Origin of the sequence: Vibrio sp. 661 (assembly GCF_033339315.1) — a bacterium.
In the GTDB taxonomy this organism is placed as follows: Bacteria; Pseudomonadota; Gammaproteobacteria; order Enterobacterales; family Vibrionaceae; genus Vibrio; species Vibrio alginolyticus.
Genome location: NZ_JAWOUJ010000002.1, coordinates 836,223 through 876,820, shown reverse-complemented (window position 1 = coordinate 876,820; position 40,598 = coordinate 836,223). Strand labels below are relative to the sequence as shown.

Annotated in this window: 33 protein-coding genes and 3 pseudogenes (1 of these 36 only partly in view); 20 read left to right on the top strand and 16 right to left on the bottom strand. The window is 37.8% G+C overall.

The window, feature by feature from the left end; all coding sequences use genetic code 11:
* Positions 1-67: 67 nt before the first annotated feature.
* Positions 68-742 (top strand): substrate binding domain-containing protein, encoded by a 675-nt coding sequence (locus R7P69_RS08010; RefSeq protein ID WP_318121551.1) that lies wholly within the window; start codon positions 68-70, stop codon positions 740-742.
* 26 nt (positions 743-768) lie between these two features.
* Here the strand turns inward: R7P69_RS08010 and R7P69_RS08005 are convergent, their stop codons facing one another.
* A complete protein-coding gene (locus R7P69_RS08005; RefSeq protein WP_046875422.1) occupies positions 769-2,358 on the bottom strand; it encodes an L-lactate permease in 1,590 nt (529 codons plus the stop codon).
* A gap of 517 nt (positions 2,359-2,875) precedes the next feature.
* On the opposite strand from R7P69_RS08005, the gene dld reads away from it, so the two are divergent.
* Together dld and R7P69_RS07995 are read left to right on the top strand one after the other, a co-directional pair.
* Entirely contained in the window at positions 2,876-4,582 is a 1,707-nt protein-coding gene (gene dld / locus R7P69_RS08000; RefSeq protein ID WP_046875480.1) for a D-lactate dehydrogenase, read from the top strand.
* Positions 4,583-4,761: 179 nt separating this feature from the next.
* Positions 4,762-6,642 (top strand): hypothetical protein, encoded by a 1,881-nt coding sequence (locus R7P69_RS07995; RefSeq protein WP_205408371.1) that lies wholly within the window; start codon positions 4,762-4,764, stop codon positions 6,640-6,642.
* Positions 6,643-6,683: 41 nt separating this feature from the next.
* Here the strand turns inward: R7P69_RS07995 and R7P69_RS07990 are convergent, their stop codons facing one another.
* On the bottom strand, positions 6,684-7,247 hold the full coding sequence (locus R7P69_RS07990; protein ID WP_046875423.1) for a TetR/AcrR family transcriptional regulator: 564 nt from the start codon (positions 7,245-7,247) through the stop codon (positions 6,684-6,686).
* A 183-nt stretch (positions 7,248-7,430) separates the two neighbouring features.
* Here R7P69_RS07990 and R7P69_RS07985 point away from each other — a divergent pair, with 183 nt between their 5' ends.
* From R7P69_RS07985 to R7P69_RS07975, 3 genes and pseudogenes are all read left to right on the top strand, one after another.
* On the top strand, positions 7,431-8,102 hold the full coding sequence (locus tag R7P69_RS07985; RefSeq protein ID WP_025509978.1) for a DJ-1/PfpI family protein: 672 nt from the start codon (positions 7,431-7,433) through the stop codon (positions 8,100-8,102).
* 269 nt (positions 8,103-8,371) lie between these two features.
* Positions 8,372-9,250: a sensor domain-containing diguanylate cyclase gene (locus tag R7P69_RS07980; RefSeq protein WP_046875424.1), complete on the top strand. Its 879-nt coding sequence runs from the start codon at positions 8,372-8,374 to the stop codon at positions 9,248-9,250.
* Positions 9,251-10,341: 1,091 nt separating this feature from the next.
* A pseudogene (locus R7P69_RS07975) lies at positions 10,342-10,558 on the top strand (DUF6434 domain-containing protein).
* Between the two features lie 86 nt (positions 10,559-10,644).
* On the opposite strand, the gene R7P69_RS07970 reads toward R7P69_RS07975, so the two are convergent.
* Complete coding sequence (locus R7P69_RS07970) at positions 10,645-11,616, bottom strand: IS30 family transposase (RefSeq protein WP_213961293.1); 972 nt, start codon at positions 11,614-11,616, stop codon at positions 10,645-10,647.
* A gap of 248 nt (positions 11,617-11,864) precedes the next feature.
* On the opposite strand from R7P69_RS07970, the gene R7P69_RS07965 reads away from it, so the two are divergent.
* Positions 11,865-12,386: a GNAT family N-acetyltransferase gene (locus tag R7P69_RS07965; protein ID WP_046875426.1), complete on the top strand. Its 522-nt coding sequence runs from the start codon at positions 11,865-11,867 to the stop codon at positions 12,384-12,386.
* Between the two features lie 130 nt (positions 12,387-12,516).
* Here the strand turns inward: R7P69_RS07965 and R7P69_RS07960 are convergent.
* A pseudogene (locus R7P69_RS07960) lies at positions 12,517-12,865 on the bottom strand (IS110 family transposase); the annotation flags it as partial.
* Positions 12,866-13,301: 436 nt separating this feature from the next.
* Between R7P69_RS07960 and R7P69_RS07955 the strand changes: the two are divergent.
* A complete protein-coding gene (locus R7P69_RS07955) occupies positions 13,302-14,198 on the top strand; it encodes a GGDEF domain-containing protein (RefSeq protein ID WP_046875427.1) in 897 nt (298 codons plus the stop codon).
* Between the two features lie 826 nt (positions 14,199-15,024).
* Positions 15,025-15,390 carry a winged helix-turn-helix transcriptional regulator gene (locus R7P69_RS07950; protein ID WP_031501609.1) on the top strand — a complete coding sequence of 122 codons (366 nt, stop codon included), beginning with the start codon at positions 15,025-15,027 and terminating at the stop codon, positions 15,388-15,390.
* 79 nt (positions 15,391-15,469) lie between these two features.
* Here the strand turns inward: R7P69_RS07950 and R7P69_RS07945 are convergent, their stop codons facing one another.
* The 4 genes from R7P69_RS07945 to R7P69_RS07930 form a co-directional block, all read right to left on the bottom strand.
* Positions 15,470-16,009, bottom strand: a complete 540-nt coding sequence (locus R7P69_RS07945; RefSeq protein WP_046875428.1) for a peroxiredoxin family protein — start codon at positions 16,007-16,009, stop codon at positions 15,470-15,472.
* A gap of 222 nt (positions 16,010-16,231) precedes the next feature.
* On the bottom strand, positions 16,232-16,888 hold the full coding sequence (locus R7P69_RS07940; protein ID WP_046875429.1) for a DsbA family oxidoreductase: 657 nt from the start codon (positions 16,886-16,888) through the stop codon (positions 16,232-16,234).
* Positions 16,889-16,964: 76 nt separating this feature from the next.
* Positions 16,965-17,531, bottom strand: coding sequence for a carboxymuconolactone decarboxylase family protein (locus tag R7P69_RS07935; protein ID WP_046875430.1), 567 nt, complete (start codon positions 17,529-17,531; stop codon positions 16,965-16,967).
* 10 nt (positions 17,532-17,541) lie between these two features.
* Positions 17,542-18,126, bottom strand: a complete 585-nt coding sequence (locus R7P69_RS07930; RefSeq protein ID WP_046875431.1) for an NAD(P)H-dependent oxidoreductase — start codon at positions 18,124-18,126, stop codon at positions 17,542-17,544.
* A gap of 624 nt (positions 18,127-18,750) precedes the next feature.
* Here R7P69_RS07930 and R7P69_RS07925 point away from each other — a divergent pair.
* Complete coding sequence (locus R7P69_RS07925) at positions 18,751-21,192, top strand: hypothetical protein (RefSeq protein WP_052708187.1); 2,442 nt, start codon at positions 18,751-18,753, stop codon at positions 21,190-21,192.
* A gap of 199 nt (positions 21,193-21,391) precedes the next feature.
* Here R7P69_RS07925 and R7P69_RS07920 read toward each other — a convergent pair whose 3' ends face one another.
* From R7P69_RS07920 to R7P69_RS07900, 5 genes are all read right to left on the bottom strand, one after another.
* Positions 21,392-21,649, bottom strand: a complete 258-nt coding sequence (locus R7P69_RS07920; protein ID WP_318121544.1) for a helix-turn-helix domain-containing protein — start codon at positions 21,647-21,649, stop codon at positions 21,392-21,394.
* A gap of 117 nt (positions 21,650-21,766) precedes the next feature.
* Positions 21,767-22,546, bottom strand: coding sequence for a hypothetical protein (locus R7P69_RS07915; protein ID WP_046875432.1), 780 nt, complete (start codon positions 22,544-22,546; stop codon positions 21,767-21,769).
* A gap of 173 nt (positions 22,547-22,719) precedes the next feature.
* Complete coding sequence (locus R7P69_RS07910; RefSeq protein WP_318121543.1) at positions 22,720-24,123, bottom strand: relaxase/mobilization nuclease domain-containing protein; 1,404 nt, start codon at positions 24,121-24,123, stop codon at positions 22,720-22,722.
* Positions 24,124-24,313: 190 nt separating this feature from the next.
* Positions 24,314-25,066, bottom strand: coding sequence for a hypothetical protein (locus R7P69_RS07905; RefSeq protein WP_046875434.1), 753 nt, complete (start codon positions 25,064-25,066; stop codon positions 24,314-24,316).
* 530 nt (positions 25,067-25,596) lie between these two features.
* The gene (locus R7P69_RS07900) at positions 25,597-26,277 is read right to left on the bottom strand and encodes a GGDEF domain-containing protein (protein ID WP_080936790.1); all 681 of its coding nucleotides are present in this window, start codon (positions 26,275-26,277) and stop codon (positions 25,597-25,599) included.
* A gap of 909 nt (positions 26,278-27,186) precedes the next feature.
* Here R7P69_RS07900 and R7P69_RS07895 point away from each other — a divergent pair.
* Genes R7P69_RS07895 through R7P69_RS07865 form a run of 7 tightly spaced genes read left to right on the top strand, consistent with a single transcriptional unit; the run spans position 27,187 to position 36,524 of the window.
* Positions 27,187-28,149, top strand: a complete 963-nt coding sequence (locus R7P69_RS07895; RefSeq protein WP_025591596.1) for a helix-turn-helix transcriptional regulator — start codon at positions 27,187-27,189, stop codon at positions 28,147-28,149.
* A gap of 37 nt (positions 28,150-28,186) precedes the next feature.
* Positions 28,187-30,952 carry a molecular chaperone DnaK gene (locus R7P69_RS07890; protein WP_046875435.1) on the top strand — a complete coding sequence of 922 codons (2,766 nt, stop codon included), beginning with the start codon at positions 28,187-28,189 and terminating at the stop codon, positions 30,950-30,952.
* 9 nt (positions 30,953-30,961) lie between these two features.
* A complete protein-coding gene (locus R7P69_RS07885) occupies positions 30,962-31,597 on the top strand; it encodes a hypothetical protein (protein WP_080936791.1) in 636 nt (211 codons plus the stop codon).
* 9 nt (positions 31,598-31,606) lie between these two features.
* On the top strand, positions 31,607-34,591 hold the full coding sequence (locus tag R7P69_RS07880; RefSeq protein ID WP_046875436.1) for an ATP-binding protein: 2,985 nt from the start codon (positions 31,607-31,609) through the stop codon (positions 34,589-34,591).
* A gap of 23 nt (positions 34,592-34,614) precedes the next feature.
* The gene (locus R7P69_RS07875; RefSeq protein ID WP_226420686.1) at positions 34,615-35,247 is read left to right on the top strand and encodes a hypothetical protein; all 633 of its coding nucleotides are present in this window, start codon (positions 34,615-34,617) and stop codon (positions 35,245-35,247) included.
* Positions 35,248-35,688 (top strand): hypothetical protein, encoded by a 441-nt coding sequence (locus R7P69_RS07870; protein WP_046875438.1) that lies wholly within the window; start codon positions 35,248-35,250, stop codon positions 35,686-35,688.
* Between the two features lie 5 nt (positions 35,689-35,693).
* On the top strand, positions 35,694-36,524 hold the full coding sequence (locus R7P69_RS07865) for a hypothetical protein (RefSeq protein ID WP_046875439.1): 831 nt from the start codon (positions 35,694-35,696) through the stop codon (positions 36,522-36,524).
* A gap of 60 nt (positions 36,525-36,584) precedes the next feature.
* Here R7P69_RS07865 and R7P69_RS07860 read toward each other — a convergent pair whose 3' ends face one another.
* The 3 genes and pseudogenes from R7P69_RS07860 to R7P69_RS07850 all read right to left on the bottom strand — a co-directional run.
* Positions 36,585-37,241: a HEPN domain-containing protein gene (locus tag R7P69_RS07860; protein ID WP_025499129.1), complete on the bottom strand. Its 657-nt coding sequence runs from the start codon at positions 37,239-37,241 to the stop codon at positions 36,585-36,587.
* A gap of 439 nt (positions 37,242-37,680) precedes the next feature.
* Positions 37,681-39,384: an FAD-dependent oxidoreductase gene (locus R7P69_RS07855; protein ID WP_046875440.1), complete on the bottom strand. Its 1,704-nt coding sequence runs from the start codon at positions 39,382-39,384 to the stop codon at positions 37,681-37,683.
* Positions 39,385-39,510: 126 nt separating this feature from the next.
* A pseudogene (locus tag R7P69_RS07850) lies at positions 39,511-39,636 on the bottom strand (pyridine nucleotide-disulfide oxidoreductase); the annotation flags it as partial.
* 151 nt (positions 39,637-39,787) lie between these two features.
* Between R7P69_RS07850 and R7P69_RS07845 the strand changes: the two are divergent.
* The 3 genes in view from R7P69_RS07845 to R7P69_RS07835 are tightly spaced (at most 14 nt apart) and all read left to right on the top strand, a layout consistent with a single transcriptional unit that may run on beyond the window.
* Positions 39,788-40,078: an ArsR/SmtB family transcription factor gene (locus R7P69_RS07845; protein ID WP_005376206.1), complete on the top strand. Its 291-nt coding sequence runs from the start codon at positions 39,788-39,790 to the stop codon at positions 40,076-40,078.
* 5 nt (positions 40,079-40,083) lie between these two features.
* Entirely contained in the window at positions 40,084-40,497 is a 414-nt protein-coding gene (locus R7P69_RS07840; protein ID WP_372058356.1) for a YeeE/YedE family protein, read from the top strand.
* 14 nt (positions 40,498-40,511) lie between these two features.
* Positions 40,512-40,598: the 5' portion of a YeeE/YedE family protein gene (locus R7P69_RS07835; protein WP_031781165.1), read on the top strand. The gene runs 354 nt beyond the window's last position; the window shows 87 of its 441 coding nt (coding positions 1-87); it begins with the start codon at positions 40,512-40,514; the stop codon falls past the right edge of the window.

Here is a 40,598-nt window from a genome sequence, read left to right as displayed (position 1 = left end):
CCATTTGATCACATGACAAGATGTGCATCTACCTTAAATTTATGATTTTTATCAAAATCATTAGGGGATTCCTCAGGACGAAGCACTGAATGGACTGGAAAAAAACTTATCAGGTACTATTAAATTAACTGTTCCGACTATATCAGGTGAATTAATTTTTCCTGAGATTATATACGAGTTTAATAATAAGTTTCCTACAATAAAAATAGATATGGATTTGGATAATAAATATTTAGACATCGAAGATAACGGATTTGATTTAGCAGTCAGAACAGGTTCATATCCAGATTCTTCGTTTAATGTGAGAAAGTTGGTTGATGCAAAATGGACTACTTGCTTATCTCCTATGTATATAGCTAAACATGGACTACCAGATTCTCCAAGTGAACTCAATAGGCATAAATGTTTGACGTATTCTTTTCAGGAAGGTGGAGCAAACATTTGGAGTTTTAAAAACGCTAAGAAAAGATATAAAGTTGAGGTCAATAGTACTTTTTCTTCTAACAACTCTTCTGTTTTACGAAATCTTGCTATTTTGGGTAATGGGATAGTATATGTTCCAAGAATTCTTATTTATGACGATATAAAAAATGGGAGTTTAGTTGAAATCTTTAAGTATGATACAGCCAAAGAGATAGGTATATATGCAATTTACCCAAAATCAAGAACTCAATCAGAGAAAGTTGAGTTATTAATTGAACATATATATGAGAAGTTTAATCAAAGAAACTCCCATTTTTAAAACGAGACTCGAAAGTCTCGTTAATATTATATAAAGTAGCTCATTAATGCTGCAACTAAGCCATAAATAGTCATAGGGACGATAGTTCTTTTCAATATATAGCCTTCTTGTCTAGATATTCCTAATATTGTAGACACAGCAATTATGTTATTTATACATATCATATTACCCATAGCTCCTCCGACAGATTGAAGAGCAAGAACTTTTGACTCTTCAAGACCTACATTTATAGCAATACTTTGTTGTATTCCTCCAAATGTTAAGTTTGACACCGTAGCAGAACCAGAGAAAAAAGCTCCTAATGCTCCCAAATATGATGCTAAATATTGCCAGTTTTCTCCAGTAAACTCTGAAAATGCCGTCCCAATAGTCATTATTGGAGATTTACTTCCTCCAAGCATCATCAACTTCACCATTATTAGCGCCCCAACAAGAGCAATAAATGGATACTTGATTCTGTCAGTAGTATCACTGCATATTCTTTTCAAATTGGTTGAAGATATATTAAATATAAATATGGAAATAACAACTACCAAAACGAACGGTATTAAAGCTGGAACGTAAAGCAATTTATATGACCAAGAAGCGCTTGTTCCAAGAATATTGCTAACTTTAATTATAAACGCCTGACTGATGCTTAAATCACCTATCAATCCTAATGATAAATTAAGCATTGATGTATCATCGAGTAATAATTGTTTGATACCAAACTGTTTAACACGAGTAATAATTAGAATAAAGATTAACAATAAAGTAGGAGATATTGCTTTCAAAATCTCAAAATTACTAACAAGATTACTATTTGAAATCCTACTACTTGTATCCGATTGTTTTTCTAATCCTAACTCTTTTTTTGCTATAAAAATTGTTATTAAAAGTCCAATTGCACCTCCAATTAACGCTGGGAACTCATAGTTCCACTGTGCAATATGAAAGTATGGGATAGTACAGGAAAGAGTACTTGCCAATATAAACTTATAGTTTGATTTAATCTTCTCCCAAGGTACAACAAACTTAAGAGCAATTAGAGGGATTATAAATGCAGAAACTAGGTGAATTAATGCAGAAAACTGTGCTGTTTGAATAATATCTTCTTCGGACAATCCTAAGTTTGAAAAACCAAACCAAGTTGGTGTACCTACAGCTCCGAAAGATACTGGAACGGAATTCATCGTCAGTGTAAAAAGAACTACTTTTATTGGAGAAAAACCTAAGCCAACAAGAATAGGTGCTGCTATAGCTGCTGGCGTACCAAACCCAGAAGCCCCCTCTATCATAAAAGCAAAAGCCCAGCCAATTATCATTAGTTGGGCAACCTCATTTCGACTAATGGACTCTAACCAAACCTTAATTGTTCTTTCAGAGCCAGTATAGTAGAGCAACCTATTTAATAATATTGCACCTGCTACTATCGAAATCGGAGTTGTAGCTGATAGCATGCCAGAGACGCTATATGCACTGATTGTGACCATGTCAGTATCAAAGTGAAAAAACTGGATTAGGGCAACCATAAAAGCTGTAAGCGGTAGTGCTATATGTGAAGGTACCGCATTTTTCTTTGTCATCATCCATATCAGAAAAGCAATAGGAATGATGGATATAAGTAGGGATATCATTATTATACTCCGATGCTTAATTTCAATCTTGAAATTAAGCATTCACATTTTGGATTTTTTGTAAGGGGTGTTATCAAAATTTGCTTAAATAAAAGCGTCAAAATAATACCTTAAATGATTCATTACTACATATATGAAATATGGTGTATAGATCTCGGGGAAATTATTTGTGTAATATATTTTCAATTAATTAATAATTGTTAACAATATAAAACCCATATAAATCATATAAGTGCTTAATTATGAAGTCTGAACTTTGAATTTATTGTGTCTAATTAGAAACAGTGTTTTTCTTAAATTTACTATTGATGTTAAAGTTCATATTATTCAATGGATTATCTATGTTTCTAATTGGAAACAGTGTTTTTCTTTTTTATCTCATTCATTTAAGTGGTTGAAAGTTAAGTTATTTGTTTTTTTGTTTGGGCTTGTTGTCTTTAATTTCATTCACTTACAATAGATTTGATTTTCCGAAGAGTTTATATTTCCAAAGCCCTACATAAAGTGAGAAATGATGATGAATAATAAAAAAATAATCGATGAATTTGTATCTATTGTCGGAAATGATAATGTTCTTACTGATTCTAATAAAACCAAATATTTCCGTTCAGGATTTCGTTCTGGACGCGGAAAAGCAATAGCAATTGTTTTTCCAAATTCACTCGTTGAGCAATGGCGAGTAATCCAGGCATGTGTGAATAATAACTGTATTATAATCATGCAAGCTGCTAAAACAGGACTTACAGAAGGCTCTGCTCCTAGTGGAAATGATTATGATAGGGATGTTGTTGTAATAAATATTACAAGAATAAATCAGGTTCAGTTGTTAGATGGCGGCAGGCAAGCATTATGCTTTCCAGGAACAAGTTTGTATTCATTAGAAAAGAAACTTAAATCTGTAAATAGAGCACCACACTCTGTCATCGGTTCATCTACAATCGGAGCAACAGTTATTGGTGGTGTTGCAAACAACTCGGGTGGCGCTTTGGTCAAGCGAGGTCCTGCTTATACAGAGCTTGCAATTTATGGTCAAGTAGATAAACACGGTAAATTGCATCTTGTAAATCATCTCGGCATCGATGGTTTAGGTGATACGCCAGAAGAAATTCTTCGAAATCTTGAGTTAGGTAATTTTGATTCTACTCAGATTCAATATGATGAGAGGATGGCTTCCGACAAGGAATATGATCAACGTGTGCGAGATGTCACTTCAGAGATCCCGTCTAGATTTAATGCTGACGAACGTCGTTTATTCGAGGCAAGTGGTTGTGCTGGTAAAATAGGTGTATTTGCAGTTCGTGTTGATAGTTATCCTGTTCCAGAAAAGGAGCAAGTATTTTACATTGGTACAAATGATCCTTCACAACTGACTAAACTTAGAAGAGACATCTTGACGAATTTTGAAAACTTGCCAGAAATGGCTGAATATATGCATCGAGATATTTTTAATATTGCAGAAAAGTATGGCAAAGACGTATTTTTATCAATCGATTTGCTAGGTACTGATAGATTGCCAAAAATGTTTGCATTGAAAGCTAAAGTTGAGAATATCTTGGAGCGCATTCCATGCGTTAGCAAATATCTTCCCGATGCAGCCATGTATTATGTAAGTAAATTATTTCCTCAGCATCTGCCAGAAAGGATGTTGGATTTCCGTGATAAGTACGAACATCACTTAGTTCTCAAAATGAGTGATGCTGGAATCAGTGAAGCACAAATCTATCTTAGTGAAGTCTGGGGACAAGAGCGAGATTGTGATTTCTTTGTGTGTACACCAGAAGAAGGTAAAAAAGCTTATTTACATCGATTTGCAGCAGCAGGCGCGGCTATACGTTATGAAACGATCCACCGTAAAGATGTAGAGGATATAGTTGCTTTAGATATTGCGTTGAGAAGAAATGACGAAGAATGGTTGGAAAATTTACCCGAAGAGATTAGTAAGAATCTTGTCCACTCGCTGTATTACGGTCATTTTATGTGCCACGTTTTTCATCAAGATTACATTTTCAAAAAGGGTACTGATACAAAATTGATGAAAAAGCTGATGTTAAAACACCTTAATGCGCGGGGAGCAAAATATCCAGCAGAGCATAATGTAGGACATCTGTACGAAGCTGATAACTCACTTCAGAAATTCTATCATGAGCTTGACCCGACCAATACCTTCAATCCTGGTATTGGTAAGATGGAAAAGTACAAGCGCAACTGTAGCTGTTGTGTTTGATAACTCTCCTATTGAAATAGCCACCTTATTAATCTCAGGTGGCTATTTTTTGTCCTTATTTATGACTTTTGTAAAATTTTTTTAGAGTTGTAAGCACTCGTAATCTTTTTCTAGTAATCAAATTATCATTAATGTCTATCTAGTAAAGTAGATGCTTTGTTCATATAAGGAATGATACATTGAAAAATACTATATTAGCGTTGTCTTACCTAGCGATCGTTACTTCGTTAACGGGCTGTAATTCGAGTAGTGAGAAAAACACTGATAAAGATGTTACGCATAAACCCACCGTTAAAAATGTTTTTACTTCTGAGTGCTCAACTACTGTTACGGGAATGACTCCATTGCAGTTCGAAGTTCAAGGTAAAACAGCAATCATCGATGGTGTTTCATGCGATGGTTCAACTTCGGCATTCAATAAGATGTTATCTAAAAATCCATCGGTAAATCGTCTGTATTTGAGGGATATTTCTGGCTCTATTGATGATGATGCTAACTTAAAGCTTGGACGGTTAATTAGAAGCAATAAGATGAAGACGGTTGTGGATGGTAACAGCCATGTAACTTCTGGGGGCGTTGATTTATATCTTGCTGGTGCTTCAAGAAGTTGGTCTGCTGGAGCCAAGCTTGGTGTACATTCATGGAGTGACGGGGTGAAAGATGGTCGTGAGTATCCATCATCACACAGCTCACACGATATTTTCACGTCTTATTATCAAGATATGGGCATTAACTCTGATTTTTACTGGTTCACATTGAACTCAGCTAAGTCAAGCTCCATGCATTACTTGACGCTTGACGAAATTGTTAAGTATGAAATAGTCACAGAGGAATCTAGTTTTTTAGGTATAACAACGGTACCTAAAGAGCTAGCTAAAACTTACTCTTTACAGTTAGGGTTTGACCGCTATACAGAGGTTAAAACTCCAAACGGAAAAAGAATACCGATATTAATCCAAGACGAGCTGACGGATGAACAAATAATTAGAGCAAGGAATGTATTATCGCATTACTTAACCAACTTTGATGGTTCTGAGTATGGGGATAATAAATCAGAAATCGCGAATAAGATGGCAGAAAATAACGCCAAACTATTACTGCTTAATGGCAAAGATGACGGATCTAACCCAGCGGTAAAACTTGATGGCCAACCTCTATACAAGGAGGAAATCCAAGTCGAGGGCGGTAGTTGGTACATCGAACAAAATTATGACCATAGAGATGCTACCTTTGAAGAAATATTGCATCTTGTCCATGACTACGGTATTGGCGTGGATCAAAATGAAAAGTTTATGGGCGCATTACCAGGTTATCAAGCGGAGTTAAGAAGTGCTCAAGTCAACGCTCTTACAGGAAAAATCTGGGGCCTCGGAGAAGATAATCAGGCATGGATACAAGAGCTGACTAAAGAGAACAGCCTGTCTCAAGAATACTATGCTGCTGTTGTTGATTCCTATTATGGCTTGTGGGGAGCTTGGGGACAAAAAGAGATTGCTAGTGTAAGTATCGAAGGAAGTACTGATGTGGCTGATACTGAAACATCCACATTAACTGACCTGTTAGATGCGACAGAACTAGCTCTCCTAGAAGAAAGAAGAAAACATTTAGAAGAGAAATTCAAAGGTGGTATGTGGGGCATTTATACAGCTAAGACAAGAGCAGAAATGTCTACTCTTGATCCGTTGGGCCTAAAAGCTGTACAGAAATTACTTCATCCATACCTTACCTATAATGCAAGAATTTCTAAGAGCTTTGAAGGAACGTTTAGTTTAAAGTTTGACACTAAGTTGCCTTATACACACCACTCACAATATCTGAAGAATATTACACTAGCTGGCAGCAATAATGTAAATGTTATTGTAAATAAACTCGGAAATAAAATTGTTGGTAATAAAGGTAAAAATACAGTTATCTTCTCAGGTGATGAGTCAAATTATACAATTACTAAATTAGGGGATGGAAAATACTCTATTTCTGATAATCGAGATAATGGTGATGGTGTTGTCTTATTAGAAAATATAGAAAAAATAAAATTCACTTCTTCTGAACTAGACCTATAAATAAAAAGCCACCAAATTATGGTGGCTTTTTATTTACTTAACTAACTCAAGGATGAGTTTATAATAGATCGCGTGAAAAATTGTAGATATGATAGCTCTTGTTCTGCCGAAGATGGGCCTGATTTTAATCCTAATTGTGTTATGCAATCAATGTGTAATGCCGCAATAGAACCTGCTACTTGCTCGATAGGTATTATCCAAGAATCTTTTCCAAATACTTTTAATAGTTGATTTTCTACTTCACTTGATAAACAATCTCTGATTAACCTTGAAGCAATTGACCAATCATCACCCATTTTGTAAACCATAGAACGACCTATTCCATTTCGCTTTGACGCCAAGCTAGCCATATTAATGAAAGATTGTTGTGGTAGGCTACTCAGCCAAGCGTCTTTAGTATTCATTTGTGTAAATAATTTTTGAAACAACAGTTTATGCATTTCAATAAAAACACAGAGCTTTCCATTATAGTATCTATAAAATGTACTTTTACTAACATCTGCTTTAGATATTATTTCCAATACAGAGATTTCACAATAATCTTTTACTAATAATAAATCTCGAAAAGCAACTAGAATTCGTTTGCAACTTTTGTTTCTATACATTAGGTTTACTCCTATCTTATTGAATAGGATAGTGTGTTGAAATTTATAGTCAATATTAACATTAACGGTTTGGGACTATTGTTAAAAATAGTCCCAGATCGAACAGTTTGACTCTTTAGTTTCTAGTGTTTTATTTATAAAAGACTAAAATGGCTTCTCAATTACTTTATTGAGGCATTGATAATGGAAAACTTAAGTAAGAATCTGAATGTTGGAATATATATTTACCCTGGTGTTACCATGCTTGATGCATATGCTCCGTTACAAGTTTTAGCTGTAAGTGGATTAGTTAATGTTTTTACTTTTTCAAAAAGTATTCAACCTGTTTCTTCAGATGCGAATGTTATGCTTTTACCTAACTATAGTGTTCATGATCTTCCCCATGTTGATGTATTAATTGTTCCTGGCTCTGCAAACCCGATAGAGCAAATCAGAGACAATGAAGTCATAGATTTTCTGACAAAAATAGGCAGTCATGCAAAGTACATAACATCTGTTTGTACTGGCTCTTTAATCCTAGCAGAAACGGGGTTACTAGATGGTTATAAAGTAACTACTCATTGGGCATACAAAGAAGCTTTAAATAAATATCCTAAATTAACGTATTTAAATCAGAGGGTTGTAAAGGATGGCAATAGGATAAGTGGTGGAGGCATCACATCTGGATTGGATTTTTCTCTGGAACTTTTAGCTGAGTTATCTGGGGATATTAAGTCAGTTGAAAGTCTAGAGTTACTCTTAGAATATGACCCGCAACCCCCTTTTGGCTGTGGTAACCACAATGACGCCAAAGATGAGATGAAGAACTCCGTGCAGAGTTTGGTTAAGTCAATCGCGTACGAAATGTTTAATTAAATTCAATTGATGACATGGTGTCTATGTTGTGCATGAAATTGTTATCATAGGCATCAATAACACTACGATTTAACTCTTGTTTCACATATTTATAAATTTTTAAAATTTGTTTAAATATATTAAAATTTTAATTTTTCTTTAAGCGTGCTTAGATCACAAATATACATAAAGAGATGGATATATGTTGTATTAAATATATAATTTATCTTTATCGCTTTCATTGGGTCACTTTGGTTAGATATCCTTTGGTTTGATAAGGTATATGTAGAGTGAATGCAACCGAACACATTTCAGATTTCTTAAACTGTCTTTCTGACGCAAATATAATTGTTGATAAATATTCTAATATTGTATTTGCAAATACCTATTTTTTTAAATTGTTTGGATTTAATAAAAACGAAATTTTTAATGAAAAATTGGACATTATAATTCCCAGTTACTTTGCTAAACAGCACCATAAAAAAGTTGATGATTTTATATCCAACAAATGTCAAAGTAGAAATATGACTTCTAGAGGAACAATCCTGTGTGTACGTTCAAATGGAGAGTTTTTTAGAGCAAGAATTTCAATAGCAAATATCTACTTTGATGGAATGGACTGTGCGATTGCAACCATTTTTGATGTTACTAGCACTGAGAAACTAATTGAGGATCTTCACGTTAAGGCCTTCAAAGACCCTCTGACTGGGTTATTTAATAGGCACGAATTGGATCGTATTATTAACAAAAGTTCTGATTTGTTGTTCAGTTCTTCTTCATACATAGTGACTTATTTAGATCTTGATGATTTTAAGGTTGTTAACGATACCTATGGACATAATGTGGGAGATTTATTGCTTAAAGGTGTCTCCTCAAGACTTATAGAAAGTGTTCGAGAATGCGATATGTGTTTCCGTGTTGGTGGGGACGAATTTATAATTCTATTTAAGCTAGCGGATTCATATAGAGAAGAATATCAAATAGACGCTATAAGGTGTAAAATTACCAATATATTATCTAAACCTTTCTCTATTGATGGACTTTCATCTGAATTAAATATTGATTTCAGTATGGGAGTTTCTGTATATCCTAAACACAGTTGTCATCTTAATGAAGTTATAAAAAAGGCGGACAAAGATATGTATAAAATAAAGTTTAAAGACAAATAGTTTAAACGTATTTTTATGATTGGTACTGTCCTTATTAAACTTTAACTGGTCGATTTATAACTAAGAGTTTATTATCTATTGACTAGCATAGAAAGCAAGCGCCAAATACCTATCAGTACGACATATGATTAATTTCAAGAAAAGTTCAATTCTGCCCGTCACTCTCATTACAGTTTTTGACCGCTTGTGTAGGGCAGATACTTGGAAAGTGAAGCACTGATCGTTTCGTCAATGTTGATAATCAAGTTCGAATGGTTAGCAGCAAGTCTTTAATACGCCTACAGTTCATGAATTACATCAGGCTAGGATTATCCATTTGTTCTCTTACACTTTCTTAACTTAGCTACGGCGCCGCATTGCTCACTGAACATTATTCATAACGAACGACCACTGTCGTAAGGTTTACGTTGGGTGGTCACATCATCATTTACCGATAGCAATTCGGCCAGGTGCTGCACATTAAATATCAGTCTTTAGTTTGGAGCATTTACTGAATCTTTCTTTTCATTGAACTTGATATTTTTCTACAACTTCTCCTGCTTTATAACTATTAGCCACAAAATGTATCGCTTTGTGTATGTAGCTCTGTGCTAAGGTGTTGTGCTTTCTGTAGAAGCGATGTTAATGCTAACTTTTCCTGCATATCTTTAACGATAACTATAACAGTATACTGTAAGCGTTAGACTAGTATGATCATCTTTAGCACCTCCTAAAAGTCGTTTGATATATTCAAATGGCTACAAACACATACAACCGCGTAGTGATCGTAGGTCGATGAGCTAATTGTTGACTTATTTTTCCACCAAACACGTGTTTGAGGGTCTATGTCGTATAACCAAACTTTTCACAAAGCTAATGACTGTTAACTTAAAAACTCATGTAACTCATAATGTTCCCTACCCAAAGTTATCAGAAGGAGCTTGAAGTGCGTGATTTTTGAAAAAATGACATCATGCAAATCTAATCTCTATCTACTTTCATTAACCTATTGATTACACGTTGATGTTGTATTAAAAATGTTACGCTATAGGAGTATGAAAAGTGGCTAAAAGCTATGTAGAAGGCGTTATACAAAAGAAGGTTTAAAAACCATGGACAAGGTTAATTGGTATAAAAAATCATGTTGATGACAGCTTAATAATTACAGATAGCTATAAAACGACTCAGAATGTTCGTAGATATTTCAAATCTAAATTCGGTGAGAAATTTAAGTTAGCTCGTGAACTCATGAATTGGATTAGCAATGCCAGAGGTTTGACAATGGGGTATGCCTCAGATGAGTGGACTAAACGAAAGAAGTCAAAGTGATTGATATTAAGTTATATTTACTAGGACTTAGTGAGTAATCTATGTGCTGTAGGTTTTTGCTTAGTATCAAGTTTGAAGTGCGACACTTAGAGTAGCTGCTCATAAATATACTCCGTTGGTGTCTTGTAACCAAGCCTTTGGCGTGGTCTGTTATTCAGTTTATACGCTATCTGGCTGCACAGTCTTTGTGTCACAAGAGCCATTGAGGTTTTCTTAGGTAAATATTGGCGTATGAGTCCATTTGTATTCTCATTAGTCCCTCGCTCCCAAGAGTGGTAGGGCGTTGCGAAGTAAAACAAGCATTTATGGTTGTTTTCTATCTCCTGACATTGGTTGAATTCTGTACCATTATCAGCAGTGATAGTTCTAAATGGTAAGTTTGAACGTGTAACGATCTCTGTCATTCTCGCGTTGAGTGATGCAGTTGTTCGGTCATCTAGCTGTCCGATATAGGTGTAGCCAGTCATTCTGTCAACGAGAGTGACAATGCAGTGCTTAGTTCCACGACCGATAACGGTATCTATTTCCCAATGTCCAGGTTCTAGGCGTAACACAGCTTGTTTTGGTCGTTCTGTTATGTGCCTTTTAGCGGCAATTCTCCCCCTGCTATCTTTGGCGTTGTAGCGCTTACGTCTCTGTTTTGGTGATTGACGTAAATGTTTCCAGAGCATGCCTCCGTTGGCTTTATCGGTCCAAATGTGCTGGTAAATAAGCTCATGGCTCATCACTGGATAGCCATGCAAACGGCAATACCCAACGATTTGGTCAGGACTCCAATCGAGCATTATAAGCGCGTCAATAATTTTGAAATCGAGCTTGGTATAGCGCTTGTTACGCCGTGATCGGCTCAACCTGGTTCTAGCTCTTTGTTGCGCTCTAGCAGGCTGATAGGAAGGGTTAGGGCGATAGGCGTTGCATCGAGAGTTGCGTTTAAATTCTCGGTAGATAGTGCTCTTGTGACGCCCTAGCTCTTTAGCGATGTTGACGACACTAATGCCTTGCTTTCTAAGTGCGGACATCATATACCTTTCATTCTCAGTGAGGTGTGTGTAATTCATGGTTTTTCACTTCTTGGCGGGAGTAAAACTTATGAATAGCACATCTCACTGTTTTAAATTTCAGGGGTGTCGCACTTCGTACTTGAATCCAAGTTGTATAACAAGTTGTTACAGAAGGATTCGTAACGCGTGGTATTTTGGGTTTAGTTCAGTGTTTATAGTAGTCAAATTAAGTGTTGTGGTAGCGTGCTTCGCACCTTAATTGGGCGTTAGTTTGTTTCAAAGAATCGTGAAGTATTGAGGAAGATATGAAAGTAGATATTAGGCCTGCCAAGGAAGACGAACTGAAACCTCTCCATTCTTTGGTTATTTCAAATGATGAATGGATGAAGTTCAATGGTCCTTACTTTCCATATTCTCACCCAACATTAGAACAGTTTGAAAGTTCATCATTTCAGCGTTTACTTGCAGGGTTAGACTTACAATTGATCACTGTTAACGATATTCCTGTTGGAACGGTTAGTTACTACTGGGAATGTGAAGAAACGCGTTGGCTTGAAGCTGGTGTAGTTATTTACGATGCACAGTATTGGGGTAAGGGAATTGCTGCGCTTGCTCTACCTTTGTGGGTATCGTACTTGTTCGAAACTAAAGAAATCGAGAGGGTTGGTTTAACTACTTGGTCGGGTAATCCTCGAATGATGTCTTTGGCTTTGAAACTGGGTTTTCAGCAAGAAGCAAGACTTAGAAAAGTTCGTTACTACAAGGGGGAGTACTATGACTCCGTCAAATATGGAGTTTTACGGTCGGAGTGGTCAGAACGCAACTAACACTAAATTAAAGGGTGATTCACAACGCTTGGCGCCGTCACTTTAAGTAGGTTTAGTGTTTATGGCACAATGCTTTAGGTAAAGTGGGCGCGTTTGGAGTTAGAGGTGCATGATAACAATGTCGCAGCGTTTTGGTATGTCCTGCCGCAAGTAATCGATCATAAGTAGTCTTAAAAACAGGGTTACACTGGATGGCTGACATCATTGCAATACACATAACAGTTCTAACTTGAGTCCGACTGTCTTGTATCATGCGCTTTCCTTTGTAACGTCTAACGATAGGTGCAACTCCAATCAAGCTAGAGGCTTGCTTATTCGTGATGTGACTAAGTACTAATTATTGATGCGGCCAGTATTTTACCGACCCCAGGCGCTTTGGAGTAGCTCATTTTTAGTCTGATATTCAAGTGTGGTATCGATGAGCTTTGTGATTTTAGCCTCTATTTTTCAATTTGATTTTTAAGAGCGGTTAAGATGGGTGTGTACAAGTCAGCGACCTTTACGTGCGAATCATATCCGCGTAAACCAAAGCTGATTTTAAGTACATGTTGATTAATTTGACTGCGGACCCATGAGTAAAGGTTAATTCTATTTTACTCGCTTCAGCAATAAGTTGTTCATACCATAGGCGGTGCTGTTTATTAATGTCATCTCTTACTAGTAGCTTTTCTGGATTGTCAACTATTGTATCTAGACCTATAGACTCGATACGCAGATTGTCTGATAGATCAAATAACTACCCCAAAAAGTCCGTCACTTTACGGTCTTTAGTACTACTATTAAGTTGTATGTTTCATACCTCTTTAGTATTGCTAAAATTAACACTCTCAATGTGATTCAATAAGCTAATGAACATAACAAACAATTGTCATATGCGTAAAATATTTTGCAGTATTCTGCTTGCTGGAGGCCATAATGTATCTTCAATTAGGAAGGTTGGGGGTAAACCTTAATGATCTTATTGAGTCTCTTGATCAGCTTGAGACATATGTGTTCATCAAAGATACTAAATCTAGATATATCTATGCGAATAACTTAAGCCTAGAGTTAATGAGAGTCGATAAGAAAAAACTGGGGCAAATAAGAGATTCGGATTTTTTACCAGAGGATACCGTTGAGTTCATAAAACACATCGATGCTAAGGTAATCAAAGGGGAAACGAGTAGGGAAGAGGTATTCATTAATGGTACAGATGGTAAGCAACGGATTTATCTTGAGATGAAATCACCAATTTATAGCTCGGAATCCTCTAATGAAGTTGTTGGTATCTTAGGTATTTCTACTGATATTACAAAGCAAAAGGAACTTGAAAAGAAGGCTCATCAGCAAGCTCGAATGGATGAACTAACCCAGCTGCTCAATAGGCGTGGACTGATAGAAAGTGTACAACGAGACCTAAAGAAGAGGATAAGTGAAAACTCTTTCTCAGCTTTGCTATTTATTGACTTGAACGATTTCAAGCAAATAAATGATGAGCATGGTCATGCAGTAGGCGATCACATATTACGTAAAGTAGGTGAACGTATTAAAAGCAGCGTGAGAGCCTCCGATCTAGTCTCAAGATATGGCGGAGATGAGTTTGTCATATTTCTGGGAAGCGTTGGGAATAGCAATACTGAAGCGGAATACTACACAGAAGATGTGATATTGAGGATTAAGAGTACACTCACTGACCCAATAAATACAGATACATGTAAGGTGCAGGTAGGGACCTCCATAGGTAAGTATATTATTGAAGGAACAGACTTTTCTTTAGAATCAGTGATAACTAAAGCCGACGAGAATATGTACTATGAGAAAAAGCGCGAGTAAAGAAGATTTAGACTGAACTAAAGTGTCGCAATTCATACTCGACTTTACACACCCGCTGGTTAGTCACTGTTAGGTCTGAGTGCCGTTCTGCTAGTAATATAGCTAGAAGCGAGATTGGAGTTTATATCTAACAGATCAACGTCTTAGAGAGATTATAAAACCTAGCTCATAGTCACTTCAGAATCAACTACTTCGAAATAACTCGAGCAGTTTAGTTAGTAGATGGCGTTATTATTTGACCTTGTATCCATCAGACTTTGCCAAACTTGAGTTAGATCACAACTTGCTTAATTAGCACATTCACTAACATATTATTGCAATAAAATCAGTTGCATTTTGGTGTTTTGATGAGAAAGCTAAGTCGATTTGGCTACAGAAAAACTAACAATAAAGCTTATTTATTGAGGCATAATTATTTAGTTACGCCCGCCCATACCTGAACTAGGTTACTAAAAGTATACTAATTGCATTCAACCTTTAGGTAACTAACATATACCACTAAGAACCAATGGCGTAGCGTTCACTTATATATTCACTCTATTTGCGGAGTCACTAATAATGAGTAACGATCCTATCATCAACGCTTATGGGTTACCGTTACTCTCAGAAGGAAAGCTAAGTACGTCTTTGGTAGATAAAGCGGCGATACTGATATAATCCAAAGGTTACTTAGTTCTCGTAGTGAGCATGCAAGATGGATGACTAAGGTGAATTTAATTCGATTGTTCTCTAGTATTACTATGACGTGGTACATAGGTCAAAGCACTGTGGTTTCATGTCATCGAGTGAAACTACAGCTATCTAGTTTCTGGATTGGCGAGGCTGTATGAAAGCAAAAGTTGAAGTTGACGCCAAAGGGCGTAAAAGTGTTGTTGATGCCTGTAAGGAGCCTTGTGCGATAGAAAAAGGTATGCGGATCTTGGGGTCAAAATGGAAAGGCTCAATAATCTACCATCTGAAAGATGGCCCTGTGAGATTTAATGATCTTTCAAGAATGTTGGGCGGTGCAAGTAAGAAGATGGTAGACCAGCGCTTAAAAGAGCTAGAGAGTGAAAATATGGTGATACGCTGCGTACTCAATGAGAAGCCATTAGCCGTAAGTTACGAACTGACTGAGTTTGGCAAAAGTGCTCTAACGATTCTTGAAGAATTGAGAAAATGGTCTGAAAGCAACAATGTACAGCTTAAATAGTTGGAGTAACAATCTCTACTCGAACTGTGTGACAGGGCAACCATATGTGGTTGCCCTGTTCATATTTTGGTCTGGAGACTCAGTAGTCTAGTATCCCACGAATAGGGTAGTGGTTCTCTGGATTTCGAATCCAAGCTAAACCACGTGTCAGCGCCCCTAACTCTGGTCTTACAAATGGGTTGTTTGATAGATCAACCACATGCAAATTACCGTGTTCATTGACGACAAATAGTCCTGGCTCCGCAAAGTTATGGTCGGTTTCGGCTTCAGAGCGTGGTAGCGATATATAAAGTCCCAGAGTCTTCATTTGTTGCTCAGTAAGACCATAGGCGATTGGAAAACTGATATCGAGCTTTTCCAGGTGTTGCTCTAACTGTTGTTTCGAATCCCCAGAGACAGCTAGAATATCCACGCCTGCATCACTAAAGGTCTGTTTATAAGTCTCTATTTCATTGAGATATTTGGTACAAAGTGGGCAATGTTTACCACGATAGACAAACACCGCTTGCCATGTTGCATCGCCTTGAGGCTGGCCTAGCCTGACTTTCTTCCCATCCAGTGTTGTTGCCTCTAATGTAGGGAAAGTGTCACCCGCTTTGAGTTTTTGTGAGTATGCCATCTCAGCTCCTTGGATTTATCTGACGACTGAGTCGTAAAAAGTAAGACAGGATGAGGCGAGTTGCAATTAGTCTACTTTTAGTAACCTAGTTAAGAAACTCAGTACCTGATAAGTAACAACTGGGAACGATCGTTCCACTGCTTTGAATTTGCTTTCGGTTTTGTTCTCACACCACTCATCCAATTTCTCGTGAACAGTGGTGTGAGAACAAAGGGAAATGACCTATTCTGCATCTGCTTTAGCTATCAGCTCGGCCAAGAACTGTTTATAACCTTCAACGGGATGCGCACCAGAAACGCCAGATTCACGGTTAAAAATCACCGTTGGTACGCTTGAAATCCCCATTGTCTGCCATTGCTTCTCTGTAGTACGTATCGCACCGCGTCGCTGAACATCATCTAACCACCACATGCCTTCTTCAGCATCAAGACCCACAGAGGTAAGTTCTTGCTTTAGAACTTCACGGTCAGAGATGTCTTTCTGTTCACTGAAAAAAGCCGTAAACAAACGTATCTTTAGTTCAGTTTGCTTGCCAAAGCCTTTGGCGTAATCAAGTAGAATGTGTGCGTCAAACGTGTTCACCATCTTCATGTCATCAAAGTAGTTAAACTCGAAGCCATGTTCAGCACCGATGCCAGCGATGCGAATACGCGCATTTTTACTTTCTTCTACTGTGCTGCCATATTTGCGTGAAACGTGTTCACGAAGATTTTCACCTTCAGCAGGCATGTCAGGATTCAATTCAAACGGTTGCCACTCGATATCGATGCGATCTTCAATTCCAAGCTCGTTAATCGCAGCTTTTAAATGGTTGTAGCCAATGATGCACCAAGGGCAGACGACATCACTAATGATGTCGATTTTAACTGTGTTGTTCAAAATGGCTCCTTACGCAAAGCACTGTAACCATATGGTAACAGTGCTTTGACTGGCTTTTGATTACTACTTGTTTAGATTAACGCTCGCTAGGGTGCGTCCACGCAAACTTTTGGAATGGCGCATCTGGTTCAGTATGTGCCAATGCGTTGGTGAAGTTTGAGATAAGCTTTGCAGACAACCCCGTCAGAACTTCCAGTGCTTGACGTTTGGTAAAGCCAGCGCCCAGAAATGCTTGCAGTCTTTGATCACCAATATGACCACGGTCATCAAGCAGAGCCTTGGTAAAATCATGCAGTGCTTGCAGTTTTGTATCAGGGATAGCTGTACCTTCACGCAACGCTTCAATCACTTCATCTGGCATTTTGCCCGCTTTCATCATCCAGGTATGACCAGGAACACAGTAATGACAGTTATTTTCAAAGTTTGCGGTCATAAAGACCACTTGCTGCTCTAGTGGGCTTAATGTCGTGTTCTTCATAAACAGATCAAAGGCAGTATTATATGCTTCGTAAGTTGCTGGTGCTTCAGCAAGAACGGCGTGCAGGTTTGGCAGCATACCGAAGCCCTTTTGCGACTGTTCTACCAGCGATTTAGACTCTTCAGGGGCCGTTTCTGCATTGTAGTAAGTAAATTCAGTGCTCATGACAATTTCCTTAGAAGTTGGCGTCTAGGTGGGCTTCAAAGCGAGCGAAGTCGTTTTCAATATCGGCGTTTTTCATGACATCATAGCAAGCGAAAGTAGGCAGTGCAGACATGCCAAAGAAGCGGAAGTTGGCATGCATGTGGAACATCAAGTCATCAACACTACGACCTTGGAATAGGTACTCGCTATCGTCATTAAATGACTCTTCTGGTGCATTGAATGTGAAAGACAGCATGTATTTCGTATTTGTACAAGTGCCGCCAGTGCCGTAATTTTTCTTTGGTTCCTCTGGTGTCCGACCATCAAATGCACATAACGCACCACCCATACCAGCGGTAAATACATCATCCATGTATTTCTTAAAAGACCAAGGGATCGTCATCCAGTTGACTGGTGACTGAAGAATGACTCGGTCTGCCCACTCAAAATGCGCCAGTTGTTCATCAACCACGATGTCGTCTTGCATCGTAACGACGCGAACTTCGTGACCCTTTGATTCTAACTTGGTGCGAGCTTTCTCAACCAAAGCGGCATTTAGCTTACCTTCAGAAAATGGAGATGGCTCGTGCGCGTTAATGACTAGAACGTTACTCATGATAATTAACCCTTTAATGATTGACTGTTTTAGAGAGTGACCAACGATGTTGCTCTCTTGCGGTTTATTATGGTTACCTACATTTCTAGTTCAATTAGTTAACTTTTGGTAACCACCATGAATGTCAATCGAATACAGATTAACTAACTGTTTAATATTATTTTTATTTTTTGCATTGAGGTGGATGAATAGGGCAGTCAAAGTATATCCCAAGCATACCTACTGCCATTATTTGTCTGGTTACCATACAAAACCGAACGAATGGACCTTCGTAGAAATAGTGTATAGGAAGTAAATAATGGAGTTAGCCAAAAGCGATTACGCTTTGCATACCAGTAGTAATATCTGAATTGCTAATGTTAAATTTTTCGAAACTCAACTCTGTCCGATGTTGAACTAATTTCTATGCTAGTTCGGATCTGCCCCATTCGAAGTTACACCTAATTGATTCACTGTATCACCGAGCCGTGATTTGACATACTTTTTCTCATTCTAAAAGTGGTTACTATATTGGTAGAAATTCAATATGTTTGGCTGCCCACATCTCGGGGGCTAATCATATGCAATTAAGTTATTTATCCGCTATCATTAGTCATCCCTAACAGATCTTCCAAGGAAATTGCATTGTACCCATTGCATGAAGGAAAACAGAAACTAGCCTCTCTAATCGAAGGTTATACTTATGGTGATATGAATGAAGCTCAGACGAGGTTTCATCTAATCGATTTCATTATAAAAGAATGTCTAGGTTGGGAAGGGGATGTTGAAGTAGAACAATATGAACAAGCAAATGGCTTTACTGATTATGAGCTTGGTAAACCTAGAAAATTAGTCGTTGAAGCAAAAAGAGAAGGTGTCCCTTTTCAAATTCCTGCTGGTATTTCTTCTAGATTAACGATGCCACTTAAGTCTCTCGTTCAAGGAAATGTAGAGCTTAAGGCGGCTATTGAGCAGTCAATTTCTTATTGCTCAAATAGAGGTGTTCCAATAGCTGTGGTAACTAATGGTCATCAATACATTGCTTTTCTAGCTTCAAGAGTGGATGGTATCAACATTCTTGATGGTAATGGACTTGTTTTTTTATCTTTAGAGCATTTATTAAAAAACTTTACCGATGCTTGGAATTGTTTGTCAAAAGAAGGAATTAATGACAATAGATTAATTAGAAAATTAACCATCGGTGATTCTAAACTACCAACAAAGCTTTCCTCCTCAGTAGTTAATTATCCCTTTTATAGGTATCCCAGTGATATACAAGCTACATTAAGGCAGCTTTCTGAGCTATTTATTCAGGATGTTGTTGATAATACAGAACTTGAGAAAGACTTCTACAAACAATGTTACTGTGAAAGTGGTGTACTAAATAGATTCTCTCTTTTAAGCAAGAATGTGTTAGAGGCTCGTTATGCCGCCATATTTAGTGATTCAGAAAAACAACCACTTGTAAAATCAGTAAATACTAAAAGAGGACATAATTTCGATCCTTCGGTTATGGCAGAAGCTATGTCACGAAGACCGATTGTACTTTTGGGGGATGTTGGGGTTGGCAAAACCTCATTTGTGAAGAACTTACACCACAATAGTGCGTTTAATGAGTTCAAGAATGCCATATATGTTTATGTTGATCTTGGCTCCAATGCTACGTTAGATGATGATGTTAAGGCTTTAGTTTTAAATCAAATTCAAGACCAGCTTCGTCAAAAATATGATGTTGATATATATGAGAACAACTTTGTTCGAAAGGTTTATCAAGAAGAGATTAAACACTTTGAAGGCAGCGTGTGGGGAGCTTATAAAAAGACTAATTTAGAAAAATATGAAGAAAAGCTTATTGAACACATAATTGAACTTCAGGGTAATAAGAGAGATCATATCAAACGGTCAGTAGAGTTCTTAGCAAATAAGCGGCAGAAGCAGACCATCATCTGTATAGATAATGCAGATCAACGGGATTTTGATGTTCAGCAAAGTGCTTTTATTATTTCACAAGAATTGGCTAAAGAATGGAAAGCTACAGTTTTCTTATCTGTTCGTCCTCAAACATTTTATAAATCCAAACGCTCTGGTGCGTTAAACGCGTACCCTCATAAAATATTTACAATTGCTCCACCAAGGGTTGAAGATGTCATAGCAAAAAGACTAATGTTCGCTGCGCGTTTAGCTAGGGGGCTAGAATCTCGTGTAGATATCGGAAATGTCACTTCTGAAAACTTGGCTGTGTATCTTGAAGTACTCTTGCGTTCATTGCAAAACAATAAAGAAATCAATGAGTTTTTAACAAACATCACTGGTGGGAATATCCGTTCTGTTATAGAGTTTGTCACTTCCTTTATCGGCTCCCCAAATGTTGAAGCAGAAAAAATAATTGATATTGAAGAGACTCAAGGTGGATATAGAATCCCTTTACACGAGTTTACAAAGCAAGCTTTATTAGGTGATTTTGCTCATTTTAATCCTGAAACTTCTATTTCAATGAATATCCTTGATGTATCCACTGCGGATCCGAGAGAGCACTTTTTGCTTCCCATGATTATTTCATTTCTAGAATCTAAAGGGTCTCATTTAGACAAGGACGGCTTTTGTAGCACTAATACTCTTATTAATGAAATGCAAAACTTTGGCTTCACTCAATCACAGATTGAGTCCGCTTTAAGAAGAGCAACAAACAAGAAGTTAATTGAAACATCTCTTCGAGTGACGTTTGAAGAAGACGACGAAAAAATATTATTTGGGGAAATGCCAGATAGCTTTCGGGTAACAACAATTGGTGTATATCATGTGAAAAGATGGCTCGGAGACTTTTCTTATTTAGATGCAATGTTGTTTGACACTCCGATTTTCGAAAAAGATCTTCGAGAAGAAATTTCATCTAATCTTCAGTCTTTTAACATATCTCATAGATTAAACCGAACTAAAGCATTCAAGAGATATTTGATGCAAATTTGGGGATCATTTCCAAATACGCCGTCTTATTTTGATTTTAGAGAATTATGTGCTCTATCTCGACAAAGCTTTACGCAAGTTGAAAATGTAGTGGGAAGAAATAAAAAGAAAAGCTTTGGATAGCCGTAATGCATAGTGTAGTGAGTCATTATAATTGGCTTCAGATATAGAGTTTATCCATATATTTTTTCATCTGAACGGGATCGATACTGGTTCCGTTTGTAACTCAGAACTGTCCAGTTGTGAGCTAGAGTTTCGGCAGCACTCGATTTCGTTAAGCATGCCGACTTCAGTGTATTCCCATGCGTGGGAATGACTTGACTCACCATTTCTCTCCGTCATCATCATACGACTTCGGGTAGATACTTTCGCTTTTCTGAACAATATGCATTTCAAGATTTAGCGACGATAAGATACGAAACAATGTCTGAATGCTGGTGGTTTCTGGATTAAGTTCAAACTTAGAAACGGTGTCCTGCTTAAGTCCAACTGGATCAGCAACTTTAGTCTGAGACAGCTTTTTGTGTTTTCTTTCATCACGAAGATGTATTGCTAACTGCTTCGGCGATGTTATCAACATAACAATTCCTCGTATTTACCCGCTATCGAGGGTAGTTTTAGTTTTACCCCCAGTCAAGGGTAAAAGGAAACTTTAGCGTGTGAGAATAAGAAAACAGCCCCGATGGGGCTGTTGGTTCTAGTTTGTGTTTGCTTCTGCTTTCGCTAAGTATGCGATTAGCTTTTGAGCATCTTCTCCTGCTTTTTTCGGTTTGGGCTTATAATTGAAAGGCGTTAAAGTACTAGCGTAGGGTGCAAATCTTTTTAAGCTTGATGCATCAGAGATTGATGCAATATTTTTTCTTTTCGCTTTTATAGCTTGTAAGTTATTGCTGTCGCCGAGACTGAGTACGTAGTCATTGAACATAACAGCAGGGAACTTCGCTGCATTTAGTCTTAAAGTCATTCTGTAAAGCGCTTGATGCAGCTCTTGCGCTTCTTCAGCATTAATCTCATCTTCACTCTCTAGCTCGTCAAACATCTCTACAGCTTCATGCAGTTTCGCAGCTATTGCACAAAGAGAGTGTTTCTCTTCGTTGATAACAAGACCTCGCTTTTGATGCAGCTCTTCTTTTCTATAATTCTTGTATAGCGAATTTGCTGGTTTAAAGTGAGACATGATTTCTTCAAAGTTGTGCTCAGTGATTTCGTACTTTCCTGATTTAGCTTCTTCAGTACCGAACTTTGCAATTAAGTCTTTTATTGAGCGAGGGCATGCAGGAGCTGTTATTGGTAGCTTTATTAATGTTACATGCGTTGCGTTGCCGCTCGAATTTGTTAGCTCTGGATCTCTAACAATGATGTAAAGCATCTTGCCGCTTTTGTTTTTCTGAAAGCGGGGGAGGGGAGACTTTTTCTGTTTCGCAGGAGCTGTAACGTTATCAGTTAATTCATTGTTTATTTTTTTAAAAATACTCATATTATTATATTTATTATTGTTATATTTTAATTATATCATTTAAATTTATAACATCAATCATAATGTAATTATCTATATTGAACATTATTGTTTAATTTGGTGGTTTTAAATAATAAATTATTTGTTATTTATTTTGTTAAAATAAAAAGAGAGCTTCAGCCCTCTTTTTTAAATTAATATGTATTTTCAGCGATATCTTCTGGTTTCTTCTTGATGTTTCGTCTACTGTTCTGCTTTTTGTTGCCAGCAATAACTCCTTCGTTTTTATATATTTTTTCTATATTTTCAATGGTTTGTTCTATTGCTGGCTCTTGGTCTTCGTGTTTAGCAACTGGGGTGATTTTTAATTCCCAGTGATTTTTTTTGTTCAGTTCGAAGAAGATTAGTAGTAGATGATAGAAGAATTTACTAAGCGTTTTAGATGCAGAGTAAATGCTCTTTTCTTGTTCGTAAATTGTGTGAACGAAAGCTTTGTCGCGTTTGTTGATGCGCTTACCGTGATAGAGCCAAAAATCGATAGCATCCTCTACCTCTCTTTGATGCTGCTTTTTGCATGAGATAATGAAGCAGTTAAGCATGTGCTTATCCCATTCTTCTGCTTGTTTTTTGACTTTACTAGCGTGTGCTTCAGCATCTCTCCTTACGGTTTCAAATCTTTGCTCTGCAAAATATTTTTGTGATTCAAATGTTTCTCTGATGTCGTAATTTTCAATTTGTGACTCGTCATAACTACTTATCATGTTTGCATCGCTTGCTAGAACGCCTGATTTTATCAATCCTCCAAGAGTGAGCTTGTTCCCACTTCTGAGCTTTGATGCAGGTATGATGAAGTCATTGTATTTGTAAACAATACCGATAAATTTTTCGTTGTTTCTGTCTTCTTTAAGTATTACTTCGACGCCATTCCTTAATAGCGCTATTTGATAAAGAGCCAAGCTTGCTTTAGTTGTGTGCTCATCGCTTACATCTAGTTTCTTGAGCATGTTTGCTCTGGATTGCACGAGCATCGGTAGCTCCTTAATGCTTGATTCAACTAAGCGTCTCATCATCAACTTAACTGAGTGAGAGTACTTGTCAGAAGTGACGGCTTCGCCTTTGGCTAATATCTCTGATGAGTTTTCTAGTTGTCGTAACCCAAACTCTTTTTCTTGTTCGCGCATGATTTCTTGTGCAGTTTCAACAGACATCCAATTTGATATCACTTTGTTTGTTTCCAAATCTTGCGTTGATGCTGTTATGTGTACGTGCTGAGAATCAGTATCTTCGTGTCTAAATGCGATGTAGCGTGCGTTTTTGTAACCTAAGCGGTTCATAGTCTTTCTAACTGTTTTACGCCATTGCTTGTCTGTTAGATGCTCGCCAGCGTCTATAGAGATGACGAAATGGCGGAAAGGATGTTTGACGTGCGGATTATGTCTGTATGAGCTTTGAAGCTCTGTTATAGCATCGTGCCAGTCCGCACCCGTAGCCAGCTCACCCATGCTAACTGGAATGGATTCGATTTCGTTAGCACAGATGAAGAATGAGTGTCCTTCGTTTGCAGGAGCATGTTTTGTTTTACCTGCACCGTACTTCACGAGGTTATCTGCGTCTTTTTGTTTTGCGCCGTACTCAACGAGGTTTTGTGCGTCCTTGGCTGTCTGTTGACTTCTTGTGCATTCTAATTCTGTAAATACCATTTTATTGTCTCTTTATTATTATTGTGAATGAGAAAGTAGTAAGTAATGTAGATAAGCCCTCCTTATATTTAAGGAGGGAATTCAGGCTTTATAATTCAGCTTCTTCTAGTATCTTTTGTTTGCATAGCTCGTCTAGCTGACGCGAAGATAAGTATTTTAAAGCTAGTACTTTCGCTGTTGCTGATGAGTGAGAATCTATTGCTAGCTTGCGCGTAGCGTCAACGCTCTTCTTAAGCTCTTTAATGCATTTACTTAGTTTAGCTATCATAGAGCTGTCAGCATCTTCAATGTCTTCTGCAAGCACTTGAAGTGCTTTTGACAGCTCTTTAGTTTCTTTGAAGTACTGTAAATATGCTTCGTCATTGTTTGGGCGTGGTTCGATTTGGTTTGAGATAATATCTCTCAGAAAAGCAGCATCAGATCGGTAGTTGTAACTATTTCTGCACGCTGTGAAGTGTTTTTTGGTTTCTTTAGTTACATGTGTTTTTATTGCTACATCGCATAAGTCTTTAGTTTCTTTGCGCTCTTCTTTGAAACCATTTTCTACCGCATCTAGGATGCGAAGTGATTCAGTAACAACATCCTTGTTAAAGCTATCTGCATTATTTTTAGCGTAAATACTTTTTACAATGCAATTGCAAAAACGCGCATGAGAACTTAGCGTAAGTTTAGATTTGCTTGAAAATTGCGGAAGAAAGGAAGGTACAACAACTTGTAATTCTTCTAAGCTGCAATCTGTTTTCTCAATAAGCGCTCTTAGTTTGTCTTTATTTTCTCTTTTAGTTTCGATTACTATTTCTCTTATTGCTGCATGTAAGTCTTCTTTTAATGATAAGTTCATTTTATTATTTCTCTTTTTATTATTATTATTTTATTTTTATTATCTATAGAGCAACAGCGTGCGACTTAGCGATAACTGCGAAGCATGTTAGCGCAACCGACGGAAGGGAGGCTAAAGCTACAAACGACCTATTTGGAACAAATAGGGAAGAGCAGTATCCGCTTGTTAATTTCTTTTTTCTTATATTATAACCATAAATACTATGAAATTATAATTTATTTTTATTCTTCACTGTATATAACCAGGGTTTAATTTGTTGGTTGTTTTAAAAGCTATCGCACTAATAAATATAAATATTTAGATTGTTTAATATGATGAAAGGTGATTTATTTTAAATTTTCAAATAACAAAGTAAATACTATTTATATTTTTCACGCACTATTTAGTATGCTATTTATTTTTTGTAAATTAAATTGTTTTTCTTATGGGTGTCTATATTTTATGGTTTAATTTTTGGTTGAATATAGGTATAAAAATCATAATTTTTAATGTTATCTTGATAAGATAATAATAAGTTTATTAACCGAGGCCTAATATGTTATTGGTTTGTTTATATGTTGAATCGTCTGTGTTGTTGGAGTTCTTTTCCTTATTGTAAACTTTTCTCGTTTAGACACATACATAGAAGAATCAGCCAGTTCAATCATATCCTGACTGGTTTTAGTTGGGTTATCAGAGTGCTTGTCGTATAAATAATATCCTGTTGAAACTGTAACTTTGATTTTTTGTGCATTGAAGCTCAGTGGGTTGGTTTGTTTAAGTAATTCATCTAGTGCCAAGCACCATTCATGTACTTGACTTTCTGTGTAATTTGGTAAGATCGCAATAAATTCGTCTCCTCCTAGACGGGATATGCAGTGTGCAGGCTTTTCTAATAATTTTAAAGTTGAACCAAAGAGTTTCAACGCCTCATCACCTAAGATATGACCACCATAATCATTGATTAATTTTAAATTATCCATATCCATAAATACTACTGCTATAGTATGAATCTCATTGTTTTTCAAAGACGAATCTATAGCGTTCAGGGCAGCTTCACGGCTCTTAAGCTTTGTTAGATAATCATGATTAAGTCGTGATTCAAGTCGCGTGATTTTTTGCATAAGTTCTTTGTTTTTCTGCTCTAAATGAAAAATCGTTTCTTGCAGTGTTTTCTCGTAGCGAGAGTTAACTCTGTCTTCGTGTCTCTCAATAGAATCAAATACCATCATTCACCCAACATCAGTTTTAACACAGGCGTTGAGAATACATAGTACTACGTCGTAATGTGTCGTATTTGTTTTGCTTATTATCCAACAGAAGTATCAATAACAGATTTTAATTTGCATAGAGAGCTGATCTAAACCTGAGCTATGTGGAGGTGATTCTTATTGTAATCCATATCGAGATATTGATTGATTTGCGTTCATGTAACTTTTTCTGTCTTCGTTTGTTGACCATTACGCCTAATGATAGTTCAAGAGGTAAATTCGCTTGTGGTTTAATAACGTATTGATACGTGTTGAATACTGAAGAATAGACAGTCTATCTGCTTAGAAAGGGCGATATCTTTTAGGGGGACTTTATCAACCTTGAGCTTGTCATCTGCGGTCAGTACTTTTGATGGAGAGCAATCTTCGGGGCTTCAGCATCTAGCAGTTTCTCAACCAGCAACTTTTTGAGTCTGGCATTTCCTCTTTTAGTGCTTTTAGACGAGCTTCAGAGGGCATCCAGTGCAGCGTATGTAAACCATCCTAGATTCAAAGCCTGCCGCAAAGCGCTCGGGCTGAAATACCTTCTTTCGCTCCCTTTAAAATGGCAATGGTTTGCTTTTCATTTAGCGTTTTTTTGGATATATGCACATTGCTCGATATTAACTGAATTAGATTAAGGGGACCTGGCCAGGTTATATACGACACATTATGTCAGAAGTTGATGTACTCTTCATTTTGTTGAATTGCCAGGCGAAGTGGCGAACTCATAGTTGCATAAAAAGAACAAAAAGCGTATTAATATTTAGAATTATAAATAAAAAAATCAATGTGTTGTATGAAATTTATCCGTTTCACGCGTAGTGTTCACGAACCTCACAATGAGTCGGATATCTTTTGAATCATCATATTCTATACAAGTTGGATCAGATGGCTAAGCGAGCAAGCACCCAAGAATCTTTAGTAATTGCGTTTGAAATTTTGAAGCGTATTCCTAAATTTCATCAAACTACAGCAAAAGAACTACATGAACAACTGTGTCAGATAGGTTTAGTACGTGATTTGCGAAGTGTCCAACGGACGTTGGAGATGCTTTGCGAACATTTTGATATTGTGCGCGATGATCGTAGTAAGCCATATGGTTATCGGTGGGATAGAAACAGTGAAAGTCTGGCGTTACAAAACCTAACACCTCAAGAAGCGCTACTGTTGGCATTGTCCCAAGAGTATTTGACGCATCTTCTACCAGCTAACTTACTTTCGTCACTTGATGGGTTCTTCCAAGAAGCTAAATACCAACTTAATCCTAGCTTAATCAATAGTAAGGAGCGTCAGTGGTTAAAAAAAGTTGCTGTTGTTAGTGAAACTCAACCTTTACTTCCACCTAAAATTGACTCCTGTGTTTTTCAAGAAATTAGCAACGCGCTTTATCATAATCGTCTATTAAACATCGAGTACTATAATGCTCGACAAGAACATAAGTCAGGAATAGTGATGCCCTTGGGGTTAGCGCAACAAGGGCATAGACTTTACCTTGTTTGTCGTTTTGATGGATATGATAATGAGCGTAGTTTAGCCATTCATAGAATTACAAAAGCGGCTAGTTCGACGTTCACATTTGAGCGCCCCAAAACATTCAAGCTAAGTCAGTATGATGCTGATGGCAGGTTTCGTTTTGGTGAAGGGGAGAAGTGCTCTCTGTCGTTCTCTATCACAAAGGAAGCTGGTTTCCATCTTACCGAAACACCATTGTCCACAGATCAAACTATTACTGAGTCAGACAAACATTATAACGTGTTTGCGACAGTAGTTCGTTCGAAGCAACTCCAGCATTGGTTAGATGGCTTCAAAGAAAATATTTGGGATGTGTGCTTAACAAGTATCGATAACTAATCTGTTAACTGTTTAAAAAACTAAAACGAGAACAAATATGAATACTAAACTTGTATCTCAATGGGGATTAACTCCTGAACTGTCAGAAAAGCTAGGTTTATTCGATGAAACTGATCGAACATTTCAGGCAATTTTGAAAAGAGATATAGAACTGTTTCTAAAGAAAGCAAAGTCTTTTAGTCCTATACTCGAACTACTCAATCGCTGCTACAAGTCTGTTCAGAACGAAATGTCAGCAGAACGCTGGGTCAGTTTAGATAATGACATATATTTTGATAAGTCGGTACTTGGCTTTTGGTTTATAAAGTCAGAGCCGTCTTTCTTTAAGGATTATGATGCAGGGACAGAATTAAGTTATGTTGAAGATGACATAAACAACATAATTTTAGATCCAATCAATGAGTGGTCAATCCCAAACAAAGAAGAGTTGTTAAGTCTAACTACTCTAAGTAGTGTTCCGTTTGAAACATTTAATGGTAGGCCATATCAATATAACCGCGCATTGTATGATCTTAATGATCATGTCTCGGGTTTTCTGTGTGATCATAATAAGCTCCATGAGTGTGCGTTTGGAATGCCAATTCCATTCCTATCGTCTGATGTTAAAGCAATGACTAATAGAGAACTATTTATTGAGATTCTCAAGCGCGGCTTTAAGTTCGTAGAGCTTAAAAATAATGAAGATTATCTAACCCTATTAAAGATATTCCATCTTGGAGATAAGAGCCTTTTCAGTAAGTATACAAATATTGCTGATGAAGTAATAGGTAGGGCAGTAACGCAGAAGGTAGTTAATTCGCTTCTTATTGAAGATACAATACGGGCTGATATTAGCCCTTACCATAAGAAAATCCTTGATGATACCGAGTTGGGTCATTGGTCATTGTGGCAAGATGAAATAGATACTAGTGCTTCTATTACCGTCGATTTACCAACCAAGCTAGTTGCACGAGATCCAAAAACAAGCATTAATGATGGTGTGGTATCAATTGACTTCGGTACAAAAAGCACAGTAGTTGTATATCAGAAAGATAACATCAATATTCACCCGATGCGTATTGGTACTGGTGACCTTAGTAAAGAGATTGCTTCTCATCACTATGAAAACCCAACCATCATGGAGTTTATCAATCTAGAGTCCTTTACGAGTGCCTATAACGCTAAAGCAAACAAACCTTATACACGTTGGAAAGATCTAACAATATCTCACACTGCACAAAACTCCATGCAAGGTAGTGAGTCAAGCAAATTCAACACGTTCTTAGATGAAATTAAGCAGTGGGCGGGTGATAAAAATAGAAAACTCAAGATCGTAGGTCAGAATGGAAAGGTTATCGATTTACCTCCATTTCTTGAGTTAAAAGATGATGATTTCAACCCAATTGAAATCTATGCCTATTACCTAGGTTTGTATATTAATAACCTCAATAACGGTATCTTCATGGATTACATTCTCTCTTTCCCTGTCACGTATGAAATGCCAATCCGTGACAAGATTATCGAGAGTTTTGAAAAAGGCCTTAAGAAGTCGCTTCCTGCTGAACTTGGCGAAGGAACGATTAACCAGGTCACTGTGACTAAAGGTGCAAGTGAACCTGCTGCTTATGCATTGACTGCTTTACAACAGTACGGTTTTGATCCAGAAGGTGATGAGCGTGTGTTTTATGGCGTATTTGATTTCGGTGGTGGCACGACAGACTTTGATTTTGGCATCTACAGCGAACCAACAGATCGCAAAGATAAAAGACGCTTTGACTACGTGATTGAACACTTTGGTGCGGGTGGTGACAAGTTCTTAGGAGGAGAAAACCTATTGGAGCTTCTTGCTTTTGAAGTATTTAAAAAGAACAAGAGCGCTCTGCTTGAAAAAGGCATTCAGTTTGAAAAACATCCAGAAAGAGATGCGTTTGCAGGCAGTGAGCAGCTCCTAAGTAACTCCCAAGAAGCAAGAATGAACACCAAGCAACTTTGTATTGCTTTACGTCCATTCTGGGAAGAGCATGAGGACTTTTCATTCGATGCGTCTGGTGAGCTTTCAGTGACGTTGACAGATATTAATGGTGTTCGACACTCTGCTTTTGCTCTAGATATTGATTTAGAAGAGCTGAATCAAATCTTGTCAGATCGTATTGAACGAGGAGTTGAGAATTTCTTTGATGCGTTACGCTTGGCATTTAGTAACAGTCGGCTTACATTAACAGATATCGATAATGTGAAAATTTTCCTTGCTGGTAATTCTAGTCAGTCAAGCTTTGTAAATACTCTATTTAAAAAACATATAGCTATACAGCACCAAGACATGGGCGTATCTGAAGATGAAAGCCGTTTTGAGTTGTTTGCTCCTTTAGGGACTGATAAGAATGATGTTGAGAAGCCTACGGGTAAAACTGGCGTTGCATTTGGTCTTATCGAGTCTCGTGATGGTGGCAGCGTAAAAGTTGTCGATCATAACATTGCAGATGAAGATGTTCGCTTCAAATACTACCTGGGTGAAAGTCGTAAGAAAAAATTCAAGCCTCTAATCGATAGAGAGATGAAGTTAAATCAGTGGTATGACTTCATAGATGCTTATTATGACACGTTTGAAATCTTCTTTACGGAACAGCCAAGTTCAAGCACTGGTCAGATGTCGATAGGTGACAGTAGCATTAAAAAGAAAGTAGTTAAGCTTGATGTAACGAATGAAGAAGCTCTTGTTTATATTAAGTTAGTATCACCAACCGCAATCGAGTATGTCGTGGCAAATGAAGCAGATATTGTTAAAGAGCAATACCTAAACGAAATTCAACGTATTGAGCTATAAGGTAAAAGAATGATTGTTCCTCCGACCCTGATCCCAAGTATTATTACAACAATTACCAAGATTGCATCTAGCATTGGTCCCATGATTGCCAAGTATGCCCCGATGGTCATTGAAGTTGTTGGTAAAAACTTGCCGAAAGTTGTAAATACAGTAGAGGCCATCAGCCTGGTGGCTGATGTATTAAAACCTAACGAACGTGCTGACGAGCTTGGCGCGAAGGCAATGGCAGCGGAAAAGACGCCAGAAGATTTCGAACAGATCAATGATTACATCGATTATTTGCGAAATGATGTAATCATTGATGAAGAAAACCTTAGCACTGATGCTGTTGATGTAATAACACGTCAAGCTGTTGGTGTTGCAATTGCCGTAAAAGGTATGGAGCAAGCATTGGAAGCAGATGTTTCGATTCCATTCTTAAACGCTATCAGTGAGCTTGATATCGATCCGACAGTCGTTATTGCCCTTGTGAAATCTTATGAATCAAGTGGTTTAAATTCAGATGATGTTCAAAAGTATTTGGGTAATTCTTTGAGTATTGAGGATACTCACCGACATAGTAATGTATTCGTTAATGCTTATCAGACTGCCAATCCAACGATGAGTGTGGAAGAAGCAGAAGATGCTGTAATGGATTTACGCTAAGGATTTATGATGTCAGACAAAGCGTTAGCAGAACTAATTCGAACAGCAGAGCATAAAGTTGAATCCAGAGAATACTTAGAGAAACCAACCTGGCTTAATGACCATGACTTTACTTTATATCACATAAAAGAAGTCACCTTTGATGAAGACTCGCCGAGAAAAGAAGCGTTTGAGAATGTATTGAGTTCACTCAGCATTGAAGGGGTTATATTCATCTATGTTCTGTTAAGTGATGGTAAAAAGGTCAATTTCTTATTTGGTATAGCTAAGGATAAAAAATACAAAGGTGAATTAGTTCTTGATGTTGATGATATAGGCGAATCAATTCTAAAGCCCTCACTCGAAGGTAACTTTAGAGGTAGTGTTGTAAGGCGCCTAGATAAAGTAGAGCGTGTCGTAGTAAAAAGCACCATAGAGTCGTATGCTCATATAGCAAAGTTAGACGGAGTACCGAGTGTTCATGAAGATAATGAACAATTCCAAGGGGTTGACCGCCTAGTTGATATTATGAATGGTGATAATTTCTGCTTGATGGTAATGGCAGATCCTCTATCTCTACGAGAAATCAATCAGATAGAGAGCCAGTTATATAGTATTTACAACAAGCTTTTGCCTCTATCGAAAAAAAGTGTTCAGGATGGCGATAATTTTTCAACGACTCAAGGCACGTCGGAAGGATCAACTGACACTACCTCAACAGGGGAAAATGACGGAATTAGTATTACTAAGAATACAGGGAAATCAGTAACAATAACTACTGGAACAAACAAAACTGGTAGCAGCGAGCAAACCTCACGAAGCGCTGCTGAAATTGACCATCATAAACATCAAAATGGTTCTGAAGCGAAAACTAAAGGGACAACGACTTCAAAATCAATTGCTAAAAATGTGGGTAGCAATACATCAAATCAAAAAGGCAGGTCATCAAGCGAGTCACGAGAGTATGGTGATAAATCAATACAAGAATGGCTTACCTATATTGATGAGGTATTATTGAAACGCGTACAGGTTGGAAAAAATAAAGGCCTTTATTTATCTAATGTTTACCTTTTTTCTGACTCGATAGCAAGTGTACTAAAACTTGGGAATACAGCTCGATCTATATTTTCTGGTGAGGACATAAATAAATCACCTTTAACGTTTAAGAACGTAGCCAATCCAAATGAGCTAAATGCAGTAAAGAATTTCCAATTCCCCATGCTTAAAAAAAATTATAAGGATTCGCTTGATGGAAGTATTAGCAATGAACAGCAACTAGATTTACTTTTTTCTAGAAAGCCATTTAATCGTTATTTGTGTAATTGGTTGTCAACTAATGAGTTGAGTGTAGTTGCAGGTTTGCCTCAAAAAGAGATAGTCGGCTTAACACTGAAAGAAGAAGTCGAGTTTGGTTTGAATGTGAGTTCAGAGATCGAAAATGAAAACCAACTCTATCTAGGTAATCTAGTGAAAAGTGGTTTACATCAAAATATCGATGTCAATATAGACAAGAGAGAGCTTGATAAGCACACCTTTATCGCTGGAGTTACGGGTAGTGGTAAGACAACGACTTGTCATCGTTTACTTGAGTCAGCAAAAATGCCATTCTTGGTAATAGAACCTGCAAAAACAGAGTATCGGGTATTAACCAAGAAGAACAAAAACATTCTTATTTTTACTCTTGGTAACGATAATATTGCCCCCTTCAGGTTGAATCCTTTTGAGTTTTTTCCGCACGAAAACATTACTTCTCGTGTTGATATGATCAAAGCAAGTATCGAATCTGCTTTTGATATGGAAGCGGCAATACCTCAGTTAATAGAAACTTCAATCTATAGAAGCTACGAGAATAAAGGTTGGAATATTGCGACGTCTAAGAACAAGCGATTTGATGATCCGTTCGCTCCAGGTGTTTATGCGTTCCCTACCTTGAGCGACCTGATTGCTATGACTGAACAAGTCGTTATGGAACAGGGATTTGATGACAGGCTGAAACAAGATTATATAGGCTCCATTAAGGCTAGATTGCAAGGTTTACTTATTGGTTCAAAAGGGCTAATGCTAGATACCCCTCGCTCTATTAACTTTAAAGACTTAGCGACTAAAAATGTGATTTTAGAGCTTGAAGAAATTCGCAATCCAAGTGAAAAGTCGCTTGTTATGGGTTTTGTGCTAGCTAACTTAAATGAAGCGATTAGAGCTAATTATTATGAGTATCAGAGTGAAGGAAAGAAGTTCCGTCACATTACTTTGATCGAAGAAGCGCACCGATTGTTATCGAAATTTGAACCAGGAGATAGCCAGAATAAGAAACAAGGTGTTGAAGCGTTTGCCGATATGTTGGCAGAGGTTCGTAAGTATGGTGAATCACTCATTATCGTAGACCAAATTCCAAATAAACTCACACCAGAAGTGTTAAAAAATACCAACACAAAGATCATTCATAAGCTTTTCGCAAAAGATGACAAAGAAGCTGTGGGTAATACGATGGCTCTTTCTGATGAACAGAAAGACTTTCTATCCAACCTTGAACCTGGCCGAGTGATATTATCCAGTTCAGGTATGAGCAAACCGCTTCAAGTTCAGATCAAAGAACTTGTTAGTACGACCAATGAAAAAGATGTGTCTCCTAGTGACATTAGTCAACTTGCTCTTGCTTACTATGCAAAGAATTATAAGTCAGGTTTAATTCAGGGCTTAGAGCTATTAGAAGAGGAGCCTTCTACTGATGACGTGGAAAAGTTTCTTCATGGTGAAATTGCAGAAGCCTGGTATGACACGTTAGGCAAAGAAAAAGATAGACGCAGACTTATTCAATGTTTGGAGAAGTTTGGCTGGGAGTTTATGTATCAATATATTTCTTTATGTTGCTATAACCCAAGTAGTGCAAAAGATAAAGAGACCCGAGAAGGTACATTGTATGACTTCCTCTCATGCTTAAATGAAGATAGCGAAACTCGCATTTCAATGTATCAGCGAGATGAATTCAGAAAAGATATCAAAGTGAGAGGCTAGGAATTATGGGTTTTTGGAGTAGCGTGAGCAGTTTTGTAAGTAGTGCCTGTAGTGCAATTGGTGATGCTGTATCGAAAATAGGCTCAGGGATTGCCAATGTTGCGGCATCTATTGCTAGCTTAGGGGTCAACCTGGCTGAAAAAGTAGGAGAGGCGGTAAAAAATGTGGGTATTTCTCTAGGTATTATCCGTCCTGAAGAGAACATGGAAGAACTTGGTGAGAAAGCAATGCTGAGTGAGAAGACTCCCGATGATTTTGCCTCAATAAGTGAATATATCGACCACTTAAGAAATGATGTGGTGATTGACAAAGAAAAATTCGACAACCTTAGTGATGCCGAGAAATTGGCGAGATCATCTATTGGTGCTTCTATCACCTTAAAAGGTATTAATGAGAAACTTGATACTGTTGTAAGTCCATCATTTATGGCAACAGTTGCCGCACTAGATTTAGAAGCGAAAGAAATTATTGGTACGATTAAGGCGTATAAAGAGAAAAACCTCAATACTGATGACTACAGCTTGTATTTAAAAGATGAGTTGAGCATTGATGAGAGCCATAAGCATGCCAGCGCCCTAGTTGAAGCATATCAAAAACTTGAGCCTGAGCTTACGACTGAACAAATCGAAGACAAGGTTATGGAGTTAAAATTTTAAATGTCTGACTTTATCATTCAGGCAAAGAAGAATCGAGTTCAAGCAAACCGAGTGATTGGCGGTGAGCTTGAACCTATTTTATTTGCTGGTGAAATGGCTGTTCCTCAAGAAAACTTCTGGGATATTTTCAAGAATAAGATTGAGTACGTTGATAATGAAACCTTAGCTTTAGTGATTATTTCGGACGATAAGAGCTTCCAGGTTGACTCTGATATAAGTATTTCAGATAGCTTTGTTAACTCTGTAAAAGAAATTGGTTGGCTTACAGAAGAGTTAATCTTTCCTGGGGCTGCTGTAGCAAGTTATCCCCAAATTGAAACACCAATTCCATATACTGCACCTATAAAAGCCGTTGACACATCGGAGATGGAGGAACTCTCAGATGGAACGAGCCTTCAAGCTTTCTATCGAAAAAAAACCAGAGATTACGGACGTAGGTAAGTGCTATGGATATTAATATTCAAACCTTATTAAAGGCTCTGGATGATGAAAAAGTGCGAGCAAAGGTGCGTGAGATAGTTGTTGAAAAAAATGATTGCGTAGAGCCACCGTTAGAAACTGAACAAGTATCCAGTTTTGATGATTCTGAATTAGAGTGTGTGAAAGAGAGCCTACAAAAGGTTGAGAGTGAGAACGAAGACTTGAAACAATTTATTGATAAGTTAAAGTCTTTGCTTTGTATGGAGAAAGAAGCTAAAGAAAAGGCTGGAGTTAGGGTTGAGCAACTTTCTGAACAAAATGGGGATAAGGATCTGTTGGTTGTGAAACTACAGGCTGATCTTAAACTACTAGCAGAGACGAAGAATCAGTTACAGAATGATGTGACCGAGTTAAACCAGAAGCTTGAGTATTACAGAAATAATTTCCGTGATGATCTACAAGTTCTCGAGTTATATAGCCGATTGTCAGAGCAAACACTTCAGTCTTTATCTGGAATCTTTAAAGATACAACAGTTCAAGGTTTGATTTCTTGTGGGATTCAAGAGAAAAATATTTCTAATCTATGGGATTATGCGAAGAGTGAAACAGTCAACGGAAATAATGGTGATATAGCTAATGTGATTTCGCTATTCAATCTGTTATTTAAGCGTTTTACCTTAGCTTATCCTATGTTCGCACTTCAAGAGGTTAGCTCTGGGGACTCGTTTGACACTCAGTGTCACATAAAACATAGCTCTAGCCACAACACAAGTGGCTCTATCACCCAGATTATGCTTCATGGTTACGTTAATACCAAGACAGGTAAAGTTATTAAACCATCTGTCGTGAAGTTGTAGCTTTAGCTGGATGTTCAGAAATAGAAAAGCGACATTCATAGAATGTCGCTTCGATCTATATTATTGCTCAGTAATAAACGGATAAACAGGGTCACCCCATAGCTCACTACTACCATCCATCATAATCTTGATGATAACTGGTAGAACCTTTTCCAAGAGCACGGTGCAATCTCTTAATTGCTGTCTATTCGCAGAGCTGCTATAAGTCGCACCACCGTGAATTATTTGATTACGCAGCGTGTAAAGGCGTGAGAATACGATAGAAAGCACTGACGCTGTGTTGTTATGCCCAAGTGCTGTATTAGCTGCGACCTTAGCTTTACTGCGAGCTTCTTTCCATTCTTGTTCACTAATGCGTCCCGCATGGTAGCTCCAATAGCTTTCAAGAATAAACTCGTTATCGAGCAGTGCTCGTATTACACCTGAGTAGTTTTGCCAGACAATTTCAGCTAACAAGTTATCAGAATCTAGTTCAACAAGGCGAGATAAAAACTCTTGGTACAAGCCACGCTCACCGTAGTTTGCTTTTTGTTCAAAATCTTGAGCGTAAGCTGAGTTGAAAGCTATCCAAAGGAAAGTAAATGTAGAATCATCATCTTCACATGCTTCCGCTTTCTTTAGCCAACTTAGAGAGCGATGCACACGAGTAGAAAGTGATTGCGAATAGCTATTTCGCTCACGACGGTGACGTTCTTTTAACGTATTAAAAGTAAGCATTTGTTCCTCTTAATTTTTTGTTTTTATTTTTCTCGAAGGCCAAAATCAGAAATTTAATCAAATTGCGTAAATCCAATTGGATTGGTAAAAACTGAGCTTAACAAGATTTTTTTACTGACTTAAGCACTCTGCTCAATGATAACTTACAAATAGAATATATAGCTTGCTTAAGTTCAAAAAGTTAATTGTTTTGAACTTTATCTCTTGAATTTACAGAGTAGAGGTGGATCTCCTATTTATTAATAGGTCGTTAATTGCACAATTGTAAATAAATACATGTGACAAGGTAACATATCAAAAGAGTAGTTTTAATAACTGGTAGGTAAATTAGGGCGATACTTATAGTAAAATTTGGTAGATAGTCGTATGCTATTTTAACTGTAGTGTTGCTTGGTATTATAGAGAAAGCCGAGGCTTACTCGGCTTTCTACATTTCTAATTATAAATGAGCGAATTTATATGTTCTATAACCGCCAATCAAGTTACGAGCTTTAAAGCCTGAGTTCACTAATTGACGGTACGCGACGTTACCACGTAACCCAACTTGGCAATAAATCACGATTTCTTTGTCTTTTGGAAGTTCGTCCATACGATGACGTAATTGGTCGACAGGAATGTTGATTGCATCTTTAATAAAACCAACGTTTTCAAGTTCACCTGGGTTACGTACATCAAGTAGCACCTGGTCTTCGGTTAAGGAATCCATTTCATCATAGTGAATTGCTGTCGCATCCCCTTTGATGATGTTATTTGCGACAAATGCAGCTTGGTTTATTACGTCTTTTGCACTGCCGTAAGGGGGCGCGTAAGTCAACTCTAGATGTTGTAGCTGTTCAACCGTCATACCTGCACGCTGAGCAACAGCCATAACGTCGATACGCTTATCGATACCGTCTTTACCAACTGCTTGAGCACCTAAAATCTTGCCTGATTTCGGATCGAACAACATTTTGAATGAAACAATTTCAGCGCCAGGGTAGTAACTCGCGTGGCTTGCGGTGTGTACGTAAACTTTTTCGTATTCAATGCCTGAGCGTTTTAGCTGTTTCTCATTTTTACCCGTTGAAGCCACAGCAAGGTCAAAGATCTTACAAATCGCCGTACCTTGTGTACCTTGATAAGTCTCGCTACGACCAAGCATGTTATCGGCTGCTATACGACCTTGACGGTTGGCTGGACCCGCTAGAGGAACAAGCGTCTGCTCGCCAGTGACAAAATCTTTTTCTTCAACTGCATCACCAACAGCGTAAATTGAAGGATCGCTGGTTTGCATGTATTCATTAGTGTAGATACCACCAAGCGTCCCAATTTCTAATCCCGCTTCTTTTGCTAATTTAGTTTCTGGGCGAACACCAATAGCCATAATCAGGATATCGGTGGTTAGTTTTTCACCGTTATTAAGCGTAAGCTCCAATTCACCTTCTAAGTGTTGATGTTTCTCACTCTCACCTGCATCTACGCTAGCCACATGTTCATTTGGAATAAATTGTACAGACTCAAGAGCAACGCCCAATTTAAGGTCGATCCCTTTTTCACGGATTTCTGCGTGAGCAAAACCTGCCATTTCACGGTCAACAGGTGTCATGACTTGCTCTGCCATTTCAAGCAAAGTGGTTTTAATACCCAGTTGATGGAAGGCTTCCATTACTTCTAAACCAATGAAACCGCCACCTACAACCGTGGCGTGCTCTGGTTTGTTCATCTGGATCGTTTTAATGATGCGATCCATATCAGGGATATTACGTAGTGAGTGAGTCAACGGATTATCCAGACCAGGAATTGGTGGAACGATAGGGCCTGCACCTGGGCTAAGTAATAGGAAGTCGTATGTTTCTTCATATTCTGAGCCATCAAGAAGATTTTTTACTGTCACTGTTTTGTCTTGACGGTTTATCGATATCACTTCATTCATTACACGAACATCAACGTTGAAACGCGCTAAAAAGCTTTCTGGTGTTTGTAGCAATAATTTACTGCGATCTTTGATGTCGCCACCGATGTGATAGGGAAGGCCACAGTTAGCAAAAGACACGAAACTACCTCGTTCGAACATAATAATTTCTGCATTTTCACTTAAACGACGAGCGCGGGCTGCTGCTGATGCACCGCCAGCCACACCACCGACAATGAGAATTTTGGTCATATAGACACTCCAACTTAGCGAGTAAAAAACAAACAATAACACACTCAAAAACAAGTGAATTTTTGTTTGTTTTTAAGATGTTAATAAGAGCAATGTAAAACTATTTTAAATGTCGTCCATCATCTAGTTGACTAATGACACAAATGGACCGCGTTCAAACATAATGATTTCTGCGTCTTCACTAAGACGACGAGCGCGAGCTGCTGCAGATGCACCGCCAGCAACCCCACCAATAATCACGATTTTGCTCATGGATTTCTCCTGCTGAATGATCGAAAACGCCTACACCTTACTTAAATAAATTAGCTGAGTCTAATGTTATTTAATCTACATTAGCATTGACTTAATAATATTAATTAGTAATATCTAATAAAATGTAATGTAGTAATGAAGAGGCATAAGAATGGGCGACAGTATGCTACAAAGTGCGACCGAAGCGAGTGAGCTGCTTAAAATTATGGCTCATCCAGAGCGCCTAATCGTGATGTGTAAGCTGATTGAAGGCGAGAAAGGGGTCGGTGAACTGTTTGAAGGTTCATCATTAAGCCAATCAGCTTTTTCACAACATCTCACCGTATTGAGAAAGCACGACATCATTAAAGCTAGGAAGGTTTCTCAGCAGGTATTTTATTCAATTTCTGATGAAAGAGTTGGTCCGCTGGTTGAAGCGTTTAAGCAAGTTTTCTGTAAGTAATTAGTTTGGCGGTTGCTATGTTTGAAGTTCCTTGGATGTCGCTGTTGGGCGGCATAATAGTTGGCGTATCAGCGATAACACTGATGCTATTTACTGGCAAGACTGCTGGGATCAGTGGGATCTTAAACGGTGCCGTTGAGAACGCAGATCGCGTATGGCGCATTGTTTTTTTAATTGCGATGGTATTAGGTGGCGTGTTTGCTGTTTATGTTCTTGGCGGGCATGTACCAGAACAGTACAGCGGTTCTGTTGTTTTAGTTATCGTTGCTGGCTTGTTAGTCGGTGTCGGTACGCGTATCGGCAATGGTTGTACTAGTGGTCATGGCATTTGTGGGATAGGGCGTTTCTCAATCCGTTCTGTGGTCGCGACGTGTACTTTTATGGCCACAGCCATGTTAACCGTCTTGCTAGTATCGTGAGGAATAGTGCCGTTATGAAAACTCATGTAATGAAAAGTATTAAGCAAATGTCCGTTGTTGCATTTTCTGGTGTGCTCTTTGGTATTGGTATGGTGGTCTCT

Bases quoted from the DNA above. Each gene is read 5' to 3' on its own strand.
- R7P69_RS08005 (WP_046875422.1), bottom strand. From the start codon at position 2,358: ATGATATCCCTACTTATATCCATCATTCCTATTGCTTTTCTGATATGG.
- dld (WP_046875480.1), top strand. From the start codon at position 2,876: ATGAATAATAAAAAAATAATCGATGAATTTGTATCTATTGTCGGAAAT.
- R7P69_RS07990 (WP_046875423.1), bottom strand. From the start codon at position 7,247: ATGTATAGAAACAAAAGTTGCAAACGAATTCTAGTTGCTTTTCGAGAT.
- R7P69_RS07985 (WP_025509978.1), top strand. From the start codon at position 7,431: ATGGAAAACTTAAGTAAGAATCTGAATGTTGGAATATATATTTACCCT.
- R7P69_RS07970 (WP_213961293.1), bottom strand. From the start codon at position 11,616: ATGAATTACACACACCTCACTGAGAATGAAAGGTATATGATGTCCGCA.
- R7P69_RS07965 (WP_046875426.1), top strand. From the start codon at position 11,865: ATGAAAGTAGATATTAGGCCTGCCAAGGAAGACGAACTGAAACCTCTC.
- R7P69_RS07955 (WP_046875427.1), top strand. From the start codon at position 13,302: ATGTATCTTCAATTAGGAAGGTTGGGGGTAAACCTTAATGATCTTATT.
- R7P69_RS07950 (WP_031501609.1), top strand. From the start codon at position 15,025: ATGAAAGCAAAAGTTGAAGTTGACGCCAAAGGGCGTAAAAGTGTTGTT.
- R7P69_RS07945 (WP_046875428.1), bottom strand. From the start codon at position 16,009: ATGGCATACTCACAAAAACTCAAAGCGGGTGACACTTTCCCTACATTA.
- R7P69_RS07935 (WP_046875430.1), bottom strand. From the start codon at position 17,531: ATGAGCACTGAATTTACTTACTACAATGCAGAAACGGCCCCTGAAGAG.
- R7P69_RS07930 (WP_046875431.1), bottom strand. From the start codon at position 18,126: ATGAGTAACGTTCTAGTCATTAACGCGCACGAGCCATCTCCATTTTCT.
- R7P69_RS07920 (WP_318121544.1), bottom strand. From the start codon at position 21,649: ATGTTGATAACATCGCCGAAGCAGTTAGCAATACATCTTCGTGATGAA.
- R7P69_RS07915 (WP_046875432.1), bottom strand. From the start codon at position 22,546: ATGAGTATTTTTAAAAAAATAAACAATGAATTAACTGATAACGTTACA.
- R7P69_RS07905 (WP_046875434.1), bottom strand. From the start codon at position 25,066: ATGAACTTATCATTAAAAGAAGACTTACATGCAGCAATAAGAGAAATA.
- R7P69_RS07900 (WP_080936790.1), bottom strand. From the start codon at position 26,277: ATGATGGTATTTGATTCTATTGAGAGACACGAAGACAGAGTTAACTCT.
- R7P69_RS07895 (WP_025591596.1), top strand. From the start codon at position 27,187: ATGGCTAAGCGAGCAAGCACCCAAGAATCTTTAGTAATTGCGTTTGAA.
- R7P69_RS07890 (WP_046875435.1), top strand. From the start codon at position 28,187: ATGAATACTAAACTTGTATCTCAATGGGGATTAACTCCTGAACTGTCA.
- R7P69_RS07885 (WP_080936791.1), top strand. From the start codon at position 30,962: ATGATTGTTCCTCCGACCCTGATCCCAAGTATTATTACAACAATTACC.
- R7P69_RS07880 (WP_046875436.1), top strand. From the start codon at position 31,607: ATGTCAGACAAAGCGTTAGCAGAACTAATTCGAACAGCAGAGCATAAA.
- R7P69_RS07870 (WP_046875438.1), top strand. From the start codon at position 35,248: ATGTCTGACTTTATCATTCAGGCAAAGAAGAATCGAGTTCAAGCAAAC.
- R7P69_RS07865 (WP_046875439.1), top strand. From the start codon at position 35,694: ATGGATATTAATATTCAAACCTTATTAAAGGCTCTGGATGATGAAAAA.
- R7P69_RS07860 (WP_025499129.1), bottom strand. From the start codon at position 37,241: ATGCTTACTTTTAATACGTTAAAAGAACGTCACCGTCGTGAGCGAAAT.
- R7P69_RS07855 (WP_046875440.1), bottom strand. From the start codon at position 39,384: ATGACCAAAATTCTCATTGTCGGTGGTGTGGCTGGCGGTGCATCAGCA.
- R7P69_RS07845 (WP_005376206.1), top strand. From the start codon at position 39,788: ATGGGCGACAGTATGCTACAAAGTGCGACCGAAGCGAGTGAGCTGCTT.